Genomic DNA, 55561 nt, shown 5'->3' with positions numbered 1-55561 from the left:
CGGTGTCGCCCAGCAGGCGCACGTCCTGGAAACCGGGCGCATCGTCTTGTCGGGCACCGCCGAGCAGATCAGGGCCGATGAGCAGGTCACCCGCTCCTACCTGGGAATCCAGGTGAAGCCGTGATCGAATTCCTGCAGCAACTCGTCGAGGGTCTGTCCGCGGGCGCGATCTACGCGGGTCTCGCGCTGGCACTGGTGCTCATCTACCGATTCACCGGGATCGTCAATTTCGCCCAGGGTGAGCTGGCCATGTTCTCGGCGTTCCTGGCCTGGCAGCTGAGCCAGATCATGCCGTTCTGGGCGGCGCTGATCCTCACTCTCGCCATTTCGTTCGCCGGCGGCATGCTGATCGAACGAGTGGTGATCCGGCCGGTCGAGGGCGCACCCGAGATCACCCTGGTGATCGTCACCGTCGGACTGTTCTTCACCATCCACGCCACCGCGGGCTGGATCTGGTCGTATCAGACCAAATCGTTCCCGAATCCCTTCCCGGAGGGGGCTCTGCGTGGTGGCGGGCTGAGTGTGGGCTACGGCAGTCTCGGCGTCCTGCTCGTCGTCGGCGTGGTCATGGCGCTGCTGTATCTGCTGTTCCGCTACACCAGGATAGGGCTCGCCATGCGTGCGGTGGCGTGTAACCCGCAGTCGGCCAAACTCGTCGGTATCCGGGTCGGCACCGTGCTCGCGCTCGGCTGGGGACTGGCCGCGCTGGTCGGGGCGGTGTCAGGCGTGCTGTCGGCGCCGCTGCTGTTCCTCGAACCCAACATGATGGGCGGAGTCCTCATCTACGCCTTCGCGGCGGCGACGCTGGGCGGGTTCGACTCCCCCGGCGGCGCGGTGGCGGGCGGTCTGATCGTCGGCGTCGCCGAAACCCTCACCGGCGCTTACGTCGACGCGATCGGCACCGAACTCAAGATCGGCGTGCCGCTGTTGATCATCCTGGGCGTGCTCTTGCTGCGCCCGCAAGGTCTGTTCGGACACGCGGCGGTGGAAAGAGTATGAGCGAAGTGAAACTCACCGAAAAGCCAGTGACCACGAAACTGGCTGTCCCACAGAATAATTCCGTCTCAGCTCGTATCAGTGCCATCCGGTGGCCACTGCTCGCGACGGCAGCGCTACTGCTGCTCGCCTGCGCGGCCCCGTTCCAGCTGGTGCCGTTCCACACCTTCCAGCTGGCCATGGCGATGATCTACGCGGTCACCCTGCTCGGGCTGAACCTGCTGGTCGGTCACACCGGCCAGATCTCATTGGGCCACGGTGCGTTCTTCGCGGTCGGCGCCTACACCGCCGCGATCGCGATGCAGCGCTGGGACATACCGTATTTCGCCACCATCCCGATCGCCGCGGCCATCACCTTCGTACTCGGTTTCGCCCTCGGCGTCCCGGCGCTGCGACTGCGCGGGCTGTACCTGGCGCTGGTCACCCTGGCCATCGCGATCTTCCTGGTCCCCCTGCTCAAGCGGTTCGACGACCTGACCGGCGGCTCGATGGGACTCGTTGTCGACAAGCCGGTGCCGCCCGCGTGGACCGGCCTCGCCGAGGACCAGTGGCTGTATTTCCTGGCACTGGCCACCACCGTGATCGGCTTCGTGCTGGTCGCCGGAATGCTGCGCTCGCGAGTCGGGCGGGCCCTGCACGCGATGCGCGACAACGAGATCGCCGCCGAGGTGCTCGGGGTGAACCTGGCGCACTACAAGACGCTCGCCTTCGCCTGGAGCGCGCTGCTGGCCGGTGTGGCCGGCTGTGTCTACACCTGGGTGATCGCGTTCGTCTCGCCCGACTCCTTCGCGCTGACGCTGTCGATCACGCTGCTGGCCGGACTGGTCGTCGGCGGGCTCGGCACCACCTGGGGCCCGCTGCTGGGCGGACTGTTCGTGATGTTCGTGCCCAGTTTCGCCCAGGACGTCAACCAGGCCGCACCCGGCGTCATCTTCGGACTGCTGATCATCGCGGTCATGTACCTCGCGCCGAAGGGTTTGGCCGGCCTGGCCACCCAGTGGACGCAATGGCTCGGACATCGTGTCCGGAAAGGGAAAACTCATGCGCACTAGGGCAATCCGCTCCATCGGTGTGACGGCCGCGCTTCTCGCGACCCTCACCGCGTGTGGTGGTCGTGGCGAGGAGACCGGCTCCGTCGGTCAAGGCGACTGCCAGGGCCAACAGACCACCGGTATCACCGACAGCACCATCAAACTCGGCGGGGCGTACCCGCTGTCGGGTCCGGCCTCGGCCTACAGCGAGGTCCCCAAGGGCGCCAAGGCCTACTTCGACTACATCAACGCCGAGCAGGGCGGCATCGATGGACGCAAGGTCGAGTACATCGTCCGCGACGACGGCTACCAGCCGCCGAAGACGGTCGAAGAGACCCGTCGCCTGGTCGAACAGGACCAGGTGTTCGCGGTCTTCCAAACCCTCGGCACGGCAACCTCTTCGGCGGTCACCGACTACCTCAACCAGCGCAAGGTGCCCCAGGTCTTCGTCGCCACCGGGGCGAACAAATTCGGTGCCGGCACCGAGCACCCGTGGACCATCGGCTGGCAGCCCAGCTACCGCACCGAGGGGCTGGCCTACGCGCAGTACGTGAAAGCGCAGCGGCCCAACGCCACCGTGGCGGTGCTCTACCAGAACGACGACTTCGGCAAGGACCTCCTCGCGGCGTTCACCGAGGGCGTCGCGGGCAGCGGGGTGAAGGTGATCGCCGAACAGAGCTTCGAGGTCACCGACCCCACCGTCGATGCCCAGGTGCGCAACCTCGCCAACTCCAAAGCCGATGTGCTGCTGAACTTCTCGACCCCGAAGTTCGCCTCGCAGGCGCTGGCCGCCGACGTGCGCAACGCTGACTGGAATCCGTTGCACGTACTCGCCGTGGTCTCCAACACCATGGCCACCCTGCGCCCGGTGGGGCTGCCCAACGTCCAGGGCACGGTGACCGCGGCGTTCCTCAAGGACGCGGCCGATCCGCGCTGGGCCACGGACGCGGGCATGCAGACCTACCGGTCCAAGCTGACGCAGTACGCCCCCGGCGCCGATCCGGAGAACCAGCACGCGATGGCCGGCTGGACGATGGCCGAGAGCTTCCGCAAGACCATGGACGCGGCGAAGTGCCCGACCCGCGAGGGCCTGCGCGACGCGATGCGCTCGCTGGACAACGTCTCCACCGACCTGATGCTGCCCGGCATCGCGATGAAAACCGGTGCGAACGACGGCTATCCGCTCGAAGCGGTCGGCATCCAGACCTTCGTCGGCGAGCACTGGTCGCTCACCGACGGCGGTCTGATCGACACCGCGGGCAAGTAGCCACCCCCTCCCTCGTTGCGCAGCGCGTCCCAGCGTGCGCGGCTCGTCCGAAGTACCCGATCGATGAGGATCACAGATGAAGATGTCAACCACTCTGGCCACGGCGGCGATGACCGCATTGGCCCTGTGTGTCAGTACCGGGACCGGCAACGCCGATCCCGCACCACAGACCGAGGTGCGCTACGAGGTGAGCAGGCAGGGTGACTCCGCGGTGCTGTCCACCGACGGCAAACTGCAGGTCGTCGACGGCCAACTGGTGCTCACCACCGCCGCCGACACCCCGGTCGCCGCCCTGCCGCTGACCTACCGCATGGACGACAAGGTGTTCCCGATCGCCGCCACCGTCGACGGCGGTACCGCGACCCTGACCCCGTCCAAGGAGGGCGGCACTCCGGTGGCCCCGGCGACGAACCTGATCACCCAGGACGTGGCCGCGCAGCAGATCGCCGAGTCCTTCACCCCGCGCGATCAGGCCGCGCTCGGGGTCCTCAGCCAGCGCCTCGGCGTCGGTGGCGCCGTGGCGGCCATCGTCGGCGCGGTGGTCGGCGGTGGCATCGGTTGCCTGGTCGGCGGTGCCGCGGGCGCCACCATCGCCAGCCCGGTGATCGTGCTGCTGGTGCCGTGGGTCGGCGCCACCGTGGCCGGTTGCGTGCTCGGCGCGGCCACGCTCGGTGCGGTCGGCACGATGATCGGTCTGGTCACCGTCGGCGGTCCGCTGGCGCTGTTCTCGGCCTACCAGTACTTCTCGACCATTCTCGCGCCGTGCCCGGCCGAACTCGGCGCCTACTGCAAGGACCCCGCGGTCCCCACACCGCCGAAGTAGTACGCACCGCCGTCTCGCCGGCCCACCCGATCACCGCGTCGGGCGGGCCGGCTCGTGGCCGTTTCCGGCCGGTAAGGATTCCCCATGCGCAGAACAGTTTTCGATGCCGAGCACCGCGCCTTCCGTGCGGCGATGCGCGCGTTCATCGATGCCGAGGTCGTGCCGAGTTTCGGCAAGTGGTACGACGACGGGCTGGTGCCGCGCGAATTCTATTACCGGCTGGGCGAACTCGGGATCCTCGGCATGGAGGTGCCCGTCGAACACGGCGGACGCGGCCTCGACTCGTTCCGGTACCGGGCGGTGCTCACCGAGGAGATCGCGCGCGCCGCGGTGTCTTTCGGCGGCTCCAGCGCCCACGTGTCCCGCTGTCTGCCCCTGATCAACGACCTGGCGACCGCCGCACAGCGGCAGCGCTGGTTGCCCGGATTCGTCACCGGCGAAACGATGTTCGCGCTCGCGGTCGCCGAACCGGGCACCGGCACGGAGCCGTCGGGCATGCGTACCACCGCGCCCCTGTCGCTGGACGGCAGTGAATACCTGCTCAACGGTTCGAAGACCTACGTCATCGGGGGCGTGCACGCCGACCGCGTCATCGTGTGCGCGCGTACCGCGCCCCCGAGCGCGGACGACCCCACCTACGGCCTGTCCCTGCTGGTCGTCGACAGCGCCGCCCCCGGCTACCGCGTCGGGCGCGCCCTCGACACTCTCGGCCGAAAGGTCTGCGACATAGTTCAACTCACCTTCACCGATGTGCGGGTGCCGGTGACCGATCGGCTCGGTGCCGCGCACCGTGGCGACGACCATCTCGCCGCACAGCTGCCACGCGAACGGCTCACCATCGCCGTCGGCGCCCACGCGCAGGCCAGGGCCGCGGTGCGTTTCGCGCACCGCTTCACCGCCGAGCGCACCGCGTTCACCCACTCGGTGGCGAGCTTCCAGAACACCACGTTCGAGCTGGCCGCCTGCCGGGCCGAGGTCGACGCGATCGAGGCGGTGGTCGACCGCGCGCTCGCCGCCCACGACCGCGGCGACCTGACCCCCGCCGACGCGGCCTCGGCGAAGCTGTTCTGCACCGAGTCGGCCGGGCGGGTGATCGACCGCTGCCTCCAATTGCACGGCGGGGTCGGCTATCTCGCGGACTCCCCCATCGCCCGCCTCTACGCCGACCACCGCATCGATCGGATCGTGGGTGGCACCAGCGAAGTGCTGCGCACGATCATCGCCGCCGAGATGGGGTTGTGACGCCAGATCAGCGGGCGCGATTGAGCTCACCGAGCAGCCGCCAGGTGCGCTGCTGATCCTCGGGTGTGGTGAGGTCGGTCTGGGAGAACACCACATCGGTGGCGCCCGCGGCGAAGTAGTCGGCCACGCGGGCGGCGACCGTCTCCTCGTCGCCGATCACCACGAGTTCGGCGGCCCGCTGGGCGCCCGACAGCGCGACCACTCGCTGATACGACGGAATCGTGTCGTAGAAGGCGGTTTTCGTCTCGGCGATGCTCCGGGCCGCGGCGACGTCGGCGGTCACGACGCCGGGCACCATCGCCACGATGCGGGGGTGCGGCCTGCCCGCGGCCGTCGCGGCGGCGGTCAACGGCGCGACGATGTGTTCGGCCAGCGCCTCGGGACCGACCAGGAAGGGCAACGTGCCGTCGGCCAGTTCGCCGGTGGCTCGCAGCGCCTGCGGCCCCATGGCCGCGACCAGCACCGGCACCGTCGGGTCGGCACCCGCCACCGCCGCGGGCATCGGACTGGCGGCGGTCACCGTCTCACCGCGGAAGTCCACCGCACCGGTGTCGAGAATCGACCGCAGCGCCGTGAGGAATTCACGCAGCCGGAGGCCGGGCCGGTCGAACGGCCCACCGAACGCGCGTTCGGACAGCGACCGAGCGCCGAGCCCCAACCCCAGCACGAACCGTCCACCGGTCGCCGCCTGCGCGGTCTGCGCCTGACCGGCCACCAGCAGCGGATGCCTGCCCGGCACCGGAACGACCGACGTCCCCACTTCGATCCCGGGCACCGCCCGACCGATCAACGCCGCCAACACGATCGCGTCACTACTGAAGGCCTGTCCCAACCACACCGAACTCAGCCCGACCTCGGCGGCGACTCCGCCCAGATCGACGGCCGTGTCCACGGCGTTGGCGGAGTTGTCGAGGACGAACGGGGACAACGCGATTCCGATGCTCATCCCCGCACCAACGTCGGCGGCAACGGAGATCATCGCGATCCACGCACGATGATTCCAATGCCTGCGACCAGCTCACCGTTGACGCTCGGTCGATGCGTTCCGTCGGATCATCGTGCTGTGACGCCGAATTCGTTCGGCGCCAGGTGAATTCGGCTGGCCACCGCAACCGGTGTCAGCGGACGGTGATGCCGTCCGCGCGCATCGCGTTCTTCACCTGGCCGATGGTGAGGTCGCCGAAGTGGAAGACGCTCGCGGCGAGGACCGCGTCGGCGCCGGCGTGGACAGCGGGCGGGAAGTGGTCGACCGCGCCCGCGCCGCCGCTGGCGATCACCGGAACGCGCACCGCGGCGCGCACGGCGGTGATCATCGGCAGGTCGAAACCGGCCTTGGTGCCGTCGGCGTCCATCGAGTTCAGCAGGATCTCGCCCACACCGAGTTCGGCGCCGCGGACGGCCCATTCGACAGCGTCGATGCCGGTGCCACGCTTGCCGCCGTGGGTGGTGACCTCCCAGCCGGACGGGGTGTCGGGCTGACCGTCGGGCACGGTGCGCGCGTCGACCGAGAGCACGATGCACTGGGCGCCGAAGCGTTGCGACATCTCGAACAGCACCTCGGGGCGTGCGATGGCGGCGGTGTTCACCGATACCTTGTCCGCGCCGGCGCGCAGCAGCCGGTCGACATCCTCGACCGTGCGTACCCCACCGCCGACGGTGAGCGGGATGAAGATCTGTTCGGCGGTGCGGGTCACCACGTCGAGCATGGTGCCGCGGTCGCCGGTGGAGGCGGTGACGTCGAGGAAGGTCAGTTCGTCGGCGCCCTGAGCGTCGTAGGTCGCGGCCAGTTCCACCGGATCGCCCGCGTCGCGCAGGTTCTGGAAGTTGACGCCCTTGACCACGCGACCCGCGTCGACATCCAGACACGGGATCACGCGGACCGCCAAGGTGCTCGGCGCGGTGGTGCCGGGTCGTTCGTCGGTGCGCGGTGTCATGGGGTTCACCCTCGTTCTTCTTCGCTGACGGTGCAAATCATTTCCAGCAGTTCTTCGTGCACGCCCGGCGCGGCGGCCAGCACCGAACCGGACGTGATCGTCCACGGCGCGCCCGCGAGGTCGGTGACCACGCCACCCGCGGCGCGCACCAGCGCGACCCCGGCCGCGTTGTCCCACGGATGGTGCCCGAACACGACCGCGCCGCCGAGCACCCCCGAGGCGGTGAACGCCAGGTCGATGCCGGTGGCGCCGTGCATCCGCACCCGCGAGGACAACCGGCTCAGTGCACCGAGCAGGTCGAACCGGAACTGGCCGGGGATGCGACCGGCCGAGTCGAGGTTGAAAGCGCCGAATCCGATCATGGAGTCGGCGAGCTTGCCCGGTTCCAGCGGTGGCAATGCCACACCGTCGAGGTACAACGGTCCACCGGTCACCGCGGCGTAGCGGCGACCCAGCATGGGCAGCCAGGTCAGGCCGATCACCGGCTCGCCTTCGTGCACCAGAGCCAGCAGGGTGCCCGACATCGGGTGGCCCGAGGAGTAGTTGAAGGTGCCGTCGATCGGATCGAGCACCCAGGCCGTGCCCGAGGTGAGCGCCGGTCCGCCGAATTCCTCGCCGTGCACCGCGATGCCGGTCCGCTGCTGGAGTTCGGTGGAAATGGTGCGTTCCAGCTCGAGATCGAGTTCGGTGGCGAAGTCGTTGCGGCCCTTGGTCACCGCGCTCGGCGCGCCGAGTCCTTCGACGAAACGCGGGACCACGCCGTCCAGGATCTGGGTGGCGACGGTCAGCAGGTCGGTCAGTTCGGCGGTGCTCGGCGCGGCGGTCATCGGCGGTGTCAGCGCACCGCGGCCAGAGCTTCGGGCAGCGTGAAGCGGCCCGCGTACAACGCCTTGCCGATGATCGCGCCCTCCACACCGTCGTCGGCCAGGCCGGCGATGGCGACGAGGTCGTCGAGCACCGAGATGCCGCCGGAGGCGACCACCGGTGCCTCGGCGGCGTTGGCGACCTCGCTCAGCAGCTCGAGGTTGGGGCCGGTCAGCGTGCCGTCCTTGGAGACGTCGGTGACCACATAGCGCGCGCACCCGTCACGCTCGAGGCGTTCGAGCACCTCCCACAGGTCGCCGCCGTCGGTCACCCAGCCGCGACCGCGCAACCGCCACTGGCCGTCGATCTGCTTGACGTCGAGTCCCACCGCGATCCGGTCGCCGTACTCGCCGAGCACTCGCGCGCACCACTGCGGATTCTCGATCGCCGCGGTGCCGATGTTCACCCGCGCGCACCCGGTCGCCAGCGCCGCCTTCAGCGAATCGTCGTCGCGGATACCACCGGACAGCTCGACCTTCACGTCGAGTTCACCGACGACCTGAGCGATCAGTTCGCGATTGCTCCCCTTGCCGAAGGCCGCGTCGAGATCGACCAGATGCACCCACTCGGCCCCCGCTTGCTGCCACGCCAACGCCGCGTCCCGAGGCGACCCATAGCTCGTTTCGCTACCGGCCTCCCCTTGCACAAGGCGCACGGCCTCACCATTGGCGACATCGACAGCGGGCAACAGCACAAGACTCACGCATTCAGACTAGTAGGTCTGTGCCGCCGCTCCCGCAACGGTCCGCGCCGGTGAGGCCCGTGTCACGCGAACCCCGCGCACAACCGCTCGGCGCGTCGAGCGGGTCGGCCCGGATCCGGGGACCCGGGCCTGCCACGATTCGCTCAGCCTGCCGCGGCGTCGAACGCGCCGGGCTCGTAGGCACCGCCCTGCTGGCGCAGGATGACACCGAGCCGGTTGGCGGCGTTGATCTGGGCCACCACGGCGACCAAGGCGGCGAGCTGCTCGTCGTCGTAGTGCTCGCGCACCTGGGCCCAGGTCTCGTCGGACACCCCCTGCGCGGCGTCGGCGACGCGGGTCCCTTCCTCGGCCAGCGCCAGCGCCGCCCGTTCCGCATCGGTGAACACCGTCGACTCACGCCAGGCGGCAACGAGATTGATCCGCGTCGCGGACTGCCCGGAGTGGGCCAGATCCTTGCTGTGCGCGTCGGTGCAGTAGCCACAGCCGTTGATCTGGCTGACGCGCAGCATCACCAGGTCCTGGGTGGCTTTCGGCAGGGTCGACCGGATCAGTGCCAGGCTGGCGTTGCCGAACCGCTTGCCGAACGTGGCGCCGACCTCGGTGCCGAAAAGGTTGAATCGGGGTTCCATGACGTGTTCCTCACTGCTGGTGCTGAATCGAACGACCATGAGACGGCGGCGACCGGACCTCCGTAACAGCTCGTCGACGTGATCCACGCCACTGCGGATCGGTGTTACGCGACGGCGTCGGCCGGCGTCTGATGGGCGACACATCCGAGTGGAAAGGGAGTGACCCATGGCGCCGCAGCCCGAGGGCACAGCGAAGGACCCGGCGACGGAGGTGTTCGTCGCCCATCGCAATCTGCTGTTCACGGTCGCCTACGAAATGCTCGGCTCGGCTGCCGACGCCGAGGACGTGCTCCAGGAGACCTGGCTGCGGTGGGTGGGCGTCGATCTCGACGCGGTGCGCGACCAGCGCGCGTATCTGGTCAGGATCACGACCCGCCGGTCACTCGATCGGTTGCGCACGCTGGGTCGGCGCCGGGAGTCCTATGTCGGCCCCTGGCTGCCCGAACCGCTGCTGACCACGCCCGACATCGCCGAGGACATCGAGTTGGCCGAGAGCGTCTCGATGGCGATGCTGCTCGTCCTGGAGACGCTGACGCCGATCGAAAGGGCGGTGTTCGTGCTGCGCGAAGTATTCGATCTGGACTACGACGAGATCGCCGAGGCCGTCGACAAGAGCCCGGCCGCCGTCCGCCAGCTGGCATACCGGGCGCGCGCCCACGTCGCAGCCCGCCGACCGCGCGGCATCGTGTCGGCGAGCGAATCCCGCGATGCGCTCGCGGCATTCCAGCGGGCGATCGAGACCGGCGATCTCCAGAACCTGCTCGACCTGCTCGCACCGGATGTCGTGTTCCTCGGCGACGGCGGCGGAATCAAGCAGGCCGCGCTGTCGCCCATCGTCGGGGCCGACCTGGTCGCCACCTTGCTCACCGCCAGTGTGCCGAGGATCGGCGCGGCGATGACTGTCGAATCGGCACAGCTCAACGGCCACCCGGCCCTGATCCTGCGACTCGACGGCGTGATCGACACGGTCTTCGCGGTGCGCGTCGACGACGGCCTCGTCACCGGCCTCTACTCGGTCCGCAATCCCGACAAACTGTCGCGGACTGATACCGCGACCACGCTGCGACGCTGACCCGGCCGACCTGCGCCGACGAACTGACCGAGGTGGGGGCCGTCGGCTCGCGCGCGCACTCGATTCCCCACTGCTGAAGTAGTCAGCCGAGGCGGCGGCGGAGTTCGGGGAGTCCGCCGCCGGTGAGGTCGGCGAGCGCGGCCGTGCGGCCGACCACGGCCAAGGCGATGGCCTCGCCGGGGCCGCGCACTTCCGGGCCGTCGCCGGAGGACCAGTCGACGTCGGTGGCGACGAAACGCAGACCCTTGGCGTACCTGGCCGGGAAGGCGAAGGGGTCGGGGTAGTTCAGGACCGCGATGAGACGGTCCGCGGGGATCGTCCGTGGGCGGCCGAGGGGACGGCGGATGTCCTGGTGGTGGACGACGAGGTCGGAGAGCATCAACCGGGGCGAGTACTTCGACAGGCGACCCGACTCGGTCTCGAGCTTGTCCACCAGCTGCGCGGTCGTCAGCTCCGCGAACGACTGCGCGAGCGCGTTATTGGTGCGGCTGACCGAGCCCCGGCTCTTCACCACGACGGCCGCGTAGCCCAGCGGGCTCAGGGTGTCCTGCAACAGGTGCCCGACGACGTCACGAACCCGCCACCCCGCGCACAGCGACGGCGTCTCCCATTCCTGCTCGCTCAACCCCCGCAGCAGGTCGACCAGTTCGGCTCGTTCGTCGAGAACCATCCCCCGATAACTCATCCCGCCAGCCTAAGCTCACCGACCGACTTCCGACACCCCCTTTCCGCAGTTCCCTTGGGCGAGTAGCGATTACGAACCCAGGATCGGCAGGGAACAACCGAGCTGCCTTCGACGATTCGACGCGGGCCCGATGACGACGCGGCCGCACGGGAGCGATGCGCGACAATGGACGCCGCGAACACTGCCTACCCCCCGTGACGGGTAGCACCTCCACGAACAGGATCGGCGCAACCCTTGGCCAAGCAGAATCGTCGGCGCCGGACAGGCCGTAAACCGGCAGCCGCTCCCGGACTTCCGATCGATGCCGCGTTGTCGGGCGACCGGTCGCAGGTGGCCGACGCGATCGCGACCGTGGCCTTCCTCGCCGCCCAGGGCGACACGAACGCGATCGGGCGATTCGCCGAACACGTCGCGGGCGCCGGGCTGGGCGCCGGAGTTCAGCTCGCCGCTGAGCGAATCATCGCCCGCGCCTTCGAGTTCGGCTGGTTGCCCCGCGATGTTCATGAGGCAGCGCGCAGACGGGTGGACGAGTTCGCGGTGAGCTACCTGACCGATCTGATGGCCGAGCACCGGTCCGATTTCCCCGCCGAGTCCGTCGACGAGATCTGGCAGTCGCAACTGGACGAGCTGAGCGCCACGGTCTGGTGGACGTCCGGGCAACCCCACCTCGATCAGTGGGCCGACCGCGCGCTTCTCACCCGCGAAGAGGCCCTCACCTCAGCTCTGACCGCCCTGGCCCTGCTCGTCCAACTCCCGAAACTCGAGCAGATCGTCGCACTGCCCGGCACCCGCAGGCAGACCGTCACGCACCACCATGTCGACGAGAAGACCCTCGGCCGAGTCCGTGGCCTCCTCGCCAAGGCCGAATCGACGTCCTTCGCCGAGGAAGCGGAAACGCTGTCCGCCAAGGCGCAAGAACTCATGACCAAGTACGCGATCGACCGCGCCCTGCTCGACACCCAGCGCACCGACCCCGACCTGCCCGCCGCCCGCCGCATCTGGCTGGAAACCCCCTACACCGACGCCAAAGCCCTGCTCATCGACATGGTGACCCGAGCCAACCGCTGCCGCGCGATCTTCGTCGCCGACTGGGGTTTCGTCACGATCGTCGGCGACGACCCCGACCTCGACGCCGTGGAGATCCTGTCCACCTCCCTGCTCGTCCAAGCCACCCGCACCATGATCGACAACGCCACCACCGAGGAATCCCGCTCCCGCCACTACCGCAAGGCCTACCTCACCGCCTATGCCACGCGAGTCGGCGAACGCCTCGCCGAGGCCGCCCGAGCAACCATCGCCGACTCCCCCGACCCCACCCACCTACTCCCCGTCCTGGCCACCCACCGACAACGAGTGGACAAAGCCTTCGCCACCTACTTCCCCACCGCCCGTACCCGAGGCATCACCATCCGCAGCGCCGAATGCTGGACCGCAGGCACCGAAGCCGCCGACCGAGCCCACTTCGACAACCCCTGATCACCGACAGGCCCCACGATCGTCACGACGTCCGTACGCTCGATGTGTGCGGCCCATCATGTCCGAACACGAGCTGGACGACGGCTGGGAGTTGGCGCGCTCGACCGGAGCGGCAGCCACCGATGTCGTGATGGAAGGATTCCGCGATCGAGTGTCCGCGGGGTGCGATCTGCGGATCTTCCCGCGACCGGAAGTCACTGTGGTGATCCAGTTCGGCGACTGTCGGCTCAGTGTCGAAGGCCCCGACCAGCAGTTCACGTTCGACGGCCTGGTCGCCGGGCTCGACCCGGGGGTTCGCCGTGTGCACGCGGCGCGTGTCGAATGTGTCGAGGTGCGAATGTCGCCGATCGCCGCCTACCGCCTGCTCGGGGTCGCGCCGGCCGCCCTGAGCGGCGCGATGATCGGCCTCGACGAGGTCTGGGGTCCGACGGCGCCACTGCTGCGCGAACAGCTGGCCGAAACAGCGACGTGGGCAGAACGATTCGCGCTGACGTCCCGGTTTCTCACCCTGCGTGAATCGACCAGGACGGCCGACCCGGAGGTCGCCGCAGCGTGGGACCGCATCGTCGCCGGCAACGGCGGCGTGCGGGTACGGGAACTGACCGAACTCACCGGCTGGAGCCGCAAACGGCTGTGGTCGAGGTTCACCGACCAGGTCGGCGTGACACCGAAACGCGCCGCGATGCTCACCCGGTTCCGGCACGCGTTCGACCTGCTGACGACCGGCCATTCACCCGCGAATGCCGCTGTGGCATGCGGTTATTCGGATCAATCACACCTACATCGCGACGTGTCGGCCTTCGCCGGTGTCACACCGGGTGCGCTCACGGCGCTCTGACCGCCGGAACATTCGTTCAAGACAGCACACCCCGGCGCACCCCACAGTGAGTGCATGAGCAATTCCCGAGGTCTGCAACGCCGGATCCGCGCCGCCGAACAGCGCGTCGCCGACGCCTACGGACTCACGATCAGCGAGCACCTGTTCACGCTGCGCGATCCCGCGGTACAGGTCCGCGTCCTGACCGCCGGATCCGGCGAACCCGTCGTCCACATCAACGGCATCTCGGCACCCGCCATGGGCATGGCACCGCTGATCGCCCACCTGCCCGGCTTCCGGCATATCCTCGTCGACCTGCCGGGTCACAGTCTCGCACCCCCTTTCGCTTGGCAGGGAAGTACCGTCCGCGAGCTGGCCACGGGTGTGCTCACCGGAACACTGGATGCGCTCGGCGTGGATCGAGCCGCGTTCGTCGGCAGCTCCCTCGGCGGCTTGTTCGCCCTCTGGGCCACGCTGGACGCGCCGAAACGGCTCACGCGAGCAGCGATTGTCGCCACCCCCGCCACCGCCTTCCCCGACATGCGCGGCATTGCCGAGATGGAGTCACTGACCTCTCCGCTCCGCGGCCCTGTCGATGAAAGGCTGATGCGACTGCCGTCCCCGCGGTTCGTCGCCCGCTTCGCCCTCACCGAGGCGCTCGGGGCGACAGCGTCTCGTGCCATGTCCGACGACATGCTCGATCTGCACCGGCTACCGCTGCGACTGCCCGGACAGGCCGCGTCCTACCGCGCGCTGCTGTGTCGCCTGATGCGGGGACGTATCGCGCGCCCCGACAACGTCCTGACCGATGACGAACTGGCTCGGATCACCACGCCGCTGCTGTTCGTCTGGGGTGAGCACGACGTTTTCAGCTCCCCTGACCAGGCTCGACCATCGCTGACGAAGATCCCCGGCGCGCGACTCGTCGTCGTCCCCGGCGGTCACGGCCCGTGGTTCGACGACGCGGTCCGCTGCGCGGCACCGGTCCGCGCGTTCCTGTCAGACGAGCCGCTGACCGCCGGAACCGAACGAGAGCGCCACCGCGCCTAGCCACGGTTGCCGCACGACAGTCAGCCGAGGTGGCCGGACTACAGCGAGCCGATCCAGTTGCGCAGCAGTTGCGCACCCGCGTCGCCGGACTTCTCCGGGTGGAACTGGGTGGCCGAGAGCGGTCCGTTCTCGACGGCGGCCAGGAAGGGGACGCCGTGCTCGGCCCAGGTGAGCTTCGCGGGTGCGATGTGCTCGTTGTCCGGGAGTTCCCACTGCTGCGCCGCGTAGGAGTGGACGAAGTAGAAGCGGGTGTCGGCGTCCATACCGGCGAACAGCGTGCTGTCGGCGGGTGCCTTGACCGTGTTCCAGCCCATGTGCGGAAGGACGGGAGCGTCCAGTCCCGCGACGGTGCCGGGCCATTCGCCGCAGCCTTCGGTCTCGACACCGAACTCGACGCCGCGGTCGAACATGATCTGCATGCCGACGCAGATGCCGAGCACGGGACGTCCACCGGCGAGGCGCTGGCCGATCATGCGATCACCGCGCACCGACAGCAGCCCGGCCATACAGGCGGCGTACGCACCGACGCCGGGGACGACGAGGCCGTCGGCGGCCAAGGCGGCGGTGGGGTCGGCCGTGACCTCCACCTGCGCACCGGCACGCACCAGCGCGCGTTCGGCGGAGTGCAGATTGCCGGAGCCGTAGTCCAGCAGCACAACGGATTTCACAGCACACCCTTCGTGGACGGCACACCACTGACCCGGGGGTCGATTTCCACGGCGGCGCGCAGAGCCCGCGCGACAGCCTTGAACTCGGCCTCGGTGATGTGGTGCTGGTCGCGGCCGTAGAGCACCCGCACGTGCAGCGCGATGCGGGCGTTCTGCGCGATCGACTCGAAGACGTGCTTGTTGAGCACCGTGGAGTACGACGCGCCGGGGCCCGCGCTCGGGATGATGGTGTGCACGAGGTGTTCGGGCTCGCCGGTGAACACGCAGTACGGCCGGCCGGACACGTCGACGGCGGCGTGCGCGAGGGTCTCGTCCATCGGGATGAACGCGTCGCCGAAGCGGCGGATCCCCTTCTTGTCGCCCAGCGCCTGCCCGAGCGCCTGTCCCAGCACGATCGCGGTGTCCTCGACCGTGTGGTGCGCTTCGATCTCGATGTCACCCTCGGCCCGTACCACCAGGTCGAACCCGGCGTGCGCGCCGAGCGCGGTCAGCATGTGGTCGTAGAACGGCACCCCGGTGGCGATCTCGGTCTGCCCGGTGCCGTCGAGGTTCAGCTCCACCAGAATCGAGGACTCTTTGGTGACGCGTTCCACCCGCGCTGTTCTGCTCATGATTGTGTTCCTCCACAGGTGGATTCAGTGAGTAAGGTCGGTGCCCGCGATATCGCGGCTCACGCGCAGGAATTCGTCGTTCTCGGCGGCGAGGCCGATGGTGGCGCGCAGGTACCCGGGGATGCCGACATCGCGGATCAGCACACCCGCGTCGAGGTAGTGCTGCCACGCGGCGCCCGCGTCGGTGAACCGGCCGAACAGCACGAAGTTGGCGTCGCTGGGGATCACGTCGAACCCGAGCGAGGCGAGTGCGGCGGCGACCCGATCACGCTGAGCCGCCAATTCCGCCACGCTGCCGAGGGTTTCGTCAGCGTGACGCAATGCCGCGCGCGCGGCGGCCTGGGTGACCACCGACAGGTGGTACGGCAAGCGCACCAGCAGAATCGCGTCGATCACCGCGGGCGAGGCGGCCAGGTAGCCCAGGCGCCCACCCGCGAACGCGAACGCCTTGCTCATGGTGCGGGTGACAACGAGCTTGGTCGGGAACCGGTCGATCAAGGTGATCGCGCTGGGCGCCGCGGAGAACTCGCCGTACGCCTCGTCGACCACGACGATGCCGGGCGCGACCTCGAGAATCCGCTCGAGCTCGGCGATCGGGATGCTGTGCCCGGTCGGGTTGTTCGGGCTCGTCACGAACACCACGTCGGGTCGGCGTTCGGCGATCTGGGCCACCGCGTAGTCGATGTCGAGCGAGAAGTCACCGCTGCGCTTGGCCTCGACCCACTCGGTGTCGATGCCCTCCGAGATGATCGGGTGCATCGAGTACGAGGGCACGAAACCCAGCGCGCTGCGGCCCGGTCCGCCGAACGCCTGCAACAGCTGCTGCAGGATCTCGTTGGAGCCGTTGGCCGCCCACACATTCGCGGTGTCGACGGCGACACCGGTCTGACGGGTCAGATACTCGGCCAGGTCGTGGCGCAGCGCGACAGCGTCGCGATCCGGGTACCGGTGCAGATCGGCGGCGGCGGCGCGCACCGACTCGGCGACATCGTCGATCAGCGCCTTGCTGGGCGGGTGCGGGTTCTCGTTGGTATTGAGCTGCACCGGCACCGTCAATTGCGGTGCGCCATAAGGCGATTTGCCCCGCAGGTTGTCGCGCAGCGGTAGCTGGTCCAGGGTCGCCGAAGCGCCGGGCACGGTGGGAGTACTCATGACAGCGCCTCGAAACGCGCCTGCACGGCCTGACCGTGCGCGGGCAGATCCTCCGCGTTGGCCAGGGCGACAACGTGTCCGGCGACATCCTTCAGCGCCGCCTCGGTGTACTCCACGATGTGGATGCCACGCAGGAACGTCTGCACGCTCAGTCCCGAGGAGTGCCGCGCACACCCCGCGGTCGGCAGCACGTGGTTCGAACCCGCGCAGTAGTCACCCAGGCTGACGGGCGCCCACGGGCCGACGAAGATCGCACCGGCACTGCGCACCCGCGCGGCGACAGCGGCGGCGTCCACGGTCTGGATCTCGAGGTGCTCGGCGGCATAGGCGTCGACCACCCGCAGACCCTGCGCGATGTTGTCGACGAGCACGATCCCGGACTGCTTGCCGCTCAACGCTTCCCGCACGCGATCGTGGTGTTTGACCACGGCGAGCTGAGCGTTCACGGCAGCGTCGACCGCGTCGGCCAGCGCGGGAGAATCGGTGACCAGCACACTGGCGGCGAGCACATCGTGCTCGGCCTGGCTGATCAGGTCGGCGGCCACGTGCACCGGATCGGCCGTGGCGTCGGCCAGCACGGCGATCTCGGTGGGGCCCGCCTCGGCATCGATGCCGACCAGCCCACGACACAGCCGCTTGGCCGCGGTGACGTAGATATTGCCGGGCCCGGTGATCAGGTCGACCGGTTCGAGCGCCCCGCCGTCGGTATCGACACCGCCGTAGGACAGCAGCGCCACCGCCTGCGCACCGCCGACCGCCCACACCTCCTCGACGCCGAGCAGCGCGGCGGCCGCCATGATCGTCGGGTGCGGCAGCCCACCGAACTGCGCCTGCGGCGGCGAGGCCACCACCAGCGACTCGACACCGGCGGCCTGCGCGGGCACCACGTTCATGACGACCGACGACGGGTACACGGCGTTGCCGCCGGGCACGTACAGCCCGACCCGCTCCACCGGCAGCCACTTCTCGGTGACGGTGCCACCGGGCACGACCTCGGTCACCGTGTCGGTGCGCCGCTGATCGGCGTGCACCTTCCTGGTCCGCTCGATCGCCACCTCGAGTGCGGCGCGCACGGCTGGGTCCAGCTCGGCGAGCGCCTTGGTCAGCTCGCCGGCCGGCACCCGCACCACGGCGGGCCGCACGCCGTCGAACTTCTCGCTGTAGTCCAGCGCCGCCTCGGCGCCCCGGTCCCGAATGTCCTCGACGACCGGCCGCACATGATGCAGCACCGAGTCCACGTCGACCCCTCCGCGCGGCAGCGCGGTGCGCAGCTCGGCAGCGGAAGGAGTACGACCGCGCAGATCGACGCGGGCGAGCTCGATGCGGGAAGTCATATCGGGGTACGGTCCTGTTCTGTGCTGGGGCTCAGGTCAGCTACCAGCCTAATGGTCGGCCGCCATCGCTTTTCCACCCACATCCCACCGAGGCGACGGACCCGACCGGCGGATCCGTCGCGAACACCAGCTAGCGGGTATCCCCGTCGATGCGCAGACTGCCGCCGGAGCTCACCACGCGCATGACCATGGCCTTGGTCGAGCCGTTGATGGTGATGCTGGCCAGGCGCATATTCGTGGAGCCGTCGGCGTTGTTGCCGCTGACCGCGGTGATGCTGGCGAAGGTGTCGACGGTGCGGGCGTTCCAGTACTCGCGGAACGCGGACTCGCTGCCGTAGACCTGCTGTGCGGCAGGGGTGAGCAGCGACCACGAACCGGCCGGATCACTGAAGAAGTTCTCGACCAGCAGACCCGCCGATCCGATATCGACGGTGCCGACATTGCTGGCCTGCCCGAGCGGCGGAACCGCCGCGCTGGGCTTCGGTGCCGCCGACGACTGCGCCGAAGTCTGCGGACCGGCCTGCACCTGCGGCGAATCCGAGTCGGAGCTGTTGAAGGCACTGAACGCCACGGCGACGGCCGCGACCACCGCACCCACCGCGGACCCGATCAGTACCGCACGGCCCTTGCCCGCCTGCTTGCGCGGGGCGGGCATCGGCTGAGCCTGGGTGTGCGGGTGCGCCGCGGTGTCCTGACGGACCTGCGGACGCGGGTTCGAGCGAATCTGACGGGTCGTGGCGGTGGACGCGCCCGCATGGGAGGCCCGGCGACCGGACTGCCGGATCACCTGGGTGGTGGCCGCGGAGTTACGGCGGTTGAAAGCCTCACTGGCGGGGACGAATCCGGCGGGCACCGCGTTCTCGTCCTCGGCGAACGCGGCCAGCGCGTCGCGGGCCTCGGTCATCGTCGGACGGTCGAGGGGGTCCGGGCTGAGCAGATCGAGCAGGAAGTCGGTGGCCGGGCCCGCGTTGTGGGGCTCGCGTACCTGTCCGTTGGCGGCGGCGTAGAGCACCGCGAGCGGGTTGGCGTTGGCACCGTAGGGGGGTTCGCCTTCCAGCGCGTGGAAGAGCGTTGCGCCCAGGGCGAATACGTCGGCGGCAGGGGTCGGATCGGAGCCGCGCGCGACCTCGGGTGCCAGATAGGCGGCGGTGCCGCAGATCAGCCCGGTCTCGGTGAGCGTCACGTCGCCGGCCGCGCGGGAGATGCCGAAGTCGGTGATCTTCACCTCACCGTGGTCGCCGAGCAGGATATTGCCCGGTTTCACGTCGCGGTGCACCAGGCCGGCCTGGTGGGCGGCGATCAGGGAGGAGGCGACCTTCTCCCCGATGCGGGCGACCTCGAGCAGCGGCAGCGGGCCCTTCTGGCCCAGCTCACCCGCGAGGCTGACCGACTTGAGGTACTCCATCACCAGGCACGGATCACCGTTGTGCTCGGTGATGTCGAATACGACGATGGCATTGGGGTGCTGGAAGCGTGCCGCGTTGCGGGCTTCCCGAATCGCGCGCTGGCGCAACACATCCCGCTCGCCCTCGGGCAAGCTGGGTTTGATGTGGATCTGCTTCACTGCCACGGAGCGTTGGAGGCGTTCGTCGACAGCACGCCATACAACGCCTGTGCCGCCGCTACCAATACGCTCGACCAGGCGGTAATGCTCCGCGATCTTCTGACCGGTATCGATGGCGCCTACTCCGAACCTTCTCGAAATTGTGACATCCCGCGTATTGACCATGGGTATGGTCCGCCGCCGAGTGTAGCTGGCTGGGTGATGACCGCGTGCGGCAGCGGGGGGATTGCTCGCCTGCGGGGGGAAAGACGACTCATGGTGTCACACGTAGCATCCGTCCCGCTGCCTCGACCGCCGGTCCGGAGCTTCCGGCGTCCGCGACGAACACCGCGAACGCCCGGTCACCGTCGATGCCGACGAACCAGCCGTGGGCGTGGGTGTCGTCGAGGTACTCGGCGGTACCGGTCTTGCCGAGCAGGCCGGGGATGTCACGCAGGGCGGTGGCCGTACCCGCACTCACCGTCTCCCCCATCATGGTCTCTAGCTGCGACGTCACCGTCGCGGGCACCGGCGCCGAAGGCCGGTCGGGTGTGCCGGGACGGCCGCGGATGATGCTCGGAGCCGGCGCGGAACCGTGCGCGAGGGCGGCCGCGACGAGCGCCATTCCGAACGGCGACGCCGTCACCGTGCCCTGTCCGATGCTCGATTCGACCCGTTGCGCCGGACTTTCGGCGGGTGGAACTTTCCCTGTGACAGTCGTCAAGCCGGGTGTCACATAGTCCACCCCGAGACCCAGCTGCTGAGCCGCCGCGGTGAGTCCGTCGGCAGGCAATTTCACTCCCAGCTCGGCCATCGTGGTGTTGCACGAGCGTGCGAACGCGGTGTGCAGAGGCACCATACCCAGGTCGAAGCCGTTGTCGTTGGGAATCGTGCGGCCCTCGATGGTGGCGCGGCCGGGACACGGCAGCACGGTGTCGGGCGTGACCCCGCCTGCTTGCAGTGCCGCCGAGACCGTGACGGTCTTGAACGTGGAGCCCGGCGGGTAGAGCCCGGTGAGCGCGATCGGGCCCTGGGCGTCGGCGGGCGCGTTCTGGGCGACGGCCAGCACCTCCCCGGTCGAGGGGCGCAGCGCGACGATGGCGGCCGGAGTGGCGATCGGGGTCAGTGCGTCCTCGGCCGCGTGCTGTAGATCGATGTCGAGGGTGCTGGCGATGTCGGCGGTGGGCTTCGCGTCGGGTCCGGCGATGCGCTGGGTGCCCTCGGCGGTCTGCGCGCGGATCGCCCAGCCCGCGGCGGTGTCGGCCTGTTCCTGCCAGATCTCGGCCAATCCCCCGATGGTGGGTCCGGCGAGAGTCTTGTCGACGGTGAGCAACCGGGTCTGTGGCGCGAGCGTCACCCCGCGCACGCCCGTCAGCGCCTGCTGCACCGGCGCGATGTCGGCGTCACGCAGTGCCACGGCGGTGATCGGTTTACCCTGTGCCGCGGCGAGATCCGTCCGCAGCGTGGTCTCGGTGACGCCCTGCGGCGCGAGCAGCGCGGCGGCGGCGGGCAGGTCGGCGTCGGGCGCGACGTTCACCAGCGTCACCACCTGCTGGGTCATCAGGTCGCCGCCGGAGGCGTCGAGTACCCGCGCCGGTTTCGCCGCGACCGGGCTGTAGCTGAGCGCGCCGAGGTCGAGGCCGGGCGCGACGGTGGTCGGCTGCCAGGCGATCTTCCACTCGTCGTCGCCGGTGGTGGTTCCGGCGCTCGAGTAGGTCCACGCGTTGCGGCCGTCGGGGCCGAATTTCCAGGTGGATTCCAGCGTGAAGGACTTGTCGTCGGTGGACGACACCCGGACCGTGTCGTTCTTGCCGAGGTTCTCGAACAGCGCGGTGAGGACCGGCAGGGCCTGCTCCGGTGCGTCGGTGAGTGCGGCGGCGGCGGATGCGTCTGCGCTGGTGAGCGCGGCGGCGAAGGACTCGGCGACGGTCTGGGGCTGGTCGGGTCCGGAGGAGCACGCGAGGGGCAGCGCAGCGAGCGCGACGAGCAGGACCGATGCCTTCCGTGGTGTGCGCACGAGTCCGAGACTAGCTCGATCCGTGGTACCGGTGGGGTTGTCGTTTCTGCTGTGACGAGCCCGTCCGCTACCACCAGCCGGTGATCGCCCCGATCTGGCGGCCGAGTTCGGGGGCGAGCGAGCGGGCGTAGCTGGCGGTCAGGTGGTGCTCGTCGCGATAGATGAGTACATTGCCCTCGACCACCCGGCAACGCTGCGGTCGGCAGACAGCGTCGGACAGGTCGAGCGGATGGACGTTCGGGTAGCCGGCCGCCGGCTCCTGGGCGGGATCGCGCGGGTCGAGCACATCGGCGCGATCGAGCCCGCAGCTGTCGGGGTCGCCGCGGTGGGCGAGGCAGTCGGTGGCGCGGTAGAGGACGCCGTCGCGGCGTAATCGAGGCGTGTCACGCAGGGCGAGCACGTTGAGGCCACGGTCCTGCAACGCCGTCCATACTTCGAGGTATTCGTTGGGCACCTCGTCGCCCGTGCCGTTCTGGCGGTAGCGGGTGGACAGGGTCAGCACCCAGTTCGGGGGGTCGGCGGCCAGCCGGTCGAGCACCTCGACCGACCATTCGTGACACTCGGGGAAGGGCCACTCGGCGTAGGACGGCTGATCGGCGAGGACGACCGGACAGCCTTCCTTGAGGTAGGAGACCACCCGGAACCCGTGCTCGAGGGCGAGTGGTTCCAGCGCGGGCAGCCAGTGCTCGGAGTGCGACCCACCGACCAGCGCGATCGAGCGCGCGGCGGTGGGGTCGCCGTAGGTACAGACGCGAACTTCCCGGTTGGGGGTGATGCAGCCGTCGGTGGTCGGCGGTGGAGTGTCGGCCTGTCCTTCGAAGACGGTGGGCCGCATGGGTTCCGGTGAGTATTCGGCACCGGAGAGCAACGCGGCGGCACCCGGATAGCGGTGGGTGTCCAGCGCCTGCGGCGGCACGGCCGGGTTGGCCACCAGCACCACCTGCCACCCCAGCGAGGCGATCAACACCGCGACCGCGGTGGCGGTGACCAGTGCCCCGGTCAGCCTGCGGTTCTCGACCTCCTGGCCGCGCGGTGGCATGCGCAAGGGCGACTCGATCAGACGCGTGGTCGCGTAGGCCAGGACGAGCGAGGCGCCGATCACCACCACACCGTCGACGACTCCGGCATTCGCCCGCCCGGTCTCGCCGAGGTAAAAGATCAGGATCGGCCAGTGCCACAGGTACAGCGGGTAGGCCAGCGCGCCGAGTTCGGTGCAGAACCGTCCGCCCAGCAGGCGGTTCGGCCACGACCGCGCGGCCACGCCGAACCCGGAGGCGATCACCAGGCAGGCGGCCGCCACCGGCCACAGCGCCGCGACGCCGGGGAACTGATTCGCGCCGTCGAACAGCGGCCCACACGACAGCACCATGGCCAGACCGAGCGCGGCCGCGAGCCCCCGCAGCCGGTTCGGTATCCGCAGCCAGGGCGCCGCGACGGCCAGCATCGCCCCGGCCAGCAGCTCCCAGCCGCGCGCGACGCTGTCGTAATAGGTCCAGGCCTGGTGCTGTGCGGTGCCCGACGCCGCGTACCAGAACGACAGTGACGCCAGCCCGGCCAGCACGATCAGCAAGGTGAGCCGCCCGGCCGAACCGCGCCTGCGCAACCAGGCCCACCCCGCCAGCAGTACGAAGATCGCCAGGTAGAACTGCCCCTGTACCGACATCGACCACAGGTGCTGGAGCGGGCTCACCGACGGATCGGGCGAGAGATAGTCGAGCTCGGCGGTGGCCAGATACCAGTTCTGGCCGTAGAACATCGACGCCAACGTCTGCGCGGCGGCTTCGCCCAGCTGGGTGTACGGGCGCAACACCACCGTCGCGAGCAGAATCGCCGCTAACACCACCACCAACGACGGCATCAACCTGCGCGCGGTCCGTCGCGCGGTCTCTGCCGCGGACACCCCGCCGCGCCGCTCCACCCCGCGCACCACGGCCCCGGTGAAGAAGAACCCCGACAGCACCAGAAAGACATCGACACCGCCGGATACGCGGCCGGCCCACACATGGAACGCCACCACGAGCGCGATCGCTATCCCGCGCAGACCGTCCAGATCCCGGCGGCGTTCGACGGTGCCACGGACCGCCGCACCCGGCGATGCGGTCCGAACATTCGGCACCAACGACCCCACAGAATCGGCCCCCACAAAGGAATTGTTTCCCGGCAAGTAACCATCAATTTGCCGTAGCGCCACCCAGGAAGCAAACCGCCGTGCCGTGTGGGGAGGGTGCTATCCGGTTCGCCAGGGCGTGGTCGTCACAGTGGCGGCGTCGTCTTCGCCGAGGTCGATGTCGAAGACTTCCGCCAGCACCTTGGGCAGCTCGGTGGGATCGAGATCACGCGAAGTGGCAGTACCGTCGGGGTATTCCGAGCTCAGCGTCAGGTCATCGAGCACGTGGTGGACGCCGGGCAGGAATCGCTGGAGGAAGGGTCGCGTGGTGAACGGCGAACGTGGCGAGGTCGACACGAAGTGGTTGCCGACCGCGTAGTCGATACGGAACTGCGGGTTCTCGGTGAAGGTGTAGCGGTCGATCCAGCCGTCGCGGCTGAACTGGAACAGCACCCACAGGTCACCGGCCCGGCGTTCCAGCCGGTAGCGCCAGTCGCCGAGCGCGAATTCGCCGTTGCTGTCGACCAGTTCGAACGGCGCCAAGGGGCCGAAACCGAAACCGACATCGCAGATCCAGACGCGATCGTCGTCGGGCGTGGTCACGCGCAGCAGGGCGTGGGTCGCCGGCCGCAGGGCGCCGGTGTCGGCCACACCGTAGGTGACCCGGCCGCTGAGTCCCGCGACACCGAACCCGAACCGTTCGAGCGCGGCGGCGAAGATCCCCACATTCTCGTAGCAGTAGCCGCCGCGGCTGCGACGGATCAGCTTGTCCTGCAAGGAGTTCAGATCCAGCGGGATGCCGCGGCCGAGGATGATCTCCAGATTCTCGAACGGGATGGTGGTCGTGTGGGCGCGCACCAAGGCGCGCAAGGTGTCGACCGATGCCGTGCGCGGCCCGTCGTAGCCGATCCTGGACAGATAGGCGTCCAGATCGAGCTCGGCACCCTGCCAGCCGTGATCGTCGGGCACTACGTCGGTCATCGCATCCTCGCTCCGGTCGGTGTCTTCTCGCACAACCGCGGTTCGCCGAACCTTGTTCCCGCGTGTCTCAGGCCGCGCACTTCGCGCCCGCGGGGGCCGCGGGCGCGGTGACCGAACCGTGCTCGACATCGACGACATAGTCGATGACCTGCGGCGCGAGCGGCTCGGTTCCCGCGAGCAGGCGCAACACCACACATCCGCCCTCGAACAGCGCGGGTCCGACCGAGTGATCACCCGCGACGATGGCGCCGGTCAGGTCACGCCCGCTGACCACGGTGTAGAAGGAGAACGCTTGCCCTGCCGCGGTCAGCGCCGCGCGCAGTTCCACACTGGTCGCGAAGGGCACGATGGCGTCGGCGGTGCCGTGGATCAGGAAGGCCCGGCGCATGGTCAGCCGGTCGGCGAGCAGCGCGGGCGAACGCTCGATGTAGGCGAGCGGGCAGATCATCGGCGCGCAGCCGCCCGCGTCACGTTCGATCTGGCGGGGCAGTGCGGGATCCACCGAGCCACCGGCCGCCCACATCGTGAAATCGTCGGAGGGGCCGTAGTTGTCGACCCAGTAGTCGAACAGCCCGGGCGGCCCGTGTGCCACCGCGAGCCCGCTGGTGATGCCGCCCTGACTCCACCCCCACAGCACGGTGGACGCGATAGCGGGATGCTCGCCGCGATACCACTGCGTGGCTGCCACCAGGTCGTGCCAGCCCGTCCACAGGTTCCAGTCGCCGGTGCGCCACGGTCCGTCGGCGCTGCGCAGATCCATGAGCAGAATCGGCGACCCGCCCGTGCGCGCGAGCGCGGACATATACGGGGCGAAATCGGCCGACGACCCACCGTGCCCGTGCACCGCGACCACCAGCTTCGTGGCCGCGATATCGCCGGGAACACAGCGAAACGGCTCGTATACGCGCCCGGTCGCACGCTCGCCGTCCACGGTGATCGCGACCTGTCGCAGGTCGACACCCGGTGCGCACGGCGGTTGCCCGTGCGGGGCGGGTCCGGCCGCGGCCGATATCGCGACCAGCAGCGCGCACACCGCCACGACGACCCCGACCCGCTTCATGTCGCGATTGTCCGCCACCGGTGGACGGGGGTCCAGCACATCGTCGCGCGTTCCCACGCCGACACGGCACGGTCCCCGCGGCCCCCACAGTGCAGGGGTTGCGGGGACCGCCGGAACCCACGTGTCGGCGTGGATCCGTTCGTGGTGACGTCAGCGCAGCGCGGCCTCCGACCCGCGATGCAACAACACCGGCGCCGTCTTGCTCGCGGTGTCGGCGTTGATTCCCTTGGCGGCCGGATTCGCCTGTTCCAGTTGAGGTTTGCGATCCAGCAGCGTTTTGGTCAGCACGCAGGCCAGGTTCGCGTCGAGATCGTCGCGCACCACGAGCAGGTTGGGCACCACGATGGTCGGCGCGTCGGCGGGCAGCCCATAGGTGGCGGCCGGGATCGAGCCCGTCTCGTAGACCGGGTTGATCTGCTTCAGTTTCGGCAGCACACCGGTGATGTCGAGGAAGCGGACCTTGTCCTCGGCGGTGGTGAACAGGTCGGTGATGCCCGGCGTCGGCAGGCCACCGGACCAGAACATCGCGTCGATGGAGCCGTCCTTGAGACCGTCGACGGTCTTGGTCAGGTCGAGGCGCTGGGCGGCGACGTCGCTGTCGGGGTTGAGCCCCGCGGCTTGCAGCACGCGCTGGGCGATCACCTCGGTTCCCGATTTGGGTGAGCCGGTGGAGACCCGTTTGCCGCGCAGGTCGGCGAGGGAGTTGATGCCGGCGTCGGTGCGCACGATGACCTGGGTGTAGTTGTCGTAGAGCCGGGCCAGCGCGCGGATCGGCTGCGCGCTGGTGAAGCTGCCCGTGCCCGCGACCGCGTCGGCCGCGGAGTCGGCGAGCGAGAAGCCGACCTGATAGGTGCCGCCGACCACCTGCTGGATGTTCTGTACGGAGGCGCCGGTCTCGGCCGCGGTGGCCTTCACGGTCCCGCCGGTGGCGGCGGAGATCTGCTCGGCGTAGGCGTTGCCGAGCGCGAAGTACACCCCGGTCGCGTTTCCGGTGGCGATGCCGATCCTGGTGTCCTGCTTCACTGCACAGGTCACCTCGCCGCCCGCGTCGGCGGTCGGGGTGTCCTGCCGGCCACCGCAGCCGGTGAGTAATGCGGCGGCCGCGACCACCGCGACAATTGTTCTGACCATCAGGTCCCCTTCCGTCGACGGCCAGGCCGCCTGCCGATTCCCGCGGATCACGGTGTGTCCGTGGATGTTCTGTTCGCCCGGTCGAGAAGGCCCGCCAGCACGGCGACGACCAGCACCCCGAGTCCGAGCCCGGTGGCGACCGGATTCGGGTACAGCAGAATCAGTCCCGCGCCGGCGGCGATGACGCGCGGGATCGGGCCGATCGCGCCGATTCCGAACAGCCACCCGCCGGTCGCCGCCGCCAGCGCCGCGACACCGACGCAGGCCGCCGCGCTGACCCACAGCACGTCGAGCACCGCACCGCGGCCGAGCAGATGCTCCCCGGAGTCGGTGAGCACGAACATCAGCGGCACCAGGAACGCGGGCAGCGCGTACCGCAGGGCGTGCCACATCGTCGGCATCGCCTTCGCCCCGGTCACCGCGGCCGCGCCGACGGCGGCCAGCGCGGTCGGCGGCGTTACCTCCGAGAGCACCGAGAAGTAGAAGACGAACATGGCGGCGGCGGGTGCGGCGACGTGCAGGTCGAGCAGCGCGGGCCCGATGATCACCCAGCCGATGACGAACGACGCCGTCACCGGGACCGCCAGACCCAGCAGCGACAACGCGATCGCCGCCAGCACCGCGGTGGTCGCCAGCACGACGGCGGGATCGTCCGACAGCGCCGATCCGGCCTTGACCAGCAGCGCGGCCAGTTGCGCACCGAGGCCGGTCTTGGTGGTCATCGCGGTGATCACGCCCGCCGCCGCACACACCGCGACCACCGGCAGCGCCGAGCGCATCCCGTACGACAGCGAGCGCAAGGCTTCGATCACGAACTGCCCCACGCTCTTGCGTGACCAGCGGTGCCCCTCCGCTCGCACCGAGCCGCCCTCAACTGATTCCGTCGTGCTCTGTTCAGCGGGCGTTTTCGTGAGATCGGTGGCCGAGGCCGCATCGGTCACCGCGGCACTGCGCAGCATCCGGTCCGGGATCGCGAGCAGCAGCGCGAGCGCCGTCGCGTACACCACCGCGCGGGTCGCGCTCACGTCGGCCAGCAAGAGCACGACGATCACGATCAGCGACGAGAAGTGATACCCGAAGCGCCCCAGCAGCTTCCACCACGGCGTCGGCAGCGGACCGTCGGCCAGGTCCACGGGCGCGCGCCCGTCCGCGTGGATCCGGCGGGCGTCGATCTCGACCGACAGCAGGATGCCCAGGTAGTACAGCAGCGTCGGGATCAGGGCCCACCCCAGCACCGTCACATACGACACGTCGAGATATTCGGCGACGATGAATGCCGCCACTCCCAGCGTGGGCGGCGACAGAATCGCACCGACGCCCGCCGCCGCGAGCATCCCGCCCGCCTGTTCGGGCCGGTAACCGGCCTTACGCAGAATCGGCCAGGTCACCGCGCCGGTGCTCACCGCGGTCGCGGTTCCCGAGCCCGAGACGGTCCCGAGCAGGAATCCCGACGCCACTGCCGTGCGCCCTGCCGCGCTGTGCGAGCGCCGGAACAGTGACACCGACAGATCGACGAAGAACCGTGCCGCGCCGGAGAATTCGAGTACCGCTCCGTAGAGCGTGAACAACACGATGTAACTGGCGGCGACGTCGAGGGGCGTGCCGTAGAAGCCGCTGCCGGAGTTGTACAGCGCGTCGACGATCTGATCGACGTCGAGGCCCGCGTGCGCGATCGACCAGTCCTGCGGCAGCAGACCGCCGTAGTACCCGTACCCGAGGAACACCAGACACACCACCGGCAGGATCACCCCGGTGGTGCGTCTGCACGCCTCGAGCACGAGCACCAGCAGCAACCCGCCCATCACGACATCGAGCGGCGCGAGCATCCCTTGCCGATCGAGAAACGCGTCGTATCCCCCACCCGCGTCACCGATTCGAATCGGCAGCACCGGATACAGACACACCACCAGGGTGATCGCCGCCAGTACCCAGTCGAGCACGGAGGGCCCGTCGGCCCGATCGAGCGGACCCCACCACGACCGATAGCTCAGATACACCAGCGGCAGCGCGACAGCCAGAAAGATGACCAGGTAGTACTGGCTGCCCTGCGCCAGCGGCCGAAACACCTGCCACACCGACAGCAGCGCGAGCCCGAGCGCGACGCCGCCGACCAGCCGACCGGGGAATCCGGAGAGCACCCGCGCGGGCCGCTCCTCGTCGTCCACCCCCAGCTCAGCCGCAGTGACAACCGGTGGCGCTGCGTTCATGAGCGGACGATAGCAACGAGATTCACGGCCGGTGACGAAATCGACAACCGGGCAGTCTGTACAAAATGGACACTACGCGGGTGGCGCTCACCGCTGTGTGGTCCCACGATCCACTTCCGCACCTCGGCGCAGCGCGAAGGTGGCGCCCGCTGCGGCGGCGGCCGCGACAACGATCGCGAATACCGTGGTGGCCGTGGCCAACCCCGCCGCATCGCCGAGAAAACCGGTCGCCAGCGGCAACACCGCGGCGGGGAGATAACCGCCCACGTTCTGCGCGGCGTTGGCCTCGGCCAGCCGATCCGGCGGCACCGCCGATCCGATCGCGGTCAAACCGCCGAGTTGCCCGAGCCCCTGCCCCATCCCGGCCAGCACCGCGGCGACACCGAACACCGGCACCGCCGCCGTCGCGACCGCGCCGATCAGCGCGACCGCACTCCCCACCGTCGCCACCGAGCTGCCGAGCAGGATCACGCGAATACTCCTGCGCCGCACCGCGAACTGGATCCCCGTCGCGGCCAGGAACATCACGAAGGCCAGCGCACCCGCCACGACCCGATTCGCCGATCCGAGCATCCCGAGAACCGACGGGCCCAGCGACAGGACGAAGGACGTGGCCGTGATGCCGGGGGCGAAGGCGACAATCCCGAGCAGCACCGCCGTCCTGCCCCGCGCCGGGACCGCGGGCACTCGGATCCACGGACCGCGCCCGCCCACCCCGCTCGGCAGATCCAGCCGCGACACCACGACGAAAGCCACTCGTGCCCGAGGAGAATCCCATCTCCCGCTGCCACACGACGTAGAGCGGCGTGGCGGCGTTCGAGAGCACGAACACCGCAAGGACCGGCCACGCTGCCGCCCAGATCGCCCCATCGCGCACCCGTGGCGCCGCTGCCCGGATCGTCATGCCCACTCCTTAGTTCGACTTATCTCGTACCAGTACGACAGAAGTCGAACATACTCAGTACGATAAGATTCGTACAAGCCCCGACCTGAAGGTGTCCCATGCAGGCAACGACCGAAGCCGAACGACTTCCCGAGCCACCGCGCGCCGACCTGCGCCTCGATGTCGTCCTCGGCGCACTCAGCGATCCGCTCCGCCTCGGCATCGTGCAGAAGCTGCTCACCGAATCCCCCGACCTCGACCGCCCCTGCGGCTGGTTCGGCATCGACCGCCCCAAGTCGACCCTCACCCACCACTTCCGCGCCCTCCGCGAAGCGGGCATCACCCGTCAGCACCGCTACGGCCTCGAACGCCGCAGCCAGGTCCGGGTAGCCGACCTCGACGCCCGATTCCCCGGCCTCCTCGACCTCGTCCGCGCGTGGCGGGCCGAATAACCCGTGGTTCCAGGCCGAACCGGCGTGGATAATGTCGTGGTGGCCGTGATGCGACGAATCGTGGTGGTGGGGACTTCGGGATCGGGCAAGAGCACGCTGGCCCGCCAGATCTCGCACCGGCTCGACATCCCGCACATCGAGCTCGACTCGATCCACCATCAGCCGAACTGGACACCGATGGCCGCGCCCGAATTCCAGGCCGCGGTCGCCGAGCGGATCGCCGGGGATGCCTGGGTGGTCGACGGCAACTACCGAGGCAAACTCGGCGATCTGGTGTGGCGACGTGCCGATACGGTGGCCTGGTTCGATCTGCCACGGTCGCTGGTCATGCGCCAGATCGTCGGCCGGACGGTGGGCCGGGCGCTGACCGGTCGCGAGCTGTGGAACGGCAACCGGGAGCGCTGGCGCGAGATGATCTCGCTCGACCCGGCACGATCGGTGATCATGTGGGCCTGGACGACCCATGCGAAGAACCGGGCGAGCTACCTTGCGGCACAGCATGATCCGGCATTCGGGGATCTCACCTTCGTCCGACTGGGCTCCCGGCGCGAGGCCGCGGCGTTCCTCGACGGTCTCGCCTGAGCACCACCGCCGACGTAACCCGCTTCGGCTGTCACTGCCCACGCAACCGGGCTTGCCCCGCGATTGTCGGTGCCCCCGCCTACGATCCGCTCATGCTCTCGATCGATACCGCGCAGCGTCGCGCCCGAGTGGCCACCAGGCATCGCCTCGCGCCGTCGGCGCGTTCGACCGACCCCGTGGACATCGCCCGTTCGATGGTGGTTCTGCACGCCACCGATCCGGCGACGGTGTACCTGTCGGTCGGTGCTCGGGGCATCGATCTCACTCCCGCCGATGTCGAGAAGGCGCTCTACGCCGACCGGGCCCTGCTTCGCATGCTGGCCATGCGCCGCACGATGTTCGTCGCGCCGACCGAGTTGCTCCCGGTTCTGCAGGCATCCACCTGCGATGCGCTGGCCCACAAGCAACGCCGCACCTACGGCCGCTTCATCGAGCAGGCGGGCGTCGTCGACGGTGACATCTCGACGTGGCTGGCCGAGGTCGAAGCCGAGACGCACGCGGCGCTGCTGACCCGTGGCGCGGCGACCGGTGTCCAGCTGAGCAAAGATGTGCCACGGCTGCGCACCCAGATCGACACCGCCCCCGGAAAGTCCTATTCCAAACCGACGAGCATCACCACCTGGGTACTGGTGGTGCTCGGCGCGGAGGGCCGGATAGTGCGCGGCCGCCCGAACGGCAGCTGGACCAGCAGCCAGTACACCTGGGCCCCCGTGGAAACCTGGCTACCCCAGGGGTTTTCACCGCTGTCCGCCGCCGAGGCCCGCGTCGAACTGGTACGGCAGTGGTTGTACGCCTTCGGCCCGGCCCCGATCACCGACCTGAAATGGTGGACCGGCTGGACCCTCGGTGAAGTCCGGAAGGCCCTGGCCGAAGTCGACACAGTCGACGTAGACCTCGACGGCACCCCCGGCCTGATCCTCGCCGACGACCTCACCCCCGTCCCCACCCCCGAACCCTGGGCAGCCCTGCTCCCCGCCCTGGACCCCACCCCCATGGGCTGGCAATCCCGGGACTGGTTCCTCGGCCCCCACGCCCACGCCCTCTTCGACACCAACGGCAATATCGGCCCCTCCATCTGGGCCGACGGCCGCATAGTAGGCGGCTGGGCCCAACGCCCCGACGGCGAAGTGGTCACCCGCCTCCTCGAAGACGTGGACCCCCACGCCCAGAAGCTGATCGACGCCGAAACAGACCGCACCACAACCTGGTTCGGCGACATCCGCGCCATCCCCCGCTTTCGGACCCCCTTACAACGCGAACTCACCGCCTAGCGGCAACAATTTCGGCAATATCCTGCCGATCGGAGGTGTGTTCATGGATGTACTGAAAGACATCGGCGGAAAGATCCGAACGGAGCGCCGCCGCCACCACCTGACTCAGGAGGAGCTTGCCGAAGTCGCGGCTACGTCCACGCGCACGATTCGCGACATCGAACACGGTCGAGGTTCGACCAGCATCGGAACGGTCACAGCGGTGGCCGGCGCACTGGGACTTACGCTGACGGTGACGCCGTGACGGATTTCGGCGCGTTGCGCAGGGTCAGCAGCGCGGACGTCTACAAGTCCGGTCGTCTCGCTGCCGCGCTCGGCAGGACCGCCGATGGTGGCACCGAATTTCGTTACGTGCCTGAATATTCTGGTGATCCCATCGCTTCGACATCGCCACTCGGCACCGAACCGATCACCGGCGGATCTGGGTCTGTCCCGCCGCCACATTTCGCCCGGCGAGTCCGTCACAATGGTCAGGTGAATGCTGAAGAGCCCGAATGGATTCGGCTGATGACCTACGAGGCCACCGAGGGCGCGCCGCGACCGATCAGCGCCCTGCGCGGTTGACTGCGCGACCGCGGAATCGACTGGATGCCCTTCGCCGCCGACGACATCCGCGTCGACCTCATGCGAGCCCGGCATGCCGACGGTCGCGTCGGTTGCGCGGTCGGTATCGCCATCCGTAGCGCGGCCCTGCGCCCCCTGGGCCTGCACCCCGACCAACCGGAAGCACAGCCGACACACCCGTCACCACCGGCTTGGTGGCATGCGGCCGCCGACCGCAGCCCCTGGGCACAGACCTGAGCTGTCGACCGACCACGAGAGCCGGTCCGCAGGTCTGCATCGCTTAGACATGACCTCACATGTCCAGGCCGAGATCGAGTACGCGGACCGAGTGGGTGAGGGCGCCGATGGCGAGGTAGTCGACGCCGGTGCCCGCGTATTCGGCGGCTTGGTCGAGTGAAAGTCCGCCGGAGGACTCGAGTTTCGTCGCGGGGGCCGCGGCATCGCGGCGTTGGACGGCCGCCTGGGTCTGCCAGAGGGGAAAGTTGTCCAGCAGGACGAGTTCGACGTTTTCGGCGAGGACAGCGTCGAGTTGTTCGAGGCTGTCGACCTCCACCTCGCAGGCGATGTCGGGTGCCAGTGCGCGGACCGCGCGCAGGGCGTTGACGACCGAACCGGCGGCCACCACGTGGTTGTCCTTGATGAGGGCGGCATCGCCCAGCCCCATGCGGTGGTTGACGCCGCCGCCGACGCGGACCGCGTACTTCTGCAGAGCGCGCAGGCCGGGCAGCGTCTTGCGGCTGTCGCGGATCTCGCATCCGGTGCCGTCGACGGCGTCGACCCAGGCGGCGGTGGCGGTGGCGATGCCCGACAGGTGGCACACCAGGTTGAGCATGGTTCGTTCGGCGGTGAGCAGGCCGCGGGTGGGGGCGACGATGCTCAGCACCGAGGTGCCCGGCTCCACCCGGGTGCCGTCGGCGACCCGCGCGGTGATCTCGTAGGTGCCCGCGCCGAGGACCTCGTCGAGCACGAGCAGCCCGACGTCCAGGCCCGCGACGGTGCCGTGCTGGCGCGAGACGACCGAGGCTTTGCTCACCGCGTCGTCGGCAACGGTGGCGATCGTGGTGACGTCGGGCCCGTAACGCAGGTCCTCGTCGAGGGCGTTGCCGATCAGCGTCAGCAGCTCGTCACGGTCCAGAGTGGCGTCCAAAGCCATCACCGCACTCCTAATTCTCGGGCGCACAGTGCGCCTCGGTCGAAGCGGCGGAGCAGGTCACCACTCCACCGATATTGCTTGTCCGACTGTGATTTCCAGCTGCGACCCGCCCGATCCGAGTGAACTCGGCCGGGAACGTCGCTGGTCAACGCACGCCGAGGGGCACCGAACCGCATTCCGCGGGCATGGTGGACAGTTCGAGCGTGCCCTCCGGCCGGAGCCGAATCACCGTGCTGTGCCGCTGATCCTCGACCGCGCCCGGCGACTCCGCACGCGTGTGGCACCCTCGGCTCTCGGTGCGCGCCGCCGCCGCACCGAGCAGCGCACGCGCGGTCAAGGTGAGCGCCGCGTCCTCGATCCGGCGCAGTTGCTGTGCCGCTGCCGGTGAATCAGCAGAAGCCGAGTCGAGCGACGACACTGCCGACATCGCACCGTCGATCCGCCTGCGTGCCCGCGCGAGTCCGTCGCCGTCACGCACGACGGAGGCATGCGCGGTCATCGCCTGCTGCACCACCGAACGGTCGGCGAATTCGACTGTCCACGAGGAGATCTCCTCGACCCGAGCACGAACCCCGACCCGCTCGGCCGCCGCCGCACCGGCCCGCTCACCCACCACGAGCCCTTCGAGCAAGCTGTTGGAGGCCAACCGGTTGGCACCGTGCAGCCCGGTCCTGGCGACCTCGCCCGCCGCGTAGAGCCCGGCGACACCGGTCCGCCCGTGCGTGTCGGTGAGAACACCACCGCACTGGTAGTGCGCGGCAGGCGCGACCGGAATCAGTTGCGCCGCAGGGTCGATCCCCGCCGCCAGGCACGAGGCGGTGATGGTCGGGAATCGCTGGGCGAACCCTTCGATGGCGCGGGCGTCGAGGAAGACATGGTCGGTTCCGAGCGCCCGCATCCGCTCCGCGATCGCCCGCGACACCACATCGCGAGGAGCCAAATCACCACGTGGATGCCCGGCTGTCACCGAGTTTCCGTGGGAGTCGACGAGTATCGCGCCTTCGCCGCGCACCGCTTCGCTGATCAGCGGTCGCCTGCCCACCCCGCCGGGCGTGTAGAGCACCGTCGGATGGAACTGCACGAATTCGAGATCGGCCACGGCGGCCCCGGCCCACAATGCCAGCGCCACGCCGTCACCGGTCGCCCCCGGCGGATTCGTACTCAGCGCGTAGAGCTGTCCCAGACCGCCGGTCGCCAGCAGCACAGCGGGTGTGTGCACGACGCCGAACCCGTTGCCCGACACCGCGATCACACCCTGCACGCCCTCGGCGCCGGTCACCACGCGCAGCGCGGCGGCGCCGAACAGCACAGGCAATCCCGCCGCGTTGAGCGCGCGCTGCACCTCGGCCCCGGTCGCGTCCCCACCGGCGTGGATGATGCGGCGCGTGCTGTGCCCGCCCTCGCGGGTACGCGAGATCTGGCCGTCACGACCGAGGTCGAACACCGCGCCGAGGTCGGTCAGCGCCGCGACCGCGGCCTGTCCACCCTCGACGATCGAACGCACCGCGTCGACCTCGCACAACCCGGCGCCGGCTTCGACCGTGTCGCGCACGTGCGAGTCGACCGAATCACCGAGCGGTGCGACGACCGCGATGCCGCCTTGCGCGTATTGGGTCGAGGTGTCGGTCGGACCGCCCTTGCTCAGGATGAGCACCCGCAGCCCACGCAACGAGGCCGTGCGCGCGGCCGTGAGCCCGGCGACGCCGCCGCCGATGACGACCAGGTCGACATCGGCCTCCCACGAAACAGGAACCGTCATGGTCGTTACCGGCTCGGCCGCACGGTGCCGGTCACTCGCCACCGCCGGAGTTGCCGATGGCGATCATCCGCTGCACCGAGGCGCGACCGGCCTCGGCCATCGCCAGGTCGACGTGCACCTCGTCGGCGCCCTCGACCAGGCAGCGCAGCAGCGCCGCCGGGGTGATCATCTTCATGTACTTGCAGGACGCGCGATCGTTGACGGCCTGGAAGTCGATCCCGGGCGCCGCCTTGCGCAGCTGGTGCAGCATGCCGATCTCGGTCGCCACCAGCACCTGGTTGGAGTGCGACGCCTTGGCCGCGTCGATCATCCCGCCGGTCGACAGGATGTGCACCCGCTCGGCCGGGAACGCGCCCTCGCCCGCCAGATACAGCGCCGAGGTGGCGCAACCGCACTCCGGGTGCACAAACAATTCGGCGTCGGGGTGGGTGCGGGCCTGCTCGGTGAGCTCGTCTCCGTTGATACCCGCGTGCACGTGGCACTCGCCCGCCCAGATGTGCATGTTCTCGCGCTTGGTCTCCCGCTTGACGTGCGCGCCGAGGAACTGGTCCGGCAGGAACAGCACCTCACGGTCGGGGTCGATCGAGTCGACCACGTCGACGGCGTTGGAGGAGGTGCAGCAGATGTCGGTGAGTGCCTTCACCTCGGCGGTGGTGTTCACATACGACACCACCATCGCGTCGGGGTGCTCGGCTTTCCAGGCGCGCAGTTCGTCGGCGGAGATCGAGTCGGCCAGCGAGCAGCCGGCGCGCTGGTCCGGGATGAGCACGGTCTTGGCCGGGCTGAGGATCTTGGCCGTCTCCGCCATGAAGTGCACGCCGCAGAACACGATGGTGCCCTCTTCGGCCTCGGCCGCGATGCGTGACAGGGCCAGCGAGTCGCCGACGTGGTCGGCCACGTCCTGGATCTCGGGCAGCTGGTAGTTGTGCGCGAGGATGGTCGCATTGCGTTCGCGCGCCAGACGGCGCACCTCCTGCGCCCATTCCGGCGTCGCTTCGACACCCGCGTAACCGGTGGGTCCGTCGAAGACCGAATCCAACAGCGTCCGCTGTGCAGTCGTCGTCGCCATGGTGGCTCCCTTCATCGTGCGAGCGGCTCCATCGCCGCGATTCGCACCAAACCAGGTTTTCGACTTACAATCGAAAACGTGCCCCATAGTAACACCATCCACGAATCGCTCACCGCGGTGTTCCAGGTTCGCCGCTTCCCGTCGAGCATTTCCGCAGGTAGAGGCGCCAAGCACCCGGAGTTGGCGGTTCTGCTGTGGGAACGCGCGCTCGATCCACAGAAAGGCACGTGGTCACTACCCGGCGGCCGCCTGCGCGACGACGAGGACCTCGACACCTCCGCCCGGCGCCAGCTCGCCGAGAAGGTCGACGTGCGCGACCTGCACCACCTCGAGCAGGTGTCGGTGTTCAGCAATCCCGACCGCGTCCCCGCCCCGCGCCGCATCGCCTCTGCCTACCTCGGCCTGGTCCCCCTCACCACCGAACCCGAACTCCCGTCCGACACCACCTGGCACCCGGTCTCGTATCTGCCCGACATGTCCTTCGACCATCGCACCGTCGTCGACCACGCCCGCACCCGCCTGGCCGCCAAACTCTCCTACACCAACATCGCCTACGCCCTGGCCCCCGACACTTTCACCATGTCGACCCTGCGCGAAATCTATTGCGCCGCACTCGGATACGACGTGGACACCACCAATCTCCAGCGAGTCCTCACCCGCCGCAAGGTGATCACCCCCACCGGCGACACCGCCCCGTCCGGCCGGGCAGGCGGCCGTCCCGCGGCGCTCTACCGCTTCACCGACTCCGGCCTGCGAGTAACCGACGAGTTCGCCGCCCTCCGTCCCCCGACCTGACCGAAGTGCACACTGCACCTATGAGCGAATTGCAGTGCGATATCCAGCCCGCCCCGCCGTTGCGGCTGACCCCGGTCTGCACCGTCTACAGCGGCATCGTGCGACTCGCCATGACGGGCCGATTCCTGCAGTCCCATCGAGCACCGGCCGACGAGTTCGGCGCGTTCGTCCCGCACGTCGCGCCCCTGCCGGGCAACGAGCCCGAACCCCAGGTGTGGGCCGAGGCGTATGTCATGAGCACCGTATCCTCGGCTGCCGGCGGGTTTCCCGCCGGTGTCGACTACGTCCGCGCGGCCTATCTGGCCGATCCACGCGGCGGCACCGACCGATGGCTGCATCTGGGCGGAGCCGCGCACATCGGCAAAGGACTCACCCTCGGCTACCGGATCACCGTGCAGACCACGCAGGGGTGACAGTCGGTCGACGGGCGGAAGTTGTCGGTGGCCGGTGCCACACTGCGAGCATGGACAACGACGCGACGGACGCGAAGCAGACCACTTCCTATGACGACCCGGATGCTCCCTGGAACAAGGAGTTCTCCGAGGAGGAGATGGCGGGCTGGAACGACGGGGTCATCACGGAGTTCCGGGAGAACCAGGGTCGGGTCGGGGGCGACTACGCGGGCGCCACCCTGCTGTTGCTGACGACGACGGGCGCCAAAAGCGGTAAGCCGCATGTGGTTCCGCTCGGCGCGCTGTATCGCGGTGACCTGATGTATGTGAGCTCGTTCATCGAGGATCGGTACCCGGCCTGGTATCACAACGCCAAGGCCGACCCACGGGTGACGATCGAACTGGGCGGCGAGAAGTTCGCGGCGACGGCCGACGTACTCACCGGCGAGCGCTACGACGAGTTCGCGGCATGGGCGCTGGCGGAGAACTCCTTGCTGGCCGAGTATCAGGCCAAGGTCGACAAGCCGCTACCGCTGGTGGTGCTGACCCGGACAGCATCACAGTAGGCCCGGCGGCGTCACGAATCGTGGCGGCGATCGCGATGCTTCGGCGAGCGGCGGTAAGCGCGCCCGCTGGGCACCGCGGTGGCAGCGGACGAGCTGCGCAGGGCGTGGCGGCGGCGCCAGGCGACCAGATCGGGTCGCTCGGCGGGCGGCTCAGTGGATTGCCCGGCTGCGGTCTTCATGGTCAAGGTCCTCCCCCGAAATACGATGCTGCCAGGATAGGGAGCGGGTCCGACCGCGTTCCACTGGTTTTCGGTGAACCGATCCGCGGCGCCCGCTATTCCTTGTCCACCGCTGTCCGGGCCCCGGTCGGCTTGCCGGATTCCTTGCGCGGCGCGGGTTTCTGGTCGATCGGCGCACCGATCAGCACATCCGCCCATCGCGTTGTCGGGTCGATGTCGAACAGCAGCGCCTTCACCAGCAGCGTCAGCGGAATCGCCAGCAGCGCGCCGAGCGCCCCGATCACCCACGCCCAGAACACCAGCGACAGGAACGTGATGGTGACTCCGAGGCCCACGGCGTCACCGACGAACTTGGGCTGAATGATCGACTGGATCACGAAGTTGATCACCGAATAGACCACGATCACCCAGATCATCAGCACCGGACCGCTGTCGAGCAGGGCCAGCAGCGCGGGCGGGATGACGCCGATAACGAACCCGACGTTCGGGATGTAGTTGGTGATGAACGACAGCAGCGCCCACAGGATCGGCAGCGGTACCCCCATCAACCACAGTGCCCCACCGTCGATCACGGCCACGATGGCACCGAACACCGTGGACACGATGAGGTATTTGCGCGTTCCGGTGACGAAATCGTCCAGTGCCTGTGCGATCGCGGGCCGCTCGCGAGCCACGATCGCCAGCCTGCGGTCCATCGTCATCCCGTCGACGGCCATGAACAGCAGCAGCGCCACGACGAAGAACAGATTCGAGAAGACTCCGAGCACCCCACCGACCAGCTCCTCGATGACACTCGCGGCCTTACCCACGTCGATGCCGCTGAGCGCCTTGTGGATCTGGTCGGAGCTCACCCCGAGATCCGACAGCCAGGCGCGCCCATGGTCGAGCAATTCGTTGAGCTTGTCGGCATATTCGGGCAGCAGCGAGGCCAGCTGCACCGCCGACAGCGCCAGCGCCCCACCGATGCCGAACAGAATCCCGACCACCGCCACCAGTGCCGCGGCCATGCCGAGCCAGGCAGGCCAGCCCTTGCGGCGCGCCCAACTCTGGATCGGTTGCACCGCGATGGTCAACATGAGGGCGAGGAAGACCGGTCCGATGATGCCGGAGAAGGCCTTCAGGCCGCCGATGGTGACCACTCCCGCACCGAGCGACAGCAGCACGATCAGACCGCGCGGAATCGACCATTCGACGGGCGGGGCCGGGGGCGCGGTGTCGGTGCTCGGCTCGGACATGCGCCGAACGCTAACCACGCGAAGGCGCCGCCACCTCCCCCATTCCGGGTGAGATGCGCGATCAGGCGGTCTTCATCTGCGGTTGCGGCGGCGGCGCCGCAGTGTGGCGGGTGATCCGCCCCACTGCCCAGAACCCGAGCTCGACCACCCAGAAGACCAGTAGCGCGGCGGTGACCACCAGCACCGGGAGCACGAGAAAGACCACGGAAGGCACCGCGATCAGCGACCACCCGAGCACATCGACCGCACGCGCCCCACGAAGCCGGCTGCCGAGGCGGACCGCCGTCCACATCATCCAGCGTCGCGGTACCGAAACCCCGGCCTCGCGCAGGCTGCGCCGGAATATTCCGTCGGCGTCGGCGGGGCCGACTTCGCCTGTGCGGCACAGGTAGTCGTGCAGAATCGCGGCTCTGGTGTAGACACCGTAGCGCGGGATCAGCCAGACCAGCGCGCGCGGCACCGAGGCGAAGTCGGTGCGGAATCCGGTAGGCACCGTGAAGGTTTCGACCGCGGCCTGGTAGGTGAGCGGTTCGGTGAGCCGCCAGAATTTCGCGTCCAGTTCCTCGACAACCGGACCACCACCGATGAATCCCACGACCGTTCCTCTCACACGACAGCCGGTATCTACCTGCTGTTATGCGAAAATGGTATCGCTTGATGGCCGCTCAGCCGCGTGGTTGCGAACTCGGATCGAAATCGCCGCTCGGCCGATACTGTTCGGCACCGTAGGGCAGGCGGTAGTCGTCGGACTCGTCGCCGAAATCGGCCGGACGCAAGTCGCCGAGCAGCCCGGCCGCGCCGGAATGGAGATCGACGGCCGGGTGCAACGCGGCGAGGAACAACAACACCAGGGCGGCCAGGAACGGCTGGATCAGCAGTGCGAGATCGGTCCCGACTTCCGCCGGCAGCGCGACGATCTGGCCGATCGCCGGATCGCCGGGACGCGGATGACGCACGCCCGCAACCCATTCCCCGATCCACATCATCAGCACAGCGCCCAGCCCCGAGGCGAGCAGCATGCCGAGCACGAGCGCGGGCCCGCGCGTGGTCCGCACCCGCCACGCCCCGACCGCACTCAGCACCGCGACCACCGCGCCGAAGCACAGGAACATCGCGACCGCGTCGAACAGGTGCAGACTCTCGCCGGTGAGCACCGCGGCGCGCCCCGGCTGAGTCACCCGCAACCGCTCGGTCGGTGCGAGCAGACCCCACACCACCCCGGCCGCCGCACTCGCCACCAGCACCACGGCCATGACGATGCCGACGCCGACGATCTCGCGCCGCAACACCTCGGGGCGCTCCCCGCGACCGAGCACTACCGGCGTTCCAACTGTGCCGATTCGATGACACCGTGCCGTGAGCACTTCGCCCACCAGCCATCCGGGCTGATCTGCACGATCATCCGGCGTCCACACTGCTCGCAGAATCGCGGTGGTTCGAGACCGAGCGTCGCCGACGCGGGCGTGACATCGTCGATCCCGGCCACGATCCGCTTGCCGGTGAACGGGTTGTAGCGCTCGTCCAATGCGGTTACCGCCTCCGTGAAGTGTGACTCGACGGTCGCGTCATCCCTGCCGACCTGGGTCGATACTCGATCGTACACAGCGTTTTACAGGGTTTCGTTGAGCGCCTTGATCGGCATGCTCAGCTCACCGAGCAGATCGAGGTCGGACTCGGCGGGACGGCCGAGGGTGGTGAGGTAGTTGCCGACGATGACGGCGTTGATGCCGCCGAGCATGCCCTGCTTGGCGCCCAGGTCGCCGAGGGTGATCTCGCGACCACCGGCGAAACGCAGGATGGTGCGCGGCATCGCGAGCCGGAACGTGGCGATCGCGCGCAGCGCGTCGGCGGCGGGCAGCACCTCCAGGTCACCGAACGGGGTGCCGGGTCGCGGGTTGAGGAAGTTCAACGGGACCTCGTCGGGGTTCAGCGACGCCAGCTGCGCGGCGAACTCGGCGCGCTGCTCGATGGTCTCGCCCATGCCGAGGATGCCGCCGCAGCACACCTCCATGCCCGCTTCGCGCACCATCCGCAGGGTTTCGAAGCGCTCCTCGTAGGAGTGGGTGGTGACCACCTTGGGGAAGTGCGACTTGGCGGTCTCGAGATTGTGGTTGTAGCGGTGCACGCCCATCGCGGCGAGCTGGTCGACCTGCTCCTGGTTGAGCATGCCCAGCGAGCACGCGACCTGGATGTCCACCTCGTTGCGGATGGCCTCCACACCGGCGGCGACCTGCGCCATCAGGCGCTCGTCGGGGCCGCGCACCGCGGCGACGATGCAGAACTCGGTGGCGCCGGTCTTGGCGGTCTGCTTGGCCGCCTCGACCAGGCTGGGAATGTCGAGCCAGGCCGCGCGCACGGGCGACTGGAACAGGCCCGACTGCGAGCAGAAGTGGCAGTCCTCGGGGCAGCCGCCGGTCTTGAGACTGATGATGCCCTCGACCTCGACCTCGGGGCCACACCACTTCATCCGCACGTCGTGGGCGAGCTCGAGCAGCGCTTCCAGGTGTTCGTCACCCAGGCGCAGCACCTCGACGGCCTGCTGCTCGGTGAGGCCCTCGCCGCGCTCGAGCACCTGCTCACGGGCGATAGCCAGAATATCGGTCTGGACGGGTGCCTGCGTCACGACGTGATGTCCCTTCGACGGGGGTGTGCGCACGTGCCGTGGGTGTGGTCCACCCGGCGTGGCCGTGCAACTTGAACGGTGTTCAGGATAGGGTAGCGGCTACGAGTGAACCACGACACTCGGGTCGGAAAATCGTCGGAAGGACGCGCGTGCAACTGCGGAAGACGGATGTGGTCGATGCCGCCGTCGCGATTCTCGATCAGTACGGGCTCGCCGATCTGACGATGCGCCGGCTCGCGGGCTCGCTGCAGGTGCAGCCGGGGGCGTTGTACTGGCACGTCAAGGACAAGCAGACCCTGCTCGGCGCGGTGGCCGACCGGATTCTCGCCCCGATGGACGAGCCGATCGCAGCCGCCGAATGGCCCGCGCAGCTCACCGAACTGGCGCATCGACTGCGCGACTGCCTGCTCGCCTATCGCGACGGCGCCGAACTGGTCTCGGCCACCTACGCCTCGCGCCTGACCACCAGCAAGGCACGTGAACGCCTGGCGGGCATTGTGATCCGTGCCGGGATGACCAGGGAGGAAGCCGATCTCACGGCCTACACCCTGCTCTACTACGTGCTCGGCCAGACCGTCGACGAGCAGTCGCGCATGCAGATGGACTCCGTCGGCGCGCTACCCGAGGACAACACACCGTTGCTCGACACCCCCGACCCCACCGCGCGCTTCGACTTCGGCTTGCAGCTGTTCATCGCGGGCGTGCGCACCATCCTCGGGACCCGGGTGCGCTGATCAGGGCGGGTCGTTGCGATTGGCTTCCTGGTAGCGCCGCACGAACGGCAGTACCTGCTTTTCGATGACCTCGTTGTATTCACCCGGTCGCTGAATCGGATTCGCGTGCTCGGTCCGAGTCGGCCGCACCACCGACAGGGTGCCGTTGACGCCGCCGGACTGTTCGATCAGCACCCTGTGCGAATACTCCACGTCCACCACGTCATCGCGCGACGCCTCGCGGGGCCGGATGAACACGATCGCCGGATTTCGCTTGTCCGGATTCGGTTTGCCGAGCGCCCGCAGATCCGCCGTGCCGCCGCCGGCCACGATCGCCAGGAACTGCGCCTCGATCAACCCGTTGCTGGCGGCATCACGAGAGAAGATCTTGTCGCGCAATACCTCCGAGGCCGCCTGACCCATGGCGCGGAAGTCGATATCGAAGAACAGTCCGTCCCGCTGCGCGAAACGTTCACGCCGAGCCGACATCTCGACCACGAAGCGCAGGAGCCTGCTCTCCCTCGCCCCGGGCAACCAGCCCACCCACCGCACCAGATCGGCACCGCGACTGCGACTCTCCGGGCGGACCGCGTCCAGATCCATCGGCGTGCAGTCCAGCACAACGGCCACCAATCGCCGGTCGCTGCCCAGGTGGATATGGCGCGCCACCTCGAGTGCGATGATCCCGCCCATGCTGTGACCGACCAGCACGATATTGCGCACATTGCCGTACCGCGCGGCCCGCACGATCATCTCGGCGATCACCTTGGTGTCGATACCCGCGTTGTCGTAGCGCACCGCCCACACCACCCCGAGGCGACTGAGCGCGGGCAGTGCCTTGGCGGTCGGTGCCGCGTTGACTCCCCCGAGCCCCACCATATCGACGACCGCGGTATCCCAATCCCGTGCGTCCGCGGGCAGATTCGCGGGCAGCAACTCCGGCGTGGTCTGTGCCAGCCGATCGCGTTCGGGAGCCACATCGTGCACCCAGTACTGCCCGAACACGATCATCGCGACCAGCAGCACCCCGAGAATTCGCAGCACCGCCAGCCTGGTCCGGCGCCAACCGCGCCACCTGTGTCCCAGCCTGGTTTCACGCAACCGATCCCGCCGACGCGCATCGTCGAAGTCCGCGACGGTGGACGGATGCCGATCGAATGACGACATACTTCCACTGTAGGGGCGGTCGAATCCGAACGCTCCCGGCCGCCGTCGCGAGCACCGCGCCGCAGTGGCCACCTCGGTGCACTACCGACGCCCGGACGTCCACGGCTGGGACCTCGCTCGCGCGAGCGGCAGCACGCCCCACTGGGACGACGACCTGCTGCGCGACACCTACGACGACGCCGCCGATCGGGGCCGTGAGATGGGTATCTACCGGCCCCGAGGTACTTGTCGCGGCCACCGCCCCGCTGATCGACCGCATTCTCGGCCTCACCGGACGCGACCCCGCCTGGCCCTGGGCTTTCCTGTTGCCGCCGGCGGCATCGTCAACTGCTCTCAACCGATTCCCTGGTTTCGTTCGGACTCGCGGCAGGCTGTCTCGGCACCGCCACCGCGACGACCGGGCGTCCGGGGAACCAGCGATACATCGCGGCCGCTCCGCCGAGCCCCGCCACCGCGAGCGCTCCCGCCGCCGCGCCCAGCACCGTCACCGCGCTGATCGCGCCGACCGCGATCGGGCCCGCGAACATCCCGATGTCGTGGGTGAGCCGCCAGGCACCGAGGAACTCCGCGCGCTGACCGGGCGGCGCCACATCGGCGCCGACGGTCATGATCACGCCGTTGCTCAACCCGTTGGCGAAGCCGAGCAGCACGGCGACCGCGGTCAGCCCGGCCACCGACCCCGCGAACGGCAGCGCGGCATATCCCGCCGCGAAGGCGATCATCGCGGGAACGCCGATCGCCTTGCGGCCGTAACGATCCAGCCAGATCCCGGCCGGATACGACATCAGCACGTCCACCGCGCCCGCGATACCGAACACGATGCTGGTGGTCGCCGCGTCGGCGCCGATGTGCACCGCCCACAACGGCAGCAGCGATTGCCGGGCCGCCCGTGCCGCTCCCATCAGCAGGGCGCCGAGTCCGAGCGTGCTGAGCAGCCTGCGATGTTCGACCACCACGGAGCGAATCGTGTTGTCGCTCACCACTGTCGGCGAACCTTCGGTCTCGGGCATGGCGAACACCAGCGCACCCGCGACGAGCATGGCGACGAGCTGGATCCACAGCCCACCGATCGGGCCGAGCCAGTGCACCGCGCCCGCGCCGAGGAAGGGCCCGGCGAAGAACCCGAACCGCATCCACCCGGCCAGCGCCGAAAAGGCCCGTCCCCGATCAGCACTCGGCACCACGGCCACGATGTAGGTCTGCCTGGCCAGCCCCCACACCGCCCCCGATGCGCCGTTGATCAGCAGCCCGAGGGCGAACACGGCGATGTTCGGCGCGAGGATGGCCACGAGCAGGCCCAGCGCGCAGGTGAAGGAACCGAGCGCGATCGCCTTGCGCTCCCCTGTGCGCGCCACCAGCCAGCCCGCGGGCAGATCGCCGAGAATGAGCCCGAAGCCCATCATGGCGACGACCACGCCCGCGGTGCCGACCGACGCGCCGAGTTCGAGTGCGCGCAGCGGCAGCATGGGAGCCGCGGCGCCCGAACCGATTCCGTAGATGGCGGAGGGAACGAACACCGCCAGCGCCATGGATCGCAGCTGAGTCACGGCGCCACCACCGACCGGCGGGTGCCGGGCCGGCTACTACAGCCCGCCGTCATCCGGCTAGTGCGGCACTGCGGGCGAACTTGCTTTCCGGGCGCGCGAGCCCGAAGTGGTCGCGCAACGTGGTCCCGGTGTATTCGGTGCGGAACAGCCCGCGCTCCTGCAGGATCGGCACCACCGTTTCGGCGAATACCTCGAGCCCACCGGGGTAGTACGGCGGCATCACGTTGAAGCCGTCCGCCGCGCCCTGGGTGAACCACTCTTCGATGGTGTCGGCCACTTGCTCGGGCGTTCCCGCGAACACCCGGTGCCCGCGCGCGCCGGCCAGCCGGTGCAGCAGCCCACGCAAAGTCGGTCGTTCCCGCTCGACGATCCCCGCCACCACCTGCAATCTGCTGCGCGCGTTGTCGGTGACATCGCCCGCCCCCGCGAACACTTCCACGGGCACCAGCTCGTCGAGCTCGAGGGTCCGCAGCGAGGTGCCGGTGATCGATTCCAGCTGCTTGAGCCCGTATTCGGGCACTGTCAGCTCGTTGAACTCACGTTCCAAACGCAGTGCCGCGGCCTCGGTGTCGGCGATGAACGGGCTGATCCCGGGCAGGATCTTCACCTCGTCGGCGGTACGGCCGAACTCGGTGGCCTTGGACTTGATATCGGCGTAGAAGGACTGCGCGTCCGACAGTCGCTGATGGGCCGTGAAGATCGCCTCCGCGTACTTGCCCGCGAAGGCACGGCCCTCGTTCGACGCACCGGCCTGCACCAGCACCGGACGGCCCTGCGGTGTCCGCGCCGAGTTGAACGGCCCACGCACACTGAGATGTTCGCCGACGAAGTCGATCGGATGGATCTTGTCCGGATCGGCGTACACACCGGCGGCGCGGTCGAGCACGATCGCGTCGTCCTCCCAGCTGTCCCACAGCCCGACCACCGCGTCGACGAATTCCCGTGCGCGGGCATAGCGTTCGGCGTGGTCCGGGTGGCGTTCGAGCCCGAAGTTGGCCGCGGCCAGATCGGTGCCGGTGGTGACGATGTTCCAGCCCGCGCGTCCTCCGGAGATGTGGTCGAGCGAGGAGAACAGCCGCGCCAGGTTGTAGGGCTCGTAGTAGGTGGTGGACGCGGTCGCGATCAGGCCCAGGTGTGTTGTCGCCGCGGCGATCGCGGTGAGCAGCGTGATCGGCTCCAGGCCGGGCGCGGCATTGTGACGAACATCGGTGCGCAGGGCGGGACCGTCGGCGAAGAACACCGCATCGAGCTTCGCCGCCTCCGCGGTGCGCCCGATCTCCTGGTAGTAGGAGACGTCGTAGATGCGGTCGGGCCTGCTGTCGGGATGCCGCCAGGCGGCCTCATGATGCCCGGACGGGTAGATGAACGCGTTCAGACTCAGTTGACGCGGTGCACTCATGAGGCCTGTTTCACTTTCTCTGAATCTGTTGTGTCGACGCCGAGCCCGGTCAGCAGCACCTCGCGCAGCCGGACGAACTCCGGGTGCGCGTGTCTGCGCGGGCGCGGGGTCTCGATGCGTTGGTCGATCGTGATCCGGCCCTCGTCGAGGACCAGTACCCGATCGGCGAGCAGCACGGCCTCGTCCACATCGTGGGTCACCAGCAGCACGGCGGGCCGGTGCCGCTCGCACAGCGCCTGCAACAGGGCGTGCATCCGAATCCGGGTCAGCGCGTCGAGCGCGCCGAACGGTTCGTCGGCCAGGAGCAGTTCCGGCTCGCGCACCAGCGACCTGGCCAACGCCACCCGCTGTTGTTCACCGCCGGAAAGCTCACGCGGCCAAGCCTTTTCTCGCCCGGCCAACCCCACCTCGGCCAGTGCGGAGCGCCCGCGTTGCTGCGCGTCGCGGCCGGTCAGCCCGAGCACCACATTGTCGAGTACCCGCGCCCATGGCAGCAGCCGCGAATCCTGGAACACCACCGCGCGCTGCGTCGGCACCGTCAGGTCACCGGATCCGGGCACGTCGGAATCGAGTTCGGCCAGTGCCCGCAGCAGCGTGCTCTTGCCGGAACCGCTGCGCCCGAGCAGCGCGACGAACTCGCCACGCCGGATCTCGATGTCGATGCCGTTCAAGACGATTCGCTCGCCGAAGCCGCGGGTCAGGGCGCGGGTGCGTACGACGACCCGCTCGTCGGAGCTCAGTCGCCCAGTGTCTGTCGCCATGCCAGCACCTTTCGTTCCGTTGCCCGCACGGCGAGATCACCGAACAGTCCGAGCAGCCCGTAAATCACCAGACCGACGACGATCACGTCGATCTGGCCGTAGGTGCGCGCCTGGGTCATCAGGTAGCCGATGCCGCTGGTCGCGTTGACCTGTTCGACCACCACCAGCGCCAACCAGGAAATGGTCACCGCCAGCCGCAGTCCGAGGAAGAAGCCCGGCAACGAGCCCGGCAACGCGATGCGACGCAGGAAGCCCCACCGCGACAGCCCGACCGTCTCGGCCAGTTCCACATAGCGCGCGTCGACACTGCGCAGGTAGGCGTGGGTATTGATGTAGATCGGAATGAGCACGCTGGTGGTGATCACGATCAGCTTCATCTGCTCGCCGATCCCGAACCAGACGATGAACAGCGGGATCAGTGCCAGCGTCGGGATCGCCCGCTTGATCTGCACGGGACCGTCGACCACTGCCTCACCGATCCGGCTCAGCCCCGCGACCAGCGCGAGTACCACGCCGATCGCCACACCGAGAACGAGGCCGATCACGGCGCGCTGCAACGAGGTCAGCAGATTGGACTGCAATCGTCCGTCGGCGATCAGCTCGCCCGCGGTCTGCGCGACGGTCCACGGCGCGGGCAGGGTCTCCGGGTCGATGGCCCCGATCGCGGAGCCGATAACCCAGGTACCGATGAGCAGAACCGGACCGAGGGCGAAGCCGAACGGGATCGGCTTGCCGGGTCCCAGTCTGCGCCGGCCTCGCCCGCGCGGGGCGAGTGCCTCGACCGGGGCCGTGCTGGTCCTGAGTTTGCGCAGCGCCCCGGCATCGATGGTGGCCATCAGCTCACCGCCGGTGCGAACGCGGCTCCGCTGGCGGTGACCGCCTCGGTGACCGCGGCGTCGAAGCGAAGGTCGAAACCGTCGACGGCCTTGATCTTCTTGGGCAGCTCGCCCACGGCGTCGATCGCGTCGATGGTGGTCTGCTGCCGGGCGATCAACTGCTGGTCCAGGTGCGGGAAGGTGTAGGTGCCCAGCGATTCGACGATCCGCTTGGCATCGTCGGCGCTGACCTTCTGGCTTCCGACGTAGTAGCGGGTGGCCCATTCCTCGCGATGGGTGTTGGTCCACTGCCAGGCCCGCACGAACGCCCCGACCAGAGCACGGGTCGCGGCGGCCTTCGCCGGATCCTGGACCACCGCCCGTCGCGCGTACAGGTAGGCGAGGCCGCTGTAGATGCCCGTGGTCTCCGAGTCCGGGATCAGCGAGGCGCCCTCGGTGCGGAGGAACCGGGTCACGTTGGGTTCGATCAGCGGCGCGACGTCGACCTGAGCGGTGCGGACCGCGTCAGGGAACTCGGCCAGCTGCAGCCGGACCAGCTCCACATCGGTGGGCTTCAGACCCGCCTTGGTGAGCGCCTTCAGCACCGCCGCCTGCTGGGCGGTGCCCTCGGCGTAGGCGATCTTCTTGCCCTTCAGATCCGCGGGCTTGTTGATCGAACGGCCCGGCGCGACAGCGAGTTTCAGCGCCTGAGGGTTGGTCTGGTAGGAGCCGATGATCGGGACGTCCTGGCCGGCGGCCAGTGCGTGGATCGGCGGCACATCGCCGACCTGACCGACGTCGGCCGCGCCTGCCCGGAACGCCTCGAGAATGGCCGGGCCGCCGACGAAGTTCGCGAACTCGATCTTGAACGGCAGCTTGTCCAGCTCACCGGACAGCCGCAGCGCCGATTGCAGACGTTCCGACTGATCGGCGACGACGAGCGTGGTCCCCGGTGGAACCTCGGTGGGCAGTGGCGCGTCGGGGGTGCCGACCGGTGTGTTGTTGCCTTGCGCGCAGCCGGTCAGGCCGAGCGTCGCAACGGTTGCCATCGCGAGGAGTGCGGCGGTGGCGCGGCCACGCAGGCCGGGTCGAGAGGTGTTCGGTCGGTACATAGACGAATTCAAGCAACCACGATCGCCCCCGAACACCATTAGCGTTTCTATGATTTGAAGGGCACGACTCCGCGTGGGTCTGCGGTCAGCCGCGCGATTCCCGCTCGGCCAGCGCGGTCAGTTTCGCCAACGACTGGTGCCAGGTCCTTTCGTTGTCGGCGGAGCTCAGCCCCGGCGGAACCCCCTCGTGCACCGTGTCGAGGTAGGTGCCGCCGTCGGCGTCGGTCAGGGTGAACGTCACGGTTTGCGCACCGGTCATGTCCGGGATCTCGGTGACGAATTCCAGCACCTCGATGATCTGCTCATCCGGTACCAGCGTGCGGAACGTCCCGAAACAGGCGTCGCGGTGCGGCGGCCGCGTCTCACCCGTGGCCGTCGGCTCGTCATAGGTGAGGGTGATCGAGAACGATCCGCCCTCTTTCGGCTCGAACCGATGCACTTCGGCCGTTATCCCGGGCGGGGGCATCCAGGCCGCGACCGCGTCGGCGTCCAACATCAGGCGGTAGACGGTCGAGCGCGGCGCATTGATCTGCGTGCCGATCCTTGTGGTCGCCATTCCTTCACGATAGTCGCGAGACCGGCGCCGATCGATCACCTGCCGGAGCTACGCGCCAGTGTCTGGAGTGGGTCGGTCAGCACGTCGGCGAACGCCAGTTCCGCGGCCCCGATCAGCGGCGCGTCGTCGGCCAGCGCGGAGGTTCGCAGACGAACGCGTTCGCGCACGGCGAGTAGTCCGTTCTCCGCCAACCGGCTGCGGACCTGCGCGGCCGAGGCGAGGTAGATCTCGCGCAGAACACCACCGAACACGACCATCGTCGGGTTGAAGATATTGACGAGATTGGCCACCCCGTAGCCGAGCCAGTCCCCGACCTGGTGCAATGCGTCGCGGGCGACCGCGTCACCGCGAGCAGCCGCGTCGACGATCGCCTCGACCGCCGCCCGGCCGGTGAGGTCGGCCCGCCCCGCCAGCGCGATCAACGCCAGCTCCCCCGCCTCGGCCTCCAGGCAGCCACGTGAACCACACCGGCACGTCCGCCCGCCGGGGTTGACGATCATGTGCCCGACCTCACCGCCGTAGCCGCCCTCACCACCGAGCAACTCACCACCCATGATGACGCCACCACCGATGCCGACCTCACCGTGCAGGTAGATCAGTTCCGACACCCCCGCACCGACACCCCGCTCACGCTCGGCGAGCGCTCCCAGATTCGCGTTGTTGCCGACCACGACCCGAACACCGAGCCGCTCGGACAGTTTCGCGCCCACCGGCACATCCACCCAGCCGATGTTCGGCCCGTACCGCACCACACCGTCGCCCTGCCGAACCATCCCGCAGAACGCGAGACCCACACCCACGCAGACACTGTCGCGTCCTGCCGTGTCGATCATCGTCTCGGCCAGCACCGCCAGGGATTCGATCACTTCGTCGGGATCGAAAGCCGCACTCTCACGCGGCGTTTCACGCCGGTCGAGAATCACACCACCCAGACCGACCCGCGCTACCGCGAGCCGGTCCGCGCCGACGTCCAGCGCGAGCACGAATACCCGCTCCGACTCCGGCCGCACCACCAGCGACGGCCGACCGGCCTTCCCGGTCTGGCGTGGCAGTTGCTCACTCACCAGCCCGGCAGCGGCCAGATCGGTGGTCAGCGCCAGAATTGTGCTGCGGTTCAGGCCCATTCGCTCGGCCAGCTCCGCCCGCGAGACCGGCCCGCTCAGATGGACGTGGCGCAACAGCACGGCGAGATTACGTGTTCGGATCTCGTCCGGGGCGGGTGCAGCCCTCATCCGGCCCAGCCTTCCCGGTCGATGGTCAACTTCCTGGCAGCGAACGCTTGCGCGACAGCGCGTCCACCCCCGCCGCGAGCAGCAGGACAAATCCTGTCACAACGAATTTCGTGCCCGCGCTGTAGCCCATCAGGCCCATCCCGTTGTTGATCACCGCGACCACCGCGGCACCGAGTACCGCATCGAGCATCCGGCCACGACCACCGAACAGACTGGTCCCACCGATCACCGCCGCACCGACGGCGGTGAGCAGAACATCGGAACCGCCGGTGTTCGGATCGACCGAGTTGGCCCGCGAGGCCGCGATCAATCCGCCGACGGCGGCCATCGTCGAGCACAGCACGAAGGCGCTGATCTTGATCCGGTCGACCGGAATGCCCGCGCGCCGAGCCGCTTCCACGCTGCCGCCGACCGCGTAGACATGCCTGCCGAACGAGGTGCGATTGAGCACGAAGGTCCACAGCAGCAACAGCGCGATGATGATCGGCACCACGATCGGCATGCCCTGCAGCGAGTTGACCTCCGGATTGCGACTGCGCTCGTCGTTGAGCACCAGCACCGCTATCCCCGCGACCACCGCGACCGTGGCGATCCGCACCGCGACCACCGGTGCCGTCTCGCCGGTCAGCCCCAGCGTGGTGCGCGCTCGCAACTTTCGGTACTGCACCAACGAGAACCCACCCACCAGCACCAGGTACATGACCCAGCCGAGCAGCGGCGGCACATTCTTGTTGGCGATCGCCAGGATCGTCTCGTCGTGGATGGAGATGTTGCGGCCGTTGTCCATGATCTTCAGTGCCACGCCCTGCAGCGCCAGGAACGCGGCCAGCGTCACGACGAACGACGGCACCCCGATCTTCACCACGATCGCGCCGATGGTCAGCCCGATCACCACACCGGTGAGCAACGAGACGAGCACCGCCGCGTACCAGGGCCAGCCCTTGTCGGTGAGCAGGACCGCGAGCACCGCGGCACACACACCGCTGGTGAAGCCGGCCGACAGATCGATCTCCCCGAGCAGCAGCACGAAGATCAAGCCCATGGCGATCACCGCGATGGCGGCGCCCTGGGTGAGCAGGTTCGCGATATTGCCCTGGGTCATGAACACCGGCCGCGCGATCCAGAACACGACCGACAGCACCACCAGCGCGATAACCGAGGGCAAGGCGCCCATGTTGCCGCCACGAATCCGCGCGACATAGCCGCTGACCAATTCGGTCACCGGTGCGGCGGGCTCGGCGGCCTTGTCCGTGACAACCGCGCTCATGCCTGCACTCCGATTCCGAGACTCCCGCTGCGGCCGGAGGTGATCAGTTCGACGACCTGCGAATGCGTCACGTCGGCGGTCCGTACCTGTGCGGCCATCCGGCCCAGGTACAGCGCCGCGATCCGATCCGACACCGCGAAGACGTCGTTCATGTTGTGCGAGATCAGCACCACCGCAAGACCTTTGTCGGCCAGGCGGCGCACCAGTTCGAGAACCTGCTGAGTCTGGGCGACGCCGAGCGCCGCGGTCGGCTCGTCCAGAATCACCACCTTGCTGTTCCACAGCACGGCCTTGGCGATGGCGACGGTCTGGCGTTGTCCGCCGGACAGGCTGGCCACCTTCTGACGCACGGACTTCACCGTGCGCACCGACAGTCCGGCCAGGGTCGCACCCGCGAGCTCCTCCATGCCGTATTCGTCGAGCACGAGGCCGTGCTTCTTCTCCCGGCCGAGGAACATGTTCTGCACGATGTCGAGGTTGTCGCAGAGCGCGAGATCCTGGTAGACGATCTCGATCCCCAGTTCGGCCGCGTCTCGCGGATTGCCGATCTGCACCTGCTCACCGTCGAACAGCACTTCGCCCGCATCGATCGCATGGGTGCCGCCGATGCATTTGACCAGGGTCGACTTGCCTGCGCCGTTATCGCCGACGAGGGCCGTCACCTCACCGCGGTAGGCGGAGAAGTCGATATCGTGCAGGACATGGACCGGACCGAAACTCTTCTCTAATCCGCGCAATTCGATGAGCGGGGTGTCGGTCATCAGCGGACGCCGTTGTCCGCGCAGAGCTTGGTGAACTCACCGGTGCACAGCTCGGCCTTGTCGACGAAGCCGTCCGCCACGACGTCGTTCACGTTGTTCTTGAAGATCGCCTTCGGCTCGAGAAGCACCGCGGGCACCTTCGACTTCGCCTCGGGATCGTCGACAGTGCTCGGCGCCTCGCCCTTCTCCCCGTTGGCCAGCGCGATCGCCAGCTTCGCGCCGGCGGCGGCCTCGAGCTTGATCGCCTTGTACACGGTCATGCACTGATCACCGGCCAGTACGTTCTGCAGACCCTGGACCGTGGCGTCCTGACCTGTCACCGGGATCTGCCCGTTCAGCTTCTGCTTCTTCAGCACTGCGATGGCCGCGTTGGCCAGCCCGTCGTTGGCCGCGACGGTGCCGCCGAGGCTCGGCGTGCCGGTGAGCATCTGTTCGAAGATGGTGCCCGCCTTGGTGTTGTCCCATTCCGGAACGGCCTGATCGGGGCCCTTCACATATTCGCCCGCGTCGAACTTCGGCTTCAGCGCGCCGTCGTAACCGCTCTTGAACAGGGCGGCGTTGTTGTCGGTCGGGCCGCCGTTGAGGTAGGCGACCACCGGCTTGGCTGCCTGTTTGTCGGCCAAGCACTTCGCGAGGCCGTCGCCCATGAGCTGTCCGACCTTCACGTTGTCGAACGACACGTAATACGGCGCACCGCCGCCGAGAGTCAGCCGGTCGTAGTCGATCACGGTGACGCCCTGCGCTTTTGCCTTCTGAATGACGGCCTTGCCGGTGCCGCTGTCGAGGTTGGTGATCATCAGCACCGAGGCGCCGTTGGTGATCATCTGATCGGCGATCGTCTGGAAGGCGTTCTTGTCGCCCTGGGCATTCTGGATGTCGGCCTTGATCCCCGCGGCGTCGAACGCCTGCTGGAGGTACTTGCGATCCGCCGTCTCCCACCGCGCCGAGGTCTTGCTGTCGGGCAGGATGACGCCGATCTTGGCGCCGCCACCTCCCGAGGAGTTCGAAGTGTCGTCGCCGCAGGCGGTGAGCGAAGTGAGAAGTGCGATCGAGACGGCCGCGATGCCGAAGATCCCCTGACGCATGAGCGTGGGCCTTTCGTGGAACCACCGCCTGTGGGCGGTTGAGCTGGAGCGTATGTTGTTCTCGACAACATACTCCAGGGTGACCTGGCCCACACAGGAATCGGACATAGTGGTCCCCGAGGGTTTCCGGGAACGCAAAAAGGCCCTCCAACCGAAGTTGGAGGGCCTTTCGCAAAGATGTTCCGGCAGTGTCCTACTCTCCCACACCCTGTCGAGTGCAGTA

58 protein-coding genes (1 of these 58 cut by a window edge) are annotated in these 55561 nt (G+C 68.7%); 20 read left to right on the top strand and 38 right to left on the bottom strand.

Annotated elements, in window-relative coordinates:
* The 6 genes from ACWDXS_RS33650 to ACWDXS_RS33625 form a co-directional block, all read left to right on the top strand.
* Positions 1-124, top strand: the end of a protein-coding gene (locus tag ACWDXS_RS33650) for an ABC transporter ATP-binding protein (protein WP_379311899.1). 626 nt of this gene lie to the left of the window's left edge; the window shows 124 of its 750 coding nt (coding positions 627-750); its start codon lies off the left edge, out of view; it ends in the stop codon at positions 122-124.
* Entirely contained in the window at positions 121-999 is an 879-nt protein-coding gene (locus tag ACWDXS_RS33645) for a branched-chain amino acid ABC transporter permease (RefSeq protein WP_449972079.1), read from the top strand. The genes ACWDXS_RS33650 and ACWDXS_RS33645 overlap by 4 nt, the downstream gene beginning before the upstream one ends.
* Positions 996-2048 (top strand): branched-chain amino acid ABC transporter permease, encoded by a 1053-nt coding sequence (locus tag ACWDXS_RS33640; RefSeq protein WP_449972076.1) that lies wholly within the window; start codon positions 996-998, stop codon positions 2046-2048. Before ACWDXS_RS33645 ends, ACWDXS_RS33640 begins: the two co-directional genes overlap by 4 nt.
* Positions 2038-3294 carry an ABC transporter substrate-binding protein gene (locus ACWDXS_RS33635; RefSeq protein ID WP_449972073.1) on the top strand — a complete coding sequence of 419 codons (1257 nt, stop codon included), beginning with the start codon at positions 2038-2040 and terminating at the stop codon, positions 3292-3294. Before ACWDXS_RS33640 ends, ACWDXS_RS33635 begins: the two co-directional genes overlap by 11 nt.
* Positions 3295-3370: 76 nt before the next feature.
* Entirely contained in the window at positions 3371-4117 is a 747-nt protein-coding gene (locus ACWDXS_RS33630; RefSeq protein ID WP_378995702.1) for a hypothetical protein, read from the top strand.
* 84 nt (positions 4118-4201) lie between these two features.
* On the top strand, positions 4202-5359 hold the full coding sequence (locus ACWDXS_RS33625) for an acyl-CoA dehydrogenase family protein (RefSeq protein WP_449972069.1): 1158 nt from the start codon (positions 4202-4204) through the stop codon (positions 5357-5359).
* 7 nt (positions 5360-5366) lie between these two features.
* On the opposite strand, the gene ACWDXS_RS33620 is transcribed toward ACWDXS_RS33625, so the two are convergent.
* The 5 genes from ACWDXS_RS33620 to ACWDXS_RS33600 all read right to left on the bottom strand — a co-directional run bounded on the left by ACWDXS_RS33620 (position 5367) and on the right by ACWDXS_RS33600 (position 9489).
* Positions 5367-6305 (bottom strand): TIGR03564 family F420-dependent LLM class oxidoreductase, encoded by a 939-nt coding sequence (locus ACWDXS_RS33620; protein ID WP_449972066.1) that lies wholly within the window; start codon positions 6303-6305, stop codon positions 5367-5369.
* Positions 6306-6477: 172 nt separating this feature from the next.
* Positions 6478-7293, bottom strand: coding sequence for an imidazole glycerol phosphate synthase subunit HisF (gene hisF, locus ACWDXS_RS33615; protein ID WP_378995708.1), 816 nt, complete (start codon positions 7291-7293; stop codon positions 6478-6480).
* A 5-nt stretch (positions 7294-7298) separates the two neighbouring features.
* Positions 7299-8120: an inositol monophosphatase family protein gene (locus ACWDXS_RS33610; protein ID WP_449972062.1), complete on the bottom strand. Its 822-nt coding sequence runs from the start codon at positions 8118-8120 to the stop codon at positions 7299-7301.
* A gap of 8 nt (positions 8121-8128) precedes the next feature.
* Entirely contained in the window at positions 8129-8860 is a 732-nt protein-coding gene (priA, locus tag ACWDXS_RS33605; protein ID WP_378637223.1) for a bifunctional 1-(5-phosphoribosyl)-5-((5-phosphoribosylamino)methylideneamino)imidazole-4-carboxamide isomerase/phosphoribosylanthranilate isomerase PriA, read from the bottom strand.
* A 143-nt stretch (positions 8861-9003) separates the two neighbouring features.
* Entirely contained in the window at positions 9004-9489 is a 486-nt protein-coding gene (locus ACWDXS_RS33600; RefSeq protein WP_379311906.1) for a carboxymuconolactone decarboxylase family protein, read from the bottom strand.
* Between the two features lie 166 nt (positions 9490-9655).
* Between ACWDXS_RS33600 and ACWDXS_RS33595 the strand changes: the two genes are divergently transcribed.
* Positions 9656-10561 carry an RNA polymerase sigma-70 factor gene (locus tag ACWDXS_RS33595; RefSeq protein WP_449972057.1) on the top strand — a complete coding sequence of 302 codons (906 nt, stop codon included), beginning with the start codon at positions 9656-9658 and terminating at the stop codon, positions 10559-10561.
* Positions 10562-10643: 82 nt separating this feature from the next.
* Here the strand turns inward: ACWDXS_RS33595 and ACWDXS_RS33590 are convergent, their stop codons facing one another.
* Positions 10644-11246, bottom strand: coding sequence for a maleylpyruvate isomerase family mycothiol-dependent enzyme (locus ACWDXS_RS33590; RefSeq protein WP_379311907.1), 603 nt, complete (start codon positions 11244-11246; stop codon positions 10644-10646).
* A 234-nt stretch (positions 11247-11480) separates the two neighbouring features.
* On the opposite strand from ACWDXS_RS33590, the gene ACWDXS_RS33585 reads away from it, so the two are divergent.
* The 3 genes from ACWDXS_RS33585 to ACWDXS_RS33575 are packed head-to-tail and all read left to right on the top strand — an operon-like array spanning position 11481 to position 14589.
* On the top strand, positions 11481-12722 hold the full coding sequence (locus ACWDXS_RS33585; protein WP_449972054.1) for a DUF2786 domain-containing protein: 1242 nt from the start codon (positions 11481-11483) through the stop codon (positions 12720-12722).
* A gap of 46 nt (positions 12723-12768) precedes the next feature.
* Positions 12769-13560 (top strand): helix-turn-helix domain-containing protein, encoded by a 792-nt coding sequence (locus ACWDXS_RS33580; RefSeq protein ID WP_449972051.1) that lies wholly within the window; start codon positions 12769-12771, stop codon positions 13558-13560.
* 54 nt (positions 13561-13614) lie between these two features.
* Positions 13615-14589, top strand: coding sequence for an alpha/beta fold hydrolase (locus ACWDXS_RS33575; RefSeq protein WP_449972048.1), 975 nt, complete (start codon positions 13615-13617; stop codon positions 14587-14589).
* A gap of 38 nt (positions 14590-14627) precedes the next feature.
* Here the strand turns inward: ACWDXS_RS33575 and hisH are convergent, their stop codons facing one another.
* The 12 genes from hisH to ACWDXS_RS33515 form a co-directional block, all read right to left on the bottom strand.
* On the bottom strand, positions 14628-15257 hold the full coding sequence (hisH, locus tag ACWDXS_RS33570; protein WP_378995727.1) for an imidazole glycerol phosphate synthase subunit HisH: 630 nt from the start codon (positions 15255-15257) through the stop codon (positions 14628-14630).
* A complete protein-coding gene (hisB, locus tag ACWDXS_RS33565; protein WP_328661055.1) occupies positions 15254-15868 on the bottom strand; it encodes an imidazoleglycerol-phosphate dehydratase HisB in 615 nt (204 codons plus the stop codon). Before hisB ends, hisH begins: the two co-directional genes overlap by 4 nt.
* A gap of 24 nt (positions 15869-15892) precedes the next feature.
* Positions 15893-17020 (bottom strand): histidinol-phosphate transaminase, encoded by a 1128-nt coding sequence (locus ACWDXS_RS33560; RefSeq protein ID WP_387448905.1) that lies wholly within the window; start codon positions 17018-17020, stop codon positions 15893-15895.
* A complete protein-coding gene (hisD, locus tag ACWDXS_RS33555) occupies positions 17017-18354 on the bottom strand; it encodes a histidinol dehydrogenase (RefSeq protein ID WP_449972043.1) in 1338 nt (445 codons plus the stop codon). Before hisD ends, ACWDXS_RS33560 begins: the two co-directional genes overlap by 4 nt.
* Positions 18355-18484: 130 nt before the next feature.
* Entirely contained in the window at positions 18485-20083 is a 1599-nt protein-coding gene (locus tag ACWDXS_RS33550) for a serine/threonine-protein kinase (RefSeq protein WP_379314386.1), read from the bottom strand.
* An 88-nt stretch (positions 20084-20171) separates the two neighbouring features.
* Positions 20172-21914, bottom strand: coding sequence for a penicillin-binding transpeptidase domain-containing protein (locus ACWDXS_RS33545; protein ID WP_449972039.1), 1743 nt, complete (start codon positions 21912-21914; stop codon positions 20172-20174).
* Positions 21915-21981: 67 nt separating this feature from the next.
* Positions 21982-24030: an acyltransferase family protein gene (locus ACWDXS_RS33540; RefSeq protein ID WP_449972036.1), complete on the bottom strand. Its 2049-nt coding sequence runs from the start codon at positions 24028-24030 to the stop codon at positions 21982-21984.
* Between the two features lie 111 nt (positions 24031-24141).
* Complete coding sequence (locus ACWDXS_RS33535) at positions 24142-25002, bottom strand: arylamine N-acetyltransferase family protein (RefSeq protein WP_378995740.1); 861 nt, start codon at positions 25000-25002, stop codon at positions 24142-24144.
* Positions 25003-25069: 67 nt separating this feature from the next.
* The gene (locus tag ACWDXS_RS33530) at positions 25070-26062 is read right to left on the bottom strand and encodes an alpha/beta hydrolase family protein (RefSeq protein ID WP_449972032.1); all 993 of its coding nucleotides are present in this window, start codon (positions 26060-26062) and stop codon (positions 25070-25072) included.
* 150 nt (positions 26063-26212) lie between these two features.
* Positions 26213-27193: a TAXI family TRAP transporter solute-binding subunit gene (locus tag ACWDXS_RS33525; protein ID WP_449972029.1), complete on the bottom strand. Its 981-nt coding sequence runs from the start codon at positions 27191-27193 to the stop codon at positions 26213-26215.
* A gap of 47 nt (positions 27194-27240) precedes the next feature.
* Entirely contained in the window at positions 27241-29400 is a 2160-nt protein-coding gene (locus tag ACWDXS_RS33520) for a TRAP transporter permease (RefSeq protein ID WP_449972026.1), read from the bottom strand.
* Between the two features lie 87 nt (positions 29401-29487).
* A complete protein-coding gene (locus ACWDXS_RS33515) occupies positions 29488-30156 on the bottom strand; it encodes a hypothetical protein (protein WP_449972023.1) in 669 nt (222 codons plus the stop codon).
* Positions 30157-30402: 246 nt separating this feature from the next.
* On the opposite strand from ACWDXS_RS33515, the gene ACWDXS_RS33510 reads away from it, so the two are divergent.
* From ACWDXS_RS33510 to ACWDXS_RS33485, 6 genes are all read left to right on the top strand, one after another.
* On the top strand, positions 30403-30735 hold the full coding sequence (locus tag ACWDXS_RS33510) for an ArsR/SmtB family transcription factor (protein ID WP_378995750.1): 333 nt from the start codon (positions 30403-30405) through the stop codon (positions 30733-30735).
* 48 nt (positions 30736-30783) lie between these two features.
* The gene (locus ACWDXS_RS33505) at positions 30784-31317 is read left to right on the top strand and encodes a hypothetical protein (protein WP_449972020.1); all 534 of its coding nucleotides are present in this window, start codon (positions 30784-30786) and stop codon (positions 31315-31317) included.
* Positions 31318-31409: 92 nt separating this feature from the next.
* Positions 31410-32588 carry a winged helix DNA-binding domain-containing protein gene (locus ACWDXS_RS33500; RefSeq protein WP_449972017.1) on the top strand — a complete coding sequence of 393 codons (1179 nt, stop codon included), beginning with the start codon at positions 31410-31412 and terminating at the stop codon, positions 32586-32588.
* Between the two features lie 43 nt (positions 32589-32631).
* Entirely contained in the window at positions 32632-32832 is a 201-nt protein-coding gene (locus ACWDXS_RS33495; protein WP_378995756.1) for a helix-turn-helix domain-containing protein, read from the top strand.
* Positions 32829-33152: a hypothetical protein gene (locus tag ACWDXS_RS33490; protein WP_449972014.1), complete on the top strand. Its 324-nt coding sequence runs from the start codon at positions 32829-32831 to the stop codon at positions 33150-33152. The genes ACWDXS_RS33495 and ACWDXS_RS33490 overlap by 4 nt, the downstream gene beginning before the upstream one ends.
* Before the next feature lie 24 nt (positions 33153-33176).
* Positions 33177-33389, top strand: coding sequence for a hypothetical protein (locus ACWDXS_RS33485; protein WP_449972011.1), 213 nt, complete (start codon positions 33177-33179; stop codon positions 33387-33389).
* 55 nt (positions 33390-33444) lie between these two features.
* On the opposite strand, the gene nadC is transcribed toward ACWDXS_RS33485, so the two are convergent.
* The 3 genes from nadC to nadA all read right to left on the bottom strand — a co-directional run bounded on the left by nadC (position 33445) and on the right by nadA (position 37133).
* Positions 33445-34305 carry a carboxylating nicotinate-nucleotide diphosphorylase gene (nadC, locus tag ACWDXS_RS33480; RefSeq protein ID WP_449972008.1) on the bottom strand — a complete coding sequence of 287 codons (861 nt, stop codon included), beginning with the start codon at positions 34303-34305 and terminating at the stop codon, positions 33445-33447.
* Between the two features lie 145 nt (positions 34306-34450).
* A complete protein-coding gene (locus ACWDXS_RS33475; protein ID WP_449972005.1) occupies positions 34451-36064 on the bottom strand; it encodes an L-aspartate oxidase in 1614 nt (537 codons plus the stop codon).
* A gap of 31 nt (positions 36065-36095) precedes the next feature.
* Positions 36096-37133: a quinolinate synthase NadA gene (nadA, locus tag ACWDXS_RS33470; protein ID WP_449972003.1), complete on the bottom strand. Its 1038-nt coding sequence runs from the start codon at positions 37131-37133 to the stop codon at positions 36096-36098.
* Positions 37134-37211: 78 nt separating this feature from the next.
* Here nadA and ACWDXS_RS33465 point away from each other — a divergent pair, with 78 nt between their 5' ends.
* The 3 genes from ACWDXS_RS33465 to ACWDXS_RS33455 are packed head-to-tail and all read left to right on the top strand — an operon-like array spanning position 37212 to position 38886.
* Complete coding sequence (locus ACWDXS_RS33465) at positions 37212-37928, top strand: NUDIX hydrolase (RefSeq protein WP_449972000.1); 717 nt, start codon at positions 37212-37214, stop codon at positions 37926-37928.
* A 20-nt stretch (positions 37929-37948) separates the two neighbouring features.
* Positions 37949-38341: a hypothetical protein gene (locus ACWDXS_RS33460; RefSeq protein WP_378995767.1), complete on the top strand. Its 393-nt coding sequence runs from the start codon at positions 37949-37951 to the stop codon at positions 38339-38341.
* A 50-nt stretch (positions 38342-38391) separates the two neighbouring features.
* Complete coding sequence (locus ACWDXS_RS33455) at positions 38392-38886, top strand: nitroreductase/quinone reductase family protein (protein ID WP_387448939.1); 495 nt, start codon at positions 38392-38394, stop codon at positions 38884-38886.
* An 11-nt stretch (positions 38887-38897) separates the two neighbouring features.
* On the opposite strand, the gene ACWDXS_RS33450 is transcribed toward ACWDXS_RS33455, so the two are convergent.
* The 6 genes from ACWDXS_RS33450 to bioB form a co-directional block, all read right to left on the bottom strand.
* Positions 38898-39065, bottom strand: coding sequence for a hypothetical protein (locus tag ACWDXS_RS33450; RefSeq protein ID WP_358072375.1), 168 nt, complete (start codon positions 39063-39065; stop codon positions 38898-38900).
* 95 nt (positions 39066-39160) lie between these two features.
* A complete protein-coding gene (locus tag ACWDXS_RS33445) occupies positions 39161-40300 on the bottom strand; it encodes an AI-2E family transporter (protein ID WP_379312024.1) in 1140 nt (379 codons plus the stop codon).
* A 61-nt stretch (positions 40301-40361) separates the two neighbouring features.
* Positions 40362-40895 carry a DUF1353 domain-containing protein gene (locus ACWDXS_RS33440; RefSeq protein ID WP_449971995.1) on the bottom strand — a complete coding sequence of 178 codons (534 nt, stop codon included), beginning with the start codon at positions 40893-40895 and terminating at the stop codon, positions 40362-40364.
* A gap of 70 nt (positions 40896-40965) precedes the next feature.
* Positions 40966-41616 carry a DUF2567 domain-containing protein gene (locus tag ACWDXS_RS33435; protein WP_378995775.1) on the bottom strand — a complete coding sequence of 217 codons (651 nt, stop codon included), beginning with the start codon at positions 41614-41616 and terminating at the stop codon, positions 40966-40968.
* Positions 41616-41825 (bottom strand): biotin synthase auxiliary protein BsaP, encoded by a 210-nt coding sequence (gene bsaP, locus ACWDXS_RS33430; RefSeq protein WP_378637366.1) that lies wholly within the window; start codon positions 41823-41825, stop codon positions 41616-41618. The genes ACWDXS_RS33435 and bsaP overlap by 1 nt, the downstream gene beginning before the upstream one ends.
* A gap of 84 nt (positions 41826-41909) precedes the next feature.
* Positions 41910-42923: a biotin synthase BioB gene (bioB, locus tag ACWDXS_RS33425; RefSeq protein WP_378637307.1), complete on the bottom strand. Its 1014-nt coding sequence runs from the start codon at positions 42921-42923 to the stop codon at positions 41910-41912.
* A gap of 149 nt (positions 42924-43072) precedes the next feature.
* On the opposite strand from bioB, the gene ACWDXS_RS33420 reads away from it, so the two are divergent.
* Complete coding sequence (locus tag ACWDXS_RS33420) at positions 43073-43657, top strand: TetR/AcrR family transcriptional regulator C-terminal domain-containing protein (protein ID WP_379312027.1); 585 nt, start codon at positions 43073-43075, stop codon at positions 43655-43657.
* On the opposite strand, the gene ACWDXS_RS33415 is transcribed toward ACWDXS_RS33420, so the two are convergent.
* The 11 genes from ACWDXS_RS33415 to ACWDXS_RS33365 form a co-directional block, all read right to left on the bottom strand.
* A complete protein-coding gene (locus ACWDXS_RS33415) occupies positions 43658-44803 on the bottom strand; it encodes an alpha/beta fold hydrolase (protein ID WP_449971991.1) in 1146 nt (381 codons plus the stop codon).
* 323 nt (positions 44804-45126) lie between these two features.
* Positions 45127-46350, bottom strand: coding sequence for an MFS transporter (locus ACWDXS_RS33410; RefSeq protein ID WP_449971988.1), 1224 nt, complete (start codon positions 46348-46350; stop codon positions 45127-45129).
* A 49-nt stretch (positions 46351-46399) separates the two neighbouring features.
* Positions 46400-47749, bottom strand: coding sequence for an LLM class flavin-dependent oxidoreductase (locus tag ACWDXS_RS33405; protein ID WP_378995781.1), 1350 nt, complete (start codon positions 47747-47749; stop codon positions 46400-46402).
* On the bottom strand, positions 47746-48510 hold the full coding sequence (locus tag ACWDXS_RS33400; protein WP_378995784.1) for an ABC transporter ATP-binding protein: 765 nt from the start codon (positions 48508-48510) through the stop codon (positions 47746-47748). The genes ACWDXS_RS33405 and ACWDXS_RS33400 overlap by 4 nt, the downstream gene beginning before the upstream one ends.
* Complete coding sequence (locus tag ACWDXS_RS33395; protein ID WP_387448952.1) at positions 48486-49346, bottom strand: ABC transporter permease; 861 nt, start codon at positions 49344-49346, stop codon at positions 48486-48488. The genes ACWDXS_RS33400 and ACWDXS_RS33395 overlap by 25 nt, the downstream gene beginning before the upstream one ends.
* The gene (locus tag ACWDXS_RS33390) at positions 49346-50437 is read right to left on the bottom strand and encodes an ABC transporter substrate-binding protein (RefSeq protein WP_449971983.1); all 1092 of its coding nucleotides are present in this window, start codon (positions 50435-50437) and stop codon (positions 49346-49348) included. The genes ACWDXS_RS33395 and ACWDXS_RS33390 overlap by 1 nt, the downstream gene beginning before the upstream one ends.
* 85 nt (positions 50438-50522) lie before the next feature.
* Entirely contained in the window at positions 50523-50993 is a 471-nt protein-coding gene (locus tag ACWDXS_RS33385) for an SRPBCC domain-containing protein (protein ID WP_379312034.1), read from the bottom strand.
* 35 nt (positions 50994-51028) lie between these two features.
* The gene (locus ACWDXS_RS33380) at positions 51029-52225 is read right to left on the bottom strand and encodes an ROK family protein (RefSeq protein WP_449971979.1); all 1197 of its coding nucleotides are present in this window, start codon (positions 52223-52225) and stop codon (positions 51029-51031) included.
* A 25-nt stretch (positions 52226-52250) separates the two neighbouring features.
* Positions 52251-53492 carry a sugar ABC transporter permease gene (locus ACWDXS_RS33375; RefSeq protein WP_449971976.1) on the bottom strand — a complete coding sequence of 414 codons (1242 nt, stop codon included), beginning with the start codon at positions 53490-53492 and terminating at the stop codon, positions 52251-52253.
* The gene (locus ACWDXS_RS33370) at positions 53489-54253 is read right to left on the bottom strand and encodes an ATP-binding cassette domain-containing protein (protein WP_449971972.1); all 765 of its coding nucleotides are present in this window, start codon (positions 54251-54253) and stop codon (positions 53489-53491) included. The genes ACWDXS_RS33375 and ACWDXS_RS33370 overlap by 4 nt, the downstream gene beginning before the upstream one ends.
* Positions 54253-55338, bottom strand: coding sequence for a sugar ABC transporter substrate-binding protein (locus ACWDXS_RS33365; protein WP_449971969.1), 1086 nt, complete (start codon positions 55336-55338; stop codon positions 54253-54255). The genes ACWDXS_RS33370 and ACWDXS_RS33365 overlap by 1 nt, the downstream gene beginning before the upstream one ends.
* Between the last annotated feature and the right edge of the window lie 223 nt (positions 55339-55561).

The sequence above is a fragment of the Nocardia sp. NPDC003183 genome, from assembly GCF_053590715.1.
This window is presented reverse-complemented; position numbering and strand designations above follow the sequence as displayed.

Bases quoted from the DNA above. Each gene is read 5' to 3' on its own strand.
- ACWDXS_RS33635 (WP_449972073.1), top strand. From the start codon at position 2,038: ATGCGCACTAGGGCAATCCGCTCCATCGGTGTGACGGCCGCGCTTCTC.
- ACWDXS_RS33370 (WP_449971972.1), bottom strand. From the start codon at position 54,253: ATGACCGACACCCCGCTCATCGAATTGCGCGGATTAGAGAAGAGTTTC.
- ACWDXS_RS33380 (WP_449971979.1), bottom strand. From the start codon at position 52,225: ATGAGGGCTGCACCCGCCCCGGACGAGATCCGAACACGTAATCTCGCC.
- ACWDXS_RS33390 (WP_449971983.1), bottom strand. From the start codon at position 50,437: ATGTACCGACCGAACACCTCTCGACCCGGCCTGCGTGGCCGCGCCACC.
- ACWDXS_RS33530 (WP_449972032.1), bottom strand. From the start codon at position 26,062: ATGAAGCGGGTCGGGGTCGTCGTGGCGGTGTGCGCGCTGCTGGTCGCG.
- hisD (WP_449972043.1), bottom strand. From the start codon at position 18,354: ATGACTTCCCGCATCGAGCTCGCCCGCGTCGATCTGCGCGGTCGTACT.
- ACWDXS_RS33385 (WP_379312034.1), bottom strand. From the start codon at position 50,993: ATGGCGACCACAAGGATCGGCACGCAGATCAATGCGCCGCGCTCGACC.
- ACWDXS_RS33590 (WP_379311907.1), bottom strand. From the start codon at position 11,246: ATGAGTTATCGGGGGATGGTTCTCGACGAACGAGCCGAACTGGTCGAC.
- ACWDXS_RS33600 (WP_379311906.1), bottom strand. From the start codon at position 9,489: ATGGAACCCCGATTCAACCTTTTCGGCACCGAGGTCGGCGCCACGTTC.
- hisF (WP_378995708.1), bottom strand. From the start codon at position 7,293: ATGACACCGCGCACCGACGAACGACCCGGCACCACCGCGCCGAGCACC.
- ACWDXS_RS33415 (WP_449971991.1), bottom strand. From the start codon at position 44,803: ATGTCGTCATTCGATCGGCATCCGTCCACCGTCGCGGACTTCGACGAT.
- ACWDXS_RS33400 (WP_378995784.1), bottom strand. From the start codon at position 48,510: ATGGCGACAGACACTGGGCGACTGAGCTCCGACGAGCGGGTCGTCGTA.
- ACWDXS_RS33510 (WP_378995750.1), top strand. From the start codon at position 30,403: ATGCAGGCAACGACCGAAGCCGAACGACTTCCCGAGCCACCGCGCGCC.
- ACWDXS_RS33625 (WP_449972069.1), top strand. From the start codon at position 4,202: ATGCGCAGAACAGTTTTCGATGCCGAGCACCGCGCCTTCCGTGCGGCG.
- ACWDXS_RS33520 (WP_449972026.1), bottom strand. From the start codon at position 29,400: ATGAACGCAGCGCCACCGGTTGTCACTGCGGCTGAGCTGGGGGTGGAC.
- ACWDXS_RS33450 (WP_358072375.1), bottom strand. From the start codon at position 39,065: ATGAAGACCGCAGCCGGGCAATCCACTGAGCCGCCCGCCGAGCGACCC.
- nadC (WP_449972008.1), bottom strand. From the start codon at position 34,305: ATGGCTTTGGACGCCACTCTGGACCGTGACGAGCTGCTGACGCTGATC.
- ACWDXS_RS33610 (WP_449972062.1), bottom strand. From the start codon at position 8,120: ATGACCGCCGCGCCGAGCACCGCCGAACTGACCGACCTGCTGACCGTC.
- ACWDXS_RS33460 (WP_378995767.1), top strand. From the start codon at position 37,949: ATGAGCGAATTGCAGTGCGATATCCAGCCCGCCCCGCCGTTGCGGCTG.
- ACWDXS_RS33375 (WP_449971976.1), bottom strand. From the start codon at position 53,492: ATGAGCGCGGTTGTCACGGACAAGGCCGCCGAGCCCGCCGCACCGGTG.
- ACWDXS_RS33640 (WP_449972076.1), top strand. From the start codon at position 996: ATGAGCGAAGTGAAACTCACCGAAAAGCCAGTGACCACGAAACTGGCT.
- ACWDXS_RS33550 (WP_379314386.1), bottom strand. From the start codon at position 20,083: ATGGTCAATACGCGGGATGTCACAATTTCGAGAAGGTTCGGAGTAGGC.
- ACWDXS_RS33525 (WP_449972029.1), bottom strand. From the start codon at position 27,193: ATGGTCAGAACAATTGTCGCGGTGGTCGCGGCCGCCGCATTACTCACC.
- ACWDXS_RS33595 (WP_449972057.1), top strand. From the start codon at position 9,656: ATGGCGCCGCAGCCCGAGGGCACAGCGAAGGACCCGGCGACGGAGGTG.
- ACWDXS_RS33485 (WP_449972011.1), top strand. From the start codon at position 33,177: ATGCCCTTCGCCGCCGACGACATCCGCGTCGACCTCATGCGAGCCCGG.
- nadA (WP_449972003.1), bottom strand. From the start codon at position 37,133: ATGGCGACGACGACTGCACAGCGGACGCTGTTGGATTCGGTCTTCGAC.
- ACWDXS_RS33365 (WP_449971969.1), bottom strand. From the start codon at position 55,338: ATGCGTCAGGGGATCTTCGGCATCGCGGCCGTCTCGATCGCACTTCTC.
- hisB (WP_328661055.1), bottom strand. From the start codon at position 15,868: ATGAGCAGAACAGCGCGGGTGGAACGCGTCACCAAAGAGTCCTCGATT.
- ACWDXS_RS33445 (WP_379312024.1), bottom strand. From the start codon at position 40,300: ATGTCCGAGCCGAGCACCGACACCGCGCCCCCGGCCCCGCCCGTCGAA.
- ACWDXS_RS33630 (WP_378995702.1), top strand. From the start codon at position 3,371: ATGAAGATGTCAACCACTCTGGCCACGGCGGCGATGACCGCATTGGCC.
- ACWDXS_RS33505 (WP_449972020.1), top strand. From the start codon at position 30,784: ATGCGACGAATCGTGGTGGTGGGGACTTCGGGATCGGGCAAGAGCACG.
- ACWDXS_RS33395 (WP_387448952.1), bottom strand. From the start codon at position 49,346: ATGGCCACCATCGATGCCGGGGCGCTGCGCAAACTCAGGACCAGCACG.
- ACWDXS_RS33475 (WP_449972005.1), bottom strand. From the start codon at position 36,064: ATGACGGTTCCTGTTTCGTGGGAGGCCGATGTCGACCTGGTCGTCATC.
- ACWDXS_RS33560 (WP_387448905.1), bottom strand. From the start codon at position 17,020: ATGAGTACTCCCACCGTGCCCGGCGCTTCGGCGACCCTGGACCAGCTA.
- ACWDXS_RS33620 (WP_449972066.1), bottom strand. From the start codon at position 6,305: ATGAGCATCGGAATCGCGTTGTCCCCGTTCGTCCTCGACAACTCCGCC.
- ACWDXS_RS33535 (WP_378995740.1), bottom strand. From the start codon at position 25,002: ATGACCGACGTAGTGCCCGACGATCACGGCTGGCAGGGTGCCGAGCTC.
- ACWDXS_RS33575 (WP_449972048.1), top strand. From the start codon at position 13,615: ATGAGCAATTCCCGAGGTCTGCAACGCCGGATCCGCGCCGCCGAACAG.
- ACWDXS_RS33495 (WP_378995756.1), top strand. From the start codon at position 32,632: ATGGATGTACTGAAAGACATCGGCGGAAAGATCCGAACGGAGCGCCGC.
- ACWDXS_RS33455 (WP_387448939.1), top strand. From the start codon at position 38,392: ATGGACAACGACGCGACGGACGCGAAGCAGACCACTTCCTATGACGAC.
- ACWDXS_RS33500 (WP_449972017.1), top strand. From the start codon at position 31,410: ATGCTCTCGATCGATACCGCGCAGCGTCGCGCCCGAGTGGCCACCAGG.
- ACWDXS_RS33405 (WP_378995781.1), bottom strand. From the start codon at position 47,749: ATGAGTGCACCGCGTCAACTGAGTCTGAACGCGTTCATCTACCCGTCC.